General features: G+C 55.8%; 57 protein-coding genes, 1 tRNA gene, 1 other RNA gene and 1 pseudogene (2 of these 60 cut by a window edge). 37 read left to right on the top strand and 23 right to left on the bottom strand.

The genetic code is table 11. From position 1 onward, the window contains the following. Together COA65_02500 and ffs are read right to left on the bottom strand one after the other, a co-directional pair. Positions 1–395, bottom strand: the 5' end (the start) of a protein-coding gene (locus COA65_02500) for a DNA polymerase III subunit gamma/tau (GenBank protein PCJ61104.1). It extends 1357 nt beyond the left edge of the window; the window shows 395 of its 1752 coding nt (coding positions 1–395); the start codon lies at positions 393–395; the stop codon falls past the left edge of the window. A gap of 30 nt (positions 396–425) precedes the next feature. Continuing rightward, positions 426–524, bottom strand: an RNA gene (gene ffs / locus COA65_02495) — signal recognition particle sRNA small type. 108 nt (positions 525–632) lie between these two features. On the opposite strand from ffs, the gene COA65_02490 reads away from it, so the two are divergent. Beyond that, entirely contained in the window at positions 633–1556 is a 924-nt protein-coding gene (locus tag COA65_02490) for an NAD(+) diphosphatase (GenBank protein PCJ61103.1), read from the top strand. Here the strand turns inward: COA65_02490 and COA65_02485 are convergent. Beyond that, positions 1553–2440: a prephenate dehydratase gene (locus COA65_02485; GenBank protein PCJ61102.1), complete on the bottom strand. Its 888-nt coding sequence runs from the start codon at positions 2438–2440 to the stop codon at positions 1553–1555. The genes COA65_02490 and COA65_02485 overlap by 4 nt on opposite strands. Positions 2441–2492: 52 nt before the next feature. Further along, positions 2493–3281, bottom strand: coding sequence for a 3-deoxy-manno-octulosonate cytidylyltransferase (locus COA65_02480; GenBank protein ID PCJ61101.1), 789 nt, complete (start codon positions 3279–3281; stop codon positions 2493–2495). A gap of 154 nt (positions 3282–3435) precedes the next feature. Here COA65_02480 and COA65_02475 point away from each other — a divergent pair, with 154 nt between their 5' ends. The 7 genes from COA65_02475 to COA65_02445 are packed head-to-tail and all read left to right on the top strand — an operon-like array spanning position 3436 to position 12302. Then, positions 3436–3981 (top strand): cytochrome c family protein, encoded by a 546-nt coding sequence (locus COA65_02475; protein ID PCJ61100.1) that lies wholly within the window; start codon positions 3436–3438, stop codon positions 3979–3981. A 10-nt stretch (positions 3982–3991) separates the two neighbouring features. After that, entirely contained in the window at positions 3992–4777 is a 786-nt protein-coding gene (hisN, locus tag COA65_02470; GenBank protein ID PCJ61099.1) for a histidinol-phosphatase, read from the top strand. 10 nt (positions 4778–4787) lie between these two features. Next, on the top strand, positions 4788–6656 hold the full coding sequence (locus COA65_02465; GenBank protein PCJ61098.1) for a hypothetical protein: 1869 nt from the start codon (positions 4788–4790) through the stop codon (positions 6654–6656). A gap of 10 nt (positions 6657–6666) precedes the next feature. Next, positions 6667–7782, top strand: a complete 1116-nt coding sequence (locus COA65_02460; GenBank protein PCJ61097.1) for a microcin ABC transporter permease — start codon at positions 6667–6669, stop codon at positions 7780–7782. Between the two features lie 27 nt (positions 7783–7809). Continuing rightward, positions 7810–8835, top strand: a complete 1026-nt coding sequence (locus tag COA65_02455) for an ABC transporter permease (GenBank protein ID PCJ61182.1) — start codon at positions 7810–7812, stop codon at positions 8833–8835. Beyond that, positions 8832–10448, top strand: a complete 1617-nt coding sequence (locus COA65_02450) for a microcin ABC transporter ATP-binding protein (protein ID PCJ61096.1) — start codon at positions 8832–8834, stop codon at positions 10446–10448. Before COA65_02455 ends, COA65_02450 begins: the two co-directional genes overlap by 4 nt. Before the next feature lie 51 nt (positions 10449–10499). After that, the gene (locus COA65_02445; GenBank protein ID PCJ61095.1) at positions 10500–12302 is read left to right on the top strand and encodes an elongation factor 4; all 1803 of its coding nucleotides are present in this window, start codon (positions 10500–10502) and stop codon (positions 12300–12302) included. 9 nt (positions 12303–12311) lie between these two features. Here COA65_02445 and COA65_02440 read toward each other — a convergent pair whose 3' ends face one another. After that, positions 12312–12614, bottom strand: coding sequence for a hypothetical protein (locus COA65_02440; GenBank protein PCJ61094.1), 303 nt, complete (start codon positions 12612–12614; stop codon positions 12312–12314). 115 nt (positions 12615–12729) lie between these two features. Between COA65_02440 and COA65_02435 the strand changes: the two genes are divergently transcribed. After that, positions 12730–12821, top strand: a tRNA-Ser gene (locus tag COA65_02435). Positions 12822–13189: 368 nt separating this feature from the next. Further along, complete coding sequence (locus COA65_02430; GenBank protein PCJ61093.1) at positions 13190–13993, top strand: hypothetical protein; 804 nt, start codon at positions 13190–13192, stop codon at positions 13991–13993. A 101-nt stretch (positions 13994–14094) separates the two neighbouring features. Here COA65_02430 and COA65_02425 read toward each other — a convergent pair whose 3' ends face one another. Next, entirely contained in the window at positions 14095–15813 is a 1719-nt protein-coding gene (locus COA65_02425; GenBank protein PCJ61092.1) for a resolvase, read from the bottom strand. Then, positions 15803–16264 (bottom strand): hypothetical protein, encoded by a 462-nt coding sequence (locus tag COA65_02420; GenBank protein PCJ61091.1) that lies wholly within the window; start codon positions 16262–16264, stop codon positions 15803–15805. Before COA65_02420 ends, COA65_02425 begins: the two co-directional genes overlap by 11 nt. Positions 16265–16531: 267 nt before the next feature. On the opposite strand from COA65_02420, the gene COA65_02415 reads away from it, so the two are divergent. From COA65_02415 to COA65_02400, 4 genes and pseudogenes are all read left to right on the top strand, one after another. Continuing rightward, positions 16532–17125: a hypothetical protein gene (locus tag COA65_02415; protein PCJ61090.1), complete on the top strand. Its 594-nt coding sequence runs from the start codon at positions 16532–16534 to the stop codon at positions 17123–17125. Positions 17126–17201: 76 nt separating this feature from the next. Continuing rightward, positions 17202–18557 (top strand): DNA methylase N-4, encoded by a 1356-nt coding sequence (locus COA65_02410; GenBank protein ID PCJ61089.1) that lies wholly within the window; start codon positions 17202–17204, stop codon positions 18555–18557. Next, a pseudogene (locus COA65_02405) lies at positions 18547–18894 on the top strand (hypothetical protein). The gene COA65_02410 and the pseudogene COA65_02405 overlap by 11 nt, the downstream one beginning before the upstream one ends. Positions 18895–18983: 89 nt before the next feature. Continuing rightward, positions 18984–20387 (top strand): terminase, encoded by a 1404-nt coding sequence (locus COA65_02400; GenBank protein PCJ61088.1) that lies wholly within the window; start codon positions 18984–18986, stop codon positions 20385–20387. 55 nt (positions 20388–20442) lie between these two features. Here COA65_02400 and COA65_02395 read toward each other — a convergent pair whose 3' ends face one another. From COA65_02395 to COA65_02385, 3 genes are all read right to left on the bottom strand, one after another. Then, the gene (locus COA65_02395) at positions 20443–20646 is read right to left on the bottom strand and encodes a hypothetical protein (GenBank protein PCJ61087.1); all 204 of its coding nucleotides are present in this window, start codon (positions 20644–20646) and stop codon (positions 20443–20445) included. Positions 20647–20773: 127 nt separating this feature from the next. Further along, on the bottom strand, positions 20774–21664 hold the full coding sequence (locus COA65_02390; protein ID PCJ61086.1) for a hypothetical protein: 891 nt from the start codon (positions 21662–21664) through the stop codon (positions 20774–20776). Then, positions 21654–22013, bottom strand: a complete 360-nt coding sequence (locus COA65_02385; protein ID PCJ61085.1) for a transcriptional regulator — start codon at positions 22011–22013, stop codon at positions 21654–21656. The genes COA65_02390 and COA65_02385 overlap by 11 nt, the downstream gene beginning before the upstream one ends. A 253-nt stretch (positions 22014–22266) precedes the next feature. Here COA65_02385 and COA65_02380 point away from each other — a divergent pair, with 253 nt between their 5' ends. From COA65_02380 to COA65_02355, 6 genes are all read left to right on the top strand, one after another. Further along, a complete protein-coding gene (locus COA65_02380) occupies positions 22267–23361 on the top strand; it encodes a patatin (protein PCJ61084.1) in 1095 nt (364 codons plus the stop codon). 83 nt (positions 23362–23444) lie between these two features. Then, entirely contained in the window at positions 23445–24542 is a 1098-nt protein-coding gene (locus tag COA65_02375) for a hypothetical protein (protein PCJ61181.1), read from the top strand. Further along, positions 24493–26337: a hypothetical protein gene (locus COA65_02370; protein ID PCJ61083.1), complete on the top strand. Its 1845-nt coding sequence runs from the start codon at positions 24493–24495 to the stop codon at positions 26335–26337. Before COA65_02375 ends, COA65_02370 begins: the two co-directional genes overlap by 50 nt. After that, positions 26304–26807: a hypothetical protein gene (locus COA65_02365; protein ID PCJ61082.1), complete on the top strand. Its 504-nt coding sequence runs from the start codon at positions 26304–26306 to the stop codon at positions 26805–26807. Before COA65_02370 ends, COA65_02365 begins: the two co-directional genes overlap by 34 nt. A 238-nt stretch (positions 26808–27045) precedes the next feature. Beyond that, complete coding sequence (locus COA65_02360) at positions 27046–28350, top strand: DNA (cytosine-5-)-methyltransferase (protein PCJ61081.1); 1305 nt, start codon at positions 27046–27048, stop codon at positions 28348–28350. Continuing rightward, positions 28343–28807: a very short patch repair endonuclease gene (locus COA65_02355; protein ID PCJ61080.1), complete on the top strand. Its 465-nt coding sequence runs from the start codon at positions 28343–28345 to the stop codon at positions 28805–28807. Before COA65_02360 ends, COA65_02355 begins: the two co-directional genes overlap by 8 nt. Before the next feature lies 1 nt (position 28808). On the opposite strand, the gene COA65_02350 is transcribed toward COA65_02355, so the two are convergent. Further along, positions 28809–30167 (bottom strand): hypothetical protein, encoded by a 1359-nt coding sequence (locus COA65_02350; protein ID PCJ61079.1) that lies wholly within the window; start codon positions 30165–30167, stop codon positions 28809–28811. Between the two features lie 434 nt (positions 30168–30601). Here COA65_02350 and COA65_02345 point away from each other — a divergent pair, with 434 nt between their 5' ends. The 5 genes from COA65_02345 to COA65_02325 all read left to right on the top strand — a co-directional run bounded on the left by COA65_02345 (position 30602) and on the right by COA65_02325 (position 34604). Further along, complete coding sequence (locus COA65_02345) at positions 30602–31024, top strand: peptidase S24 (GenBank protein PCJ61078.1); 423 nt, start codon at positions 30602–30604, stop codon at positions 31022–31024. A 4-nt stretch (positions 31025–31028) separates the two neighbouring features. Next, positions 31029–32285 (top strand): hypothetical protein, encoded by a 1257-nt coding sequence (locus COA65_02340; GenBank protein ID PCJ61077.1) that lies wholly within the window; start codon positions 31029–31031, stop codon positions 32283–32285. Between the two features lie 275 nt (positions 32286–32560). Then, positions 32561–33550 (top strand): hypothetical protein, encoded by a 990-nt coding sequence (locus COA65_02335; protein PCJ61076.1) that lies wholly within the window; start codon positions 32561–32563, stop codon positions 33548–33550. A 317-nt stretch (positions 33551–33867) separates the two neighbouring features. Then, complete coding sequence (locus COA65_02330; GenBank protein ID PCJ61075.1) at positions 33868–34266, top strand: hypothetical protein; 399 nt, start codon at positions 33868–33870, stop codon at positions 34264–34266. Between the two features lie 125 nt (positions 34267–34391). Continuing rightward, a complete protein-coding gene (locus COA65_02325) occupies positions 34392–34604 on the top strand; it encodes a DUF3892 domain-containing protein (protein PCJ61074.1) in 213 nt (70 codons plus the stop codon). Positions 34605–34825: 221 nt separating this feature from the next. Here COA65_02325 and COA65_02320 read toward each other — a convergent pair whose 3' ends face one another. Together COA65_02320 and COA65_02315 are read right to left on the bottom strand one after the other, a co-directional pair. Further along, positions 34826–36043: a hypothetical protein gene (locus COA65_02320; protein PCJ61073.1), complete on the bottom strand. Its 1218-nt coding sequence runs from the start codon at positions 36041–36043 to the stop codon at positions 34826–34828. Positions 36044–36399: 356 nt separating this feature from the next. Then, positions 36400–36816 carry a hypothetical protein gene (locus tag COA65_02315; protein ID PCJ61072.1) on the bottom strand — a complete coding sequence of 139 codons (417 nt, stop codon included), beginning with the start codon at positions 36814–36816 and terminating at the stop codon, positions 36400–36402. A 213-nt stretch (positions 36817–37029) separates the two neighbouring features. Between COA65_02315 and COA65_02310 the strand changes: the two genes are divergently transcribed. The 4 genes from COA65_02310 to COA65_02295 all read left to right on the top strand — a co-directional run bounded on the left by COA65_02310 (position 37030) and on the right by COA65_02295 (position 40860). Further along, complete coding sequence (locus COA65_02310) at positions 37030–39219, top strand: hypothetical protein (GenBank protein ID PCJ61071.1); 2190 nt, start codon at positions 37030–37032, stop codon at positions 39217–39219. Positions 39220–39265: 46 nt separating this feature from the next. Next, positions 39266–39655 carry a hypothetical protein gene (locus COA65_02305; GenBank protein ID PCJ61070.1) on the top strand — a complete coding sequence of 130 codons (390 nt, stop codon included), beginning with the start codon at positions 39266–39268 and terminating at the stop codon, positions 39653–39655. Positions 39656–39794: 139 nt separating this feature from the next. Beyond that, a complete protein-coding gene (locus tag COA65_02300; protein PCJ61069.1) occupies positions 39795–40037 on the top strand; it encodes a hypothetical protein in 243 nt (80 codons plus the stop codon). Beyond that, positions 40027–40860, top strand: coding sequence for a hypothetical protein (locus COA65_02295; protein ID PCJ61068.1), 834 nt, complete (start codon positions 40027–40029; stop codon positions 40858–40860). The genes COA65_02300 and COA65_02295 overlap by 11 nt, the downstream gene beginning before the upstream one ends. 456 nt (positions 40861–41316) lie before the next feature. Here the strand turns inward: COA65_02295 and COA65_02290 are convergent, their stop codons facing one another. After that, on the bottom strand, positions 41317–41745 hold the full coding sequence (locus tag COA65_02290) for a cytidylyltransferase (protein ID PCJ61067.1): 429 nt from the start codon (positions 41743–41745) through the stop codon (positions 41317–41319). 107 nt (positions 41746–41852) lie between these two features. Between COA65_02290 and COA65_02285 the strand changes: the two genes are divergently transcribed. The 3 genes from COA65_02285 to COA65_02275 all read left to right on the top strand — a co-directional run bounded on the left by COA65_02285 (position 41853) and on the right by COA65_02275 (position 43491). After that, a complete protein-coding gene (locus COA65_02285; protein ID PCJ61066.1) occupies positions 41853–42512 on the top strand; it encodes a CDP-alcohol phosphatidyltransferase in 660 nt (219 codons plus the stop codon). 397 nt (positions 42513–42909) lie between these two features. Further along, a complete protein-coding gene (locus tag COA65_02280) occupies positions 42910–43257 on the top strand; it encodes a DNA-binding protein (protein ID PCJ61065.1) in 348 nt (115 codons plus the stop codon). A gap of 12 nt (positions 43258–43269) precedes the next feature. Further along, positions 43270–43491 carry a hypothetical protein gene (locus tag COA65_02275; GenBank protein ID PCJ61180.1) on the top strand — a complete coding sequence of 74 codons (222 nt, stop codon included), beginning with the start codon at positions 43270–43272 and terminating at the stop codon, positions 43489–43491. Between the two features lie 124 nt (positions 43492–43615). Here COA65_02275 and COA65_02270 read toward each other — a convergent pair whose 3' ends face one another. Continuing rightward, positions 43616–43822 carry a hypothetical protein gene (locus tag COA65_02270; protein PCJ61064.1) on the bottom strand — a complete coding sequence of 69 codons (207 nt, stop codon included), beginning with the start codon at positions 43820–43822 and terminating at the stop codon, positions 43616–43618. 87 nt (positions 43823–43909) lie between these two features. Here COA65_02270 and COA65_02265 point away from each other — a divergent pair, with 87 nt between their 5' ends. Continuing rightward, complete coding sequence (locus COA65_02265; GenBank protein PCJ61063.1) at positions 43910–44119, top strand: hypothetical protein; 210 nt, start codon at positions 43910–43912, stop codon at positions 44117–44119. A gap of 124 nt (positions 44120–44243) precedes the next feature. Here COA65_02265 and COA65_02260 read toward each other — a convergent pair whose 3' ends face one another. The 4 genes from COA65_02260 to COA65_02245 all read right to left on the bottom strand — a co-directional run bounded on the left by COA65_02260 (position 44244) and on the right by COA65_02245 (position 47250). Continuing rightward, entirely contained in the window at positions 44244–44768 is a 525-nt protein-coding gene (locus tag COA65_02260; GenBank protein ID PCJ61062.1) for a hypothetical protein, read from the bottom strand. 271 nt (positions 44769–45039) lie between these two features. Next, a complete protein-coding gene (locus COA65_02255; GenBank protein PCJ61061.1) occupies positions 45040–45759 on the bottom strand; it encodes a hypothetical protein in 720 nt (239 codons plus the stop codon). Positions 45760–45801: 42 nt separating this feature from the next. Next, on the bottom strand, positions 45802–46053 hold the full coding sequence (locus tag COA65_02250; protein PCJ61179.1) for a chromosome partitioning protein ParB: 252 nt from the start codon (positions 46051–46053) through the stop codon (positions 45802–45804). 45 nt (positions 46054–46098) lie between these two features. After that, positions 46099–47250: an SAM-dependent methyltransferase gene (locus COA65_02245; GenBank protein ID PCJ61060.1), complete on the bottom strand. Its 1152-nt coding sequence runs from the start codon at positions 47248–47250 to the stop codon at positions 46099–46101. 225 nt (positions 47251–47475) lie between these two features. Here COA65_02245 and COA65_02240 point away from each other — a divergent pair, with 225 nt between their 5' ends. The 3 genes from COA65_02240 (at position 47476) to COA65_02230 (ending at position 49515) form a co-directional block, all read left to right on the top strand. Further along, the gene (locus tag COA65_02240; GenBank protein PCJ61059.1) at positions 47476–47754 is read left to right on the top strand and encodes a hypothetical protein; all 279 of its coding nucleotides are present in this window, start codon (positions 47476–47478) and stop codon (positions 47752–47754) included. 110 nt (positions 47755–47864) lie between these two features. Then, the gene (locus COA65_02235; GenBank protein PCJ61178.1) at positions 47865–48299 is read left to right on the top strand and encodes a hypothetical protein; all 435 of its coding nucleotides are present in this window, start codon (positions 47865–47867) and stop codon (positions 48297–48299) included. Continuing rightward, positions 48280–49515 carry an amino acid permease gene (locus COA65_02230; GenBank protein ID PCJ61058.1) on the top strand — a complete coding sequence of 412 codons (1236 nt, stop codon included), beginning with the start codon at positions 48280–48282 and terminating at the stop codon, positions 49513–49515. The genes COA65_02235 and COA65_02230 overlap by 20 nt, the downstream gene beginning before the upstream one ends. On the opposite strand, the gene COA65_02225 is transcribed toward COA65_02230, so the two are convergent. Beyond that, complete coding sequence (locus COA65_02225) at positions 49512–50717, bottom strand: CoA transferase (GenBank protein ID PCJ61057.1); 1206 nt, start codon at positions 50715–50717, stop codon at positions 49512–49514. The two genes, COA65_02230 and COA65_02225, sit on opposite strands and share 4 nt — an antisense overlap. A gap of 133 nt (positions 50718–50850) precedes the next feature. Between COA65_02225 and COA65_02220 the strand changes: the two genes are divergently transcribed. Beyond that, a complete protein-coding gene (locus tag COA65_02220; protein PCJ61177.1) occupies positions 50851–51207 on the top strand; it encodes a MarR family transcriptional regulator in 357 nt (118 codons plus the stop codon). Positions 51208–51277: 70 nt separating this feature from the next. On the opposite strand, the gene trxA is transcribed toward COA65_02220, so the two are convergent. The 3 genes in view from trxA to addB are tightly spaced (at most 55 nt apart) and all read right to left on the bottom strand, a layout consistent with a single transcriptional unit that may run on beyond the window. After that, complete coding sequence (gene trxA / locus COA65_02215; GenBank protein ID PCJ61056.1) at positions 51278–51598, bottom strand: thioredoxin; 321 nt, start codon at positions 51596–51598, stop codon at positions 51278–51280. 55 nt (positions 51599–51653) lie between these two features. Next, positions 51654–55115: a double-strand break repair helicase AddA gene (gene addA / locus COA65_02210; GenBank protein ID PCJ61055.1), complete on the bottom strand. Its 3462-nt coding sequence runs from the start codon at positions 55113–55115 to the stop codon at positions 51654–51656. Between the two features lie 20 nt (positions 55116–55135). Beyond that, positions 55136–57671, bottom strand: partial view of a double-strand break repair protein AddB gene (gene addB, locus COA65_02205; protein PCJ61054.1) — the 3' portion only. 446 nt of this gene lie beyond the right edge of the window; only the last 2536 of its 2982 coding nucleotides appear in the window; the start codon falls outside the window, past its right edge; the stop codon is at positions 55136–55138.

Below are 57671 nucleotides of genomic sequence, written 5' to 3'. Positions count from 1 at the left end.
CGCGCGATTGCCGGGCGATAGCGCACGCCGTCCAGAAGCTCGCGAATGTTTTCAACCCCGGTGCGACTGGCGGCATCCATTTCGAGAACGTCAACATGGTTGCCCTCGGCGATGGCCTGGCAGTGGGCGCATTGCCCGCAGGGTTCCGCCGTCATGCCGCCTTTGCCGTCGGACCCCACGCAATTGAGCGCGCGCGCCAGAATGCGTGCCGCCGTCGTCTTGCCAACGCCGCGCACGCCGGTCAGCACAAAGGCGTGGGCAAGACGACCGGCACGGATGGCGTTGGTGAGCGTCTTCACCATTGCTTCCTGACCGATCAGTCCATCAAAGGACTCGGGGCGATATTTCCGCGCAAGAACGCGATAGGCAGAGGTTGAAACGTCTGAATCCGGCATCGACACAAAAGTTAAAGTGGAGAATTTCAGGTGAGAGACCGGACAAACGACCCGGGCACAAACTCGTTACGGCTGCTTCCTTCCGGACCTGACCGGATTGGCAAGCGGTCCGTCCGCCAGCCGGCCTCCCACAGGCACTCTATCAGCTTTGTCCATGCCATCGAAAGGACGACGATAAAAATCATGGCAAAAATTTTTGAATTTGCATGACATTTTTCCCTGTGCCAGGCTCCTTCAATGGCAAAAGCCAATCTTTACGCTGCCACCGCGATCAACCGCGCCGCCCATCTTCGGAGCGATGCGGCCTGGATCGCAGCAAGGCTCCGCCACCCTGAAACGCGGATCCTGCCCGTCTGGCGCAACCGAAACCTGGTTTTAAAGAGCGATCCGCCCTTGGCCGGCAGGCTTTCGCCCCAGGCCTTCGCCGCTTTGCCGGACGCCCCGGCCCCGGCCCCACCCATCGTCGCCTTCCTCGGCCTTTTCGAAGACGCGCCGCATTTTGCCATTGACGTTTCCCATCTTGACGACCCGGCACCCCTTGCTGAAAAGGCGGGCGGGAACTTTGACGACCTTCGCGATTTCGGCCCGTTGCTGGCGCGCGACGATGCCGGGCTGCTGGCCTATGCGCGCGGCCTTCTTTACTGGCACCGCCATCACGGCCATTGCGCCGCCTGCGGCGCGCCGACGGAAACCGCCGAAGCCGGCCATATGCGCCGCTGTCCGATCAAAGCCTGCCGGGCGGAACATTTTCCCCGCACGGACCCCGCCATCATCACCCTTGTCACGGACGCGGACGCCTGCCTGCTGGGGCGTCAAAAGACCTGGCCAAAGGGCATGTATTCAACGCTTGCCGGATTCGTCGAACCGGGCGAGAGCCTGGAGGACACCGTCGCGCGCGAAGTTTTTGAGGAAACCGGGATCCGGGTCACCAATATCCGCTACCAATCGTCGCAGCCCTGGCCATTTCCAGCCTCGCTCATGCTTGGCTTTCGGGCGCATGCAGCACCCGGCCAGATCATTGCGCCGATGATCGACGAACTGGAAGACGTGCGCTGGTTTTCCCGCGAGGATTTAAGGGGGCGAAAACAGACCGGCTTTCACCTGCCTTATCGTGGCGCCATCGCGCGCGCGCTGATCGAAGCCTGGATCGAAGAGGGCTAGTTTTCCCGAAACGGGTCCGCGCGATAGACGCCCAGCACCTTTACCTCGCGTGAGATAAAGCGCAACTCGTCAAAGGCAAGCTGAACGTTTTTCTGTTCCGGGTGGCCTTCGATTTCCGCGTAGAACTGGGTCGAGGTAAAACTGCCATCGACCATATAACTTTCGACCTTCAACATGTTCACGCCGTTGGTGGCAAAGCCGCCAAGCGCCTTGTAAAGGGCCGCCGGCACGTTGCGAACCGAGAAAATGAAGCTGGTGATCCGCTTGTCCTGTCCGGTGGGCACATCCGGTTCAGGGGCAATCGCATCCCTCGCCAGAAGAACGAAACGCGTCGTGTTGCGTTCGGCATCCTCCATGTCCCGCTTGAGAACGGTCAATTTGTAAAGGTCCGCAGCCAGTTCGGACGCGATCGCCGCTTCGCTTGCATCGCCCCGTTCGGCCACCTCAGCGGCGGCCGCCGCTGTATCAATGGTTGCGACCGGCACCAGCCCAAGGGCGCGAATCGCCGCCCGACACTGGGAAAGCGCCTGCACATGGCTGTAAACACGTTTGAGGCTGGCAAGCGTCGCCTGGGGCGATGCCAGCAGGCAATGGCGGACGCGCTGAAAATGCTCGCCGACGATATGAAGCGTCGTATGGGGAAGAAGCATGTGGATGTCTGCCACCCGGCCGGCCTCGGAATTTTCGATCGGCAACATGGCGAGGCTTGCGCGCCCATCCTCAACCGCTGCAAAAGTGTCCTCAAAGGACGTACAGGCCAGCGGCGTCATGTCCGGATACACCGTCCGGCAGGCCAGGTCCGAATAGGCCCCTGCCGCGCCCTGAAAGGCGATGGTTTTTGCTGGCTCGGTGGTGGGATCGGTGGTGGCGGATTTTGATGCCATGGCCTTGGCCCTGCTCAACCCTATCAAATAAAATCGGCAAAAAATCTGGGGATCATCTGGGCTTCGCCGCATCGTCCCGGCTCAGAAATTCCCGGCCCAGCCATTCCCGGGCGCGCGTCAGATCGGCGGAAGTATCGACGCCGACCGGAACCGTGTCAACGAGGGCCACGTCGATCCGCATGCCCGCCTCAAGCGCGCGCAGCTGCTCCAGGGACTCACGGCGTTCAAGCTCTGTTTGCGGAAGCCCGACAAAACGTTCCAAAGCGGCGCGCCGAAAGGCATAAAGACCGATGTGATGGTAATAAGGCCCATCCCCGGCCGGCACCGGGCAGCGGCTAAAATAAAGGGCGGTGCCGCATGTTTCGCCATCGCTGACCCCCATCGCCACCTTCACGACGTGGGGATCGTTGATCTCGTCTTCCCTTTCGATCCGGGCGGCAAGGGTTGCAATGTCGACATTCGGGTCGTCAAGGGGGGCAAGAACGGCGCGGATTGCCTGAGGCGCGATTGTCGGCAGATCCCCCTGCAAATTAACGACGATGTCATGGGCACATTCCGGGTCGATTTTTCCAAGCGCTTCGAAAACACGGTCCGAGCCGCTGGCATGGTCGGCGCGCGTCAGCACCCAGCGCCCGCCCGCCCGTTCGATGGCCTCGCCGATTTCCGCCTCGCCACAGGCCACAACAACCGGCCCGATATCCGCTTCAACGGCGCGGCGCCAGACATGGACAATCATCGGCTCGCCATGAATGTCGGCGAGCGGTTTTAAAGGCAGCCGCTTTGAGGCCATCCGCGCCGGCAGAACGACGATTGGGTTTTGCAGCTTTTGCGAATTTACCATCCTAAGAGCCTGTATAGCGCGCGGCGGTCAACGGCGTCATTGGATTTCCATCCCCTGTCACCGCCCCCCCGGCACACGCGCCGCAAGATTGGACGGCATCGGGCGAAGACGTTAGTCTGACCGCCACATCGAATTGCCGGAGAAAACAACCAGAATGCCCCGTCCAAATCTTCCCAAAATCCTAAGCATCGTCTTTCTTTCCGCCTCCCTGCAAACGGCCTGCGACGACACCGGCAGCAACAAGACAGGCCCGGCATCCGAGCAACAGGTGGGCAACATTGAATCCATGCTGCAAGCCTTCGAAAAAGACGTCGAACAGGAAGCCGCCGTGCTGGCCCCCAACGCATCAGGGGAAAGCGCCGCTATGAAAAGTGCGACCGTCGCCCTTGCCGGCAACCCGGAAACGGGCCGGAAGGTTTTTAAGAAATGCGCCGTTTGCCACAGGGCAGAAAAGAATGCCGGGAAAAAAGTAGGCCCCAACCTTTGGGGCATCGTCGACAGGGAAAAAGGCACCGTCGAAGGGTTTAAATTCTCGGCGGCGATCAAGAATGCCGGCGGCACCTGGACGGAAGCCGATCTCGACGGCTACATCAAATCCCCGAAAAAATTTCTTCCGGGCAGCCGGATGGCCTTCGCCGGAATCCGCAAGCCACAGGCCCGGGCCGACCTCATCGCCTATCTGAAAAGCCTCACGGATTAGGAGGGAATTTTTGGCGGACCCTTCGCCGCAAGAACTCCTGGATTTCGCAGAAACGCTTGCCGAGACAAGCGGCCAGATTCTGCGACGCTATTTCCGCACGGCCATCAAGGTAGATGCCAAGGCGGACGCAAGCCCGGTGACCATCGCCGACCGGGAAACGGAAGCCGCCCTTCGCAAGGCCATCGAAGCGCGTTACCCGGATCATGGCATTCTCGGCGAGGAATTCGGTACGACGCGCGTTCACGCCCGCCATGTCTGGGTGCTGGACCCCATCGACGGCACCAAGGCCTTTGTTACCGGCAAACCTCTTTTTGGAACGCTGATCGGCCTGCTGCGAGAAGCCGCGCCTTTTCTTGGGATCATCGATCAGCCGATTTTAAACGAGCGCTGGGTCGGAATTCGTGGCCAGAAAACCCGGTTCAACAAACGCCCAGCAAAAACCAGCGCCGCCATCGAACTGGCCCAGGCCGCCATGTATTCAACAACACCGCACATGTTCGAGGGCAAGGACGCCACCGCCTACGACCGCCTTGCCGGTCAAGTGCGTTACCCTTTGTATGGCACGGATTGCTATGGCTATGGCCTGCTGGCCATCGGTTTTGCCGACCTTGTTGTCGAGGCGCAATTAAAGCCATACGATTTCTGTCCAATCGTTCCCATCGTCGAGGGCGCGGGCGGGTGCATGACGGATTGGCAGGGCGCACCCCTTGGCCCCGCATCCGATGGCCGCGTTCTTGCGGCAGCGAACGCGGGGTTGCACGCAAAGGCCCTGGCCGCCCTTGCGGCGCGCGAGTAGCGAGGCATCAATGGCGCGACACGCAACGCATGTTCTCTCAAAAATAGCCGGCATGGTTGCCGGACTGCTGTTCGCCTTTGCCCCCTTTGCCACAGCGGCGGAGACGGCCTCAGCTAAACCGCGCCATGGGCTTTCCATGTTCGGCGACCTGAAATACGGACCGGATTTCAAACAGTTTGATTATGTGAACCCCGACGCCCCGAAGGGCGGCAAGGTCACACGCGCCGCCATCGGCAGTTTCGATAATCTCAACCCTTACATCCTGAAAGGCATCCCGGCAGAGGGCCTGGGCCTGACGGCGGACACCTTGCTGCGAAGCTCCGATGACGAAGCCTTCGCCGAATATGGGCTGATTGCAAAAAGCGTCGAGATTGCCCCGGCCCGCGATGCCGTGACCTTCACCCTTCGCGCGCAAGCCCGCTGGCACGACAAAAGCCCGATCACGGTGGCGGATGTTATTTTTTCTTTTGAAACTCTGAAGGAAAAGGGGCATCCGACCTTCCGCGTCTATTACGCAGACGTGCTGACCGCCGAGAAAGTGGGAACGCACAAAGTACGCTTTCGTTTCCGCAACGGCAGCAACCACGAACTGCCTCTGATCCTTGGGCAGATGCCGATCCTCTCAAAGGCCTATTACACGAAGGTCGATTTTGAAAAAACAACCCTGGACCCACCCCTTGGCAGCGGGCCTTACCGGATTGAAAACGTCGATCCCGGTCGGGCGATTTCCTATGCGCGCGTTACGGATTACTGGGGCGCGGATTTGCCCGTGAACCGGGGGCGGTTCAACATCGGGCGCATCCGTTATGACTATTACCGCGACAGCGTTGTCGCGGTCGAAGCCTTTAAGGCGGGCGAATATGATTTTCGCCTGGAAAATGTTTCGAAGAACTGGGCGACGGCCTATGACTTTCCCGCGTTAAAATCCGGCCAGGTAAAAAAGGTCGAAATTCCCCACGAAATACCGACCGGCATGCAGTGCTTCGCCTTCAACACCCGGCGCGCGATTTTCCAGGACCGGCGCGTGCGTCAGGCCCTGGCCAATGCCTTTGATTTCGAATGGACAAACCGAAGTCTTTTCTATGGCGCCTATACGCGCACGCGCAGTTTTTTTTCAAACTCCGAGCTTGCCTCGCGGGGGCTGCCATCACCGGCGGAATTAAAAATTCTGGAACCGTACCGGGGACGAATCCCGGAGGAAGTTTTTACGCAAACCTACGCGCCGCCCCGAACGGACGGCGACGGCAATGTCCGGGGAAATCTACGCACCGCCTTTCGGCTTCTTAAAGAAGCGGGCTGGGTTGTGCGCGACAAGGTGCTGGTCAACGCCGCAACGGAGGAACCTTTCACCTTCGAGATCATGCTGGTGGATCCGTCTTTCGAGCGCGTTGTGCTGCCTTATGTACAAAACCTAAAGCGGCTTGGCATCACCGCCCAGGTCCGCACCGTGGACCCATCCCAATACCAGAACCGGTTCAACACGTTCGATTTTGACATGGTGGTGGCAGGATTCGGCCAGTCGCTGTCGCCCGGAAATGAGCAACGCGGGTTGTGGTCCAGCGCGGCGGCAGAAACCCCAGGCAGCCGCAATTTGATCGGCATCCGCGACCCCGTCGTCGATGAACTGATTGCGTCCCTCATCAACGCCCCAGACCGCCAGAGCCTGATCGACCGGACCCGGGCGCTGGACCGGGTACTGTTGTGGGGGCATTACGTTATCCCCCATTGGTACGTCCGGAATTTTCGCGTGATTTACTGGGACCGTTTCGGACGACCGGAAAATCCGCCGAAATATGCGCTTGGGTTCAACGACTGGTGGATCGACCCGGCGAAAGATGCCCGGCTTCGCACCTCTCACACGCCCACCCAAAAGCCCTAGAGAGCGCGCCATGTTCGCTTACATCCTCCGCCGGCTTTTGCTTATCATCCCCACGCTTTTCGGCATCATGGTGGTCAATTTCATCATCGTTCAGGTTGCGCCCGGCGGACCGGTCGAGCGTCTGATCGCCCAGGTTCAGGGTCTGGATGTCGGCGCGACGGCGCGGGTTGCAGGCACCACCGCCGGCGAAGCCCCCATCCGCGAAATGGGCGCCGGCAAGGCCGCCGCCACAAGCACGACCAGCAAATACCGGGGTGCCCAGGGCCTGGACCCGGAATTTATCAAACATATCGAGACGCTTTACGGGTTCGACAAACCCGCCCATGTGCGCTTCCTCGACATGCTGAAGGGCTATTTACGTTTTGATTTTGGTGAAAGTTTCTTCCGCAACCGTTCCGTCATCGATCTTGTCCTCGACAAGATGCCGGTTTCCATTTCGCTGGGGCTGTGGACGACACTTCTTGTCTATTTCATCTCCATCCCGCTTGGCATTTCAAAAGCCGTCCGGGACGGGTCGCCCTTTGATATCTGGACCAGTTCCGCCGTCATCGTCGGCTATGCCATTCCGGGCTTCATGTTCGCCATCCTTCTGATCGTCTTCTTTGCCGGGGGCACCTTTATAGATGCCTTTCCCCTACGCGGGCTGACCTCGGAAAACTGGGCGACGCTTAGCTGGCCGGCGCGCATTCTCGATTATTTCTGGCACATTGCGCTTCCAGTGCTGGCCATGGTCATCGGCGGTTTTGCCGGCCTGACGATGCTGACGAAGAATTCCTTCCTCGAAGAAATCAACAAGCAATATGTCGTCACCGCACGGGCAAAGGGGCTGACCGAACACCGCGTTCTTTACGGCCATGTGTTTCGCAACGCGATGCTGATCGTCATCGCCGGATTTCCCGGCGCGTTCGCTGGCGTGCTGTTTACAGGCGCGCTTCTGATCGAAGTCATCTTCTCCCTCGACGGCCTGGGCCTGCTTGGGTTCGAAGCGGCGATCAATCGCGACTATCCGGTGATGTTCGGAACGCTGTATTTTTTCACGTTGCTGGGTCTGCTGATGAACCTTCTCGGTGACATCATGTATGTCATCGTTGACCCGCGCATCGATTTTGATACGCGCGGGGATTAGGCCATGTCCGGGGATCGCTTTTTCGGCATTGCCATTCTGCCCCTTACACGAAGGCGGGTTGAGAATTTTTGCGCAAACCGGCGCGGGTTCTGGTCGCTCTGGCTGTTTCTGGCCCTTTTTCTTGCCAGCCTGTTTGCCGAAGTCATCGCCAATGATCGCCCCCTTGCCATCTCTTATGACGGCGGCCTCTATTTCCCGATTGCCACCACCTATGACGAACAAACCTTTGGCGGTGAATTCGAAACCGAAGCGGATTACCGGGACCCCTATGTCATCGGCCTGATTACGGAAAAGGGGTGGATTTTGTGGCCGCTGATTGAATATGGGCCACAGACGATCAATTACGCCCTGACCCAACCGGCGCCGACACCGCCCTCGGCGGTGAACTGGCTGGGCACCGATGACCAGGGCCGGGACGTCGCCGCCCGCGTCGTCTATGGCTTTCGCATCTCCGTTCTTTTCGGCCTGGCGTTGACCTTCTTCAGCTCGATCGTCGGCGTCGCCGCCGGGGCCGTTCAGGGCTATTTCGGCGGCTGGACGGATCTGATTTTCCAGCGCTTCATCGAAATCTGGTCGGGACTGCCGGTGCTGTTCCTGCTCATCATCCTGTCCAGCGTCGTCGAACCGAATTTCTGGTGGCTGCTGGCCATCATGCTGCTGTTTAGCTGGATGGCGCTGGTTGGCGTCGTGCGGGCGGAATTCCTGCGCGCCAGAAATTTCGATTACGTGCGCGCCGCCCGGGCGCTTGGTGTGAACAACGCGACGATCATGTTCCGCCACGTCCTGCCCAACGCGATGGTGGCGACGCTGACCTTCCTGCCCTTTATCCTCAGCGGTTCGATCACGACGCTGACCTCGCTGGACTTTCTGGGCTTCGGCCTGCCCCCGGGTTCGGCGTCCCTTGGCGAATTGTTGGCCCAGGGCAAGGCGAATCTACAAGCCCCCTGGCTTGGCATCAGCGGCTTTGCCGTGCTGGCCGTCATGCTAACGCTGCTGATCTTTATCGGCGAAGCGGTCCGCGACGCCTTTGACCCAAGGAAGACCCTGTCATGACCGGGATGACGCCACCTTTCGTCGCAATCAAAAATCTGGCCGTCACCTTTGGCAGCGGGCCAAAGGCGGTGGCCGCCGTGCGCGACGTGTCCCTTGAAATCCAGAAGGGCGAAACCGTTGCGCTGGTCGGGGAAAGCGGCTCGGGAAAATCGGTGACGGCGCTTTCGATCCTGCAACTGCTTCCCTATCCCTATGCGCGCCATCCCAATGGCAGCATTCGCGTCGAGGGCGTTGACGTCATCAATGCCAAGGCAGACGTGCTGCAACATTTGCGCGGCGGCCGCATCGCCATGATTTTTCAAGAACCGATGACGTCCCTGAACCCGCTGCACAGCATCCGCAAGCAGATCAGCGAAACCCTGACCCTGCACAAGGGGCTGAATGGCAAGGCCGCAGAAAAACGCCTGCTTGAATTGCTGCATCTGGTCCACCTGCACAACCCGGAAAGCCGCCTGAACGCCTACCCCCATCAGCTTTCCGGCGGCGAGCGCCAGCGCGTCATGATTGCCATGGCGCTGGCCAATGAACCCGACCTTCTGATCGCTGACGAACCAACGACGGCGCTGGATGTCACAATCCAGGCGCAAATTCTGCAATTGCTGAAAGAACTGCAACAGCGTCTGGGCATGGCGATGCTGCTGATTACCCACGACCTGGGGATCGTGCGCAAAATGGCGGACCGCGTTGCCGTCATGCATGAGGGCCGCATCGTGGAAACGGAAACGGCCAAGCGCCTGTTCGAATCCCCCGCCCACCCTTACACGAAAATGCTGCTGGCAGCGGAACCGGGCGGCTCGCCCGCCAAGGCCGACCCGAAAGCCCCCGTGGTGCTGGCGGCCAAGAACATGCGCGTGTGGTTTCCGGTCAGGAAAGGGCTGTTGCAGCGAACAAAAACTTACATCAAGGCGGTCGACGGCATTTCCATTTCCGTGCGCGCCGGGCACACCCTGGGCATCGTTGGGGAAAGCGGTTCCGGCAAGACGACCCTGGCGCTGGCGCTGTTGCGCCTGCAAAAAAGCAGGGGCCAGGTCTGGCTTCACGGCGACGACCTGAAACAGCTTTCTTCGCGGGCACTGCGCGCGCGGCGCAAGGAAATGCAGATTGTCTTCCAGGACCCGTTCAGCAGCCTGAGCCCGCGCTTCTCCATCGGGCAGATCATCGAAGAAGGGCTTCGCGTGCACGGCCTCGGCAACAGCCCGGAAGAACGCATCGAACTGATCGAAGCGGTGCTGAAAGAAGTCAATCTGGACCCTTCGACGCGCCATCGGTACCCCCATGAATTTTCCGGCGGCCAGCGTCAACGGGTGGCCATCGCGCGTGCCATCGTGCTGAAACCGAAACTCCTTGTGCTGGACGAACCAACCTCGGCACTGGACCGTTCCGTCCAGGCACAGATTGTCGATCTTTTGCGCGACCTGCAGAAACGCCACGGCCTGGCCTATCTTTTCATCAGCCATGATTTAAAAGTGGTGCGCGCGCTTGCCAATGACGTCATCGTGCTGAAAAACGGTCATCTGGTTGAGGCAGGCCCGGCGGAACAGATTTTTGCCGCCCCAAAAGAGGCCTACACCCAGGCCCTTGTTCGGGCCGCTTTCGCGCTGGAAGCCGGCTAAAAACGATCCAGACGTTGCACAACTGCCGCCCAAGCCCCTATAAGGCCCCCAATGACAGCCCTGCACCTGATCCGAAATTTTTCGATCATCGCCCATATCGACCATGGAAAATCGACCCTTGCGGATCGTTTGATCCAGCTTTGCGGCGGCCTGACCGAACGCGAGCAGCGCGAGCAGGTCCTCGACACCATGGACCTGGAACGCGAACGCGGCATCACAATCAAGGCCCATGCCGTGCGCCTGAACTACAAGGCAAAGGATGGCGAAACCTATGAGCTGAACCTTATGGACACGCCCGGCCATGTGGATTTTGCCTATGAGGTCAGCCGCTCCCTTGCCGCCTGCGAAGGTTCGCTTCTGGTCGTCGATGCCAGCCAGGGCGTTGAGGCGCAGACGCTGGCCAACGTCTATCAGGCGATTGAAAACAACCACGAAATCGTGCCCGTGCTGAACAAGATCGATCTGCCGGCCGCCGAACCGGATCGCATCAAAGCCCAGATCGAAGACGTGATCGGCCTGGACGCGGAAGACGCCCTTCCCGTATCGGCAAAAACCGGGCGCGGCGTCGCCGACGTGCTGGAAGCCATCGTCCACCGCCTGCCACCACCAAAGGGCGACGAAGACGCCCCCCTTTCAGCGCTGCTGATCGACAGCTGGTACGACGCCTATCTTGGCGTCGTCATCCTGGTTCGCGTCATCGACGGACGGCTGAAGCGGGGTATGAAAATCCGCATGATGGCGGCAGACGCGACTTATGTGATCGATCGCGTCGGCGTTCACACACCAAAGTCGGAATTGATCGACGACCTTGGCCCCGGCGAGATCGGCTTTCTGACCGCCGGCATCAAGGCCGTCGCCGATTGCCGCATCGGCGACACGATCACCAACGACCAGCGCCCGACGCCAACCGCCCTGCCCGGTTTCAAGCCAAGCGTGCCGGTTGTCTTCTGCGGCCTGTTTCCGGTGGACGCCGCCGATTTCGAACAGCTGCGCGAGAGCCTGGCAAGACTTCGCCTGAACGACGCCAGCTTTACGTTTGAGACCGAGACGTCGGCGGCGTTGGGCTTTGGTTTTCGCTGCGGCTATCTGGGCCTACTGCATATGGAAATCATTACCGAGCGGCTGGAACGCGAGTTCAACCTCGATTTGATTACGACGGCCCCATCCGTAATCTATCGCCTGACCCTGACCAATGGCGATGTCAAAGAACTGCACAACCCGGCAGACATGCCGGACCCGATGCAGATCGTGAAGATCGAAGAACCCTGGATCAAGACAACCATCCTTGTCCCCGACGACTATCTGGGCGTGGTTCTAAAATTGTGCACGGAACGCCGTGGCGTGCAGATCGACCTGACCTATGCCGGAAGCCGCGCCATGGTCGTTTATCGGCTGCCCTTGAACGAAATTGTCTATGACTTCTACGACCGCCTGAAAAGCGGATCGCGAGGCTATGCCAGCTTCGATTACGCCATGGACGGCTATGAGAAAGGCAGCCTCGTCAAACTTTCGATCCTCGTCAACAACGAGCCCGTCGATGCACTCGCCATGATTGTCCATCGCGAGCATGCCGAAGCGCGCGGGCGCCTAATGTGCAAACGTCTAAAGACGCTGATCCCGCGACAGCTTTTTAAAGTCGCGTTGCAGGCGGCCATTGGCGGCAAAATCGTCGCCCGAGAAACGGTAAGCGCGATGCGCAAGGACGTCACCGCAAAATGCTATGGCGGCGACATCACGCGCAAACGCAAGCTTCTGGAAAAGCAGAAAAAGGGCAAAAAGAAAATGCGCGCCTTCGGCAATGTCGAAATTCCGAAACGCGCCTTTCTCGACGTGCTGAAAATCGGCGACGAGTAGAAGCCGCCCTTACCTCCGGCGCAGAAACCAGGAAAGGGTGCCGCCCACGGTGCCAAACACAACCCAGGCAGGCAGCAGAAGCACCGGCGTGAAGCCAAGTTCCCAAATGACCGGAAACAGGTAACGCTGGATAAACGCCTGAAGGGCGTTGAGACTGCCGGCATCCAGGTGGTACCACAGCTCCCCCAGGCCAAAGGCCTGAAAGCTGCCGCCGGCAATCGCGCCCTGCAAGCCACCACCAAAAGCCAGAAGTGCTGCCACCAAAAGCCCCCAGCCAAGATAGCGACCGGCCTTTCGAATACGTCGCCGCAATGCCTTTCTCCTCCAAACAAAACCTGGCCCTGACTTTAAAGGCTTCGCCCGGTTTGGCAAAGGACGCAAGGCAAGCCTTGCGCAAAGGCGCGGGGATGGGCATCTTGGCGCCACCGGAGGGGTGGCCGAGCGGTTGAAGGCGCGCGCCTGGAAAGCGCGTATAGGGTTAACGCCCTATCGTGGGTTCGAATCCCACTCCCTCCGCCAGCAAGTCTTGTTCTCTCAGCGATTTTCAGAGGATGCCCAGGCCGCCGCCACAAATGGCGGCGTTCCGCGGGGCTTTGCGAGCACTCGCGTTTTAAACCGGACTGGGAGAACAAGGTCACGTCGTGAAATCCGCGTCGGCGCGGAACTTTTCTCCATCGCGCCATTCCGCAGTCCGGTTTGGCTGGCCCTAGTTGTTTTGTTAGCAGTGTAGTCATCTGAGCAATCTTCGAAATCATATGAGATCAACGAAAAAACCTGGGGAATAATTCTCTGTTTCACTTATTGGGTGGGCACTGCCAACATGCCAGGACTTGTGGAGCTAGAACAAAGGTTGCTGATTTTAAATTAGGAGCGAGCTAAGCAGGCTAATGATCGAGCAGACAGCCTTTCTATATAAATACAAAGCCATTGATGGTGATAACGGGGATAACTTTAAGTGGGCGGGCCGAATATTCACGCATAATGAAATATATTTCGCGAACGCAAATGATTTCAACGACCCGTTCGATTGCAAGTTTGATTTTTCATTCGATGGGAGCAATCAAGATCGAAAGGATTATTTGATAAAATATGTCAAAGATAGGCATCCGAATTGGAATAGAGAATGCAGAAATACTTGGATTGCAAAAAACTTCAGTAATTTTTCATGGGATGACCCTGATTTTATAAATAGGGTAAAAGAATCCAATAAAAAATTAATACTCACAGTTAGAATTTGCAGTTTTTCAGAAGTGCCAGATGACATCCTGATGTGGTCACATTACGCAAACGGCCATCAAGGTTTTTGCCTACAATTTTCTGGAAACGAAGACACGGATTTTATTGCAAATGGTCCCTTTAATAAGAGAGAGCAAAAAATCTCTTACTCGGATACATACCCAATTGTTAACCGCTTTAAAGACAGTGACATGGAGACCCTCAAAAAGTCATTGTTAACAAAGGCCAAGCGTTGGGAGTATGAGAAAGAGTGGCGGATGATTGATCATAAAAAAGGACCGGACATAAAACGCTTTTCGCCGGAAATGTTGGTAGGCGTCATCTTTGGCTGCAGAATGACTGAAGAAAATCAGGGGCAAATAAGAGAATGGTGTGCAAATCGCAAAACAAAAATATCTTTCTATAAAGCACAGGAAGAGACTCAGTCTTATTCATTGAAAATCATTGGGGCGTAGGCGCTGTCTGGGCCCACTATTCAGGTGCTTTTGGTCAGGGCAAAAAATAGCTGCTAGCGGTCGAACTCGCATCATCAAAAGTCCTGGTTGGTCTGCGCTAGTCACACGCCATTAAGGCCGAACTCCCGCCGCTGCTCGCCCCAGATGAGCGGGATGCCTTTGAGGAGGCGTTTCATATCGAGATCAATTGGCTGATAGCCGTCGAGAATGGCTTCCACGATGTCGGGAGCGAGGAAGGAAAGGCGCAGATGGTGTCCTACGTAGCGTTCGTTCACACCTTCATCCTTTGCAATCGCGCGGATGGAAGGCGTGTCACCTGACAGGAGCTTGGCTTTCCAGGCATGCGCCCGGGCCAGTGCTTTGATGAGCGTGGCATTGGGCCTTGGCTGAGTCTCCTTCACATGTCCCGGAGGTATCACGAGTCGCATCTCGCCTGAGCACAGTTTCAACCGCGCCGGCGTGGAAAGAATCAACGCATCGTCAGTGTTGGACCCATTCTCCTCTTCCCGATTTAAGTTAGTAGTGCGCGTTGGCGACGTGTCACTGAGCAGGCTTTTTTGCAGCTGGCTTCGGCGCAGTACGATTCGAACCTCTCCATCGCTCACCGTAACCTTTGCAACGACCGTAAGAACAAAGGCGCGTCGTTCGGCGGCCTTCATCTGGGGCCATTGTTCCGCCTGCTTCCTGGCGGCACTCATGAGCCGTTTCTGATCACGGGGCTTGAGGGCGTTTCCGATCTCGTCGATTAGTGCGCCAGAGTCCTTAAGCAGGGAAGCCATCCGCGCGGTGACCAGTTTTTCGATTTCCCGCGCCGGAATTCGAATAACGGACCCGGCCTCGCCCTCGCGATGCTGGAGGATTGCCTGACTCACATAATAGCGATAGCGAGTTCCGTTCTTGACGGCATGGGAGGGCGAGAGGCGGTTGCCATGCTCGTCATGGAGAAGCCCGGCAAGCAGGCTCGGTTCTGTTGCCCGGACGCCTGATCGCCGCGCGTGAGTGTTGCTGGTGAGTTTTGTCTGCACTTCCTTCCAGGTCTTGGCATCGATGATTGCTGGGTGTTGGCCTTCGTAGACCTCCCCCTTATGTGCGATCTTGCCGGCATAGAGCGGGTTGCCAAGGAGCTTGTAGATGTAGCCGCGGCTTAAGGGGCGGCCACCGCTAGATCCTTCGGCCCGTATCTTGGTCTTTAGCCCCAACCGGTCGGCCTCTGCCTTTACTCGCCGCACATTGCCATGCGCAAGATAGAGCCGGTAGACGGCGCGGATGGTTTTGGCCTCGACCTCATTGATCACCAGGGTTCTCTCTTTTGCCTCATAGCCGAGAGGCACGAAGCCGCCCATCCACATGCCCTTCTTCTTGGAGGCGGCGATCTTGTCGCGAATCCGTTCGCCGGTGACCTCGCGTTCGAACTGGGCGAAGGAGAGCAGCATGTTCAGCGTCAGCCGCCCCATGGAGGTTGTCGTGTTGAACTGTTGGGTGATGGAAACAAAGGAGACGGCGTGGGCGTCAAAAATTTCGACAATCTTGGAAAAATTGGCAAGCGATCGGGTGAGGCGATCAACCTTGTAGACGACGACGGTATCGACCTTTCTGGCTTCGATATCGGCAAGCAGGCTCTGCAGGGCCGGGCGTTCCAGGGTGCCGCCGGAAAAGGCCCCGTCGTCATAGGGCGTGCGGACCAGTTGCCAGCCTTCACTTTTCTGGCTGGTGATATAGGCCTCGCAAGCTTCGCGTTGGGCGTGCAACGAGTTGAAATCCTGCTCCAGCCCTTCTTCTGACGATTTGCGGGTGTAGATGGCGCAGCGTCTAGTTGGCATGGTTTACCTCCTTTGATCCGGGGGAGGTCTTCCTGAGCCCGAAGAACGCCGGCCCTGACCAGCGCGTGCCGGTGATCTCGCGTGCGATTTTAGAGAGGCTTGCGTAACGGGTGTCTCGGTATTCGAAGCCGTCTTCGAGCACGGTCACCCGATGCGCTTCCCCCTGCCATTCCCGCACCAGCCGGGTGCCGGGCCGGAAACGCGGTATCGGATCAGGGGACATTTGGCCGGCTTTCAATGCCTTGGCCAGTCGTTCGAGCCGCCGCTGGACCTTGGGCTTCAGACCGCCATGGCGGCGTGCCTGTATTTCCCAGGCAATAGTGTGGGTGAGAATTTCGCGGCTTGTTTTCTTCGGTGGCGGTCGTCCGAAAAGTTCTTGCCAGGCATCAATAAGCCCAGGCCGGGGAAGGCAGGGAAGGTCTTCAAGTTTTGGAATGTTGCTCTGCGACATGGGGATGAATCCTCCTCCCCCATGCACGCTTCCTTTGGGTAGGAAAGCCAGAGGAAACGGATGATTGCCGGGCAACAATCCGACTTTCTTGAGGGGATTGAGGGCAGACGCTCGAGGCCGTGATTGGCCAATCAAAAATGCTTAGAATCTCGGTAGTGTACTTGTTTTGTTCTATTTTTCTGTATAGAGTAGCCGACGAACACAGGGCTCCTTGCCCCTAGCCCGATATATCGAGTCATCTTTGCAATCGCACGATAGGAGGTTGCCATGGACGACAAATTCACAATTTATGCTTCCCCTTGGTTAAAGCCGATCCTCGACGAGTTTCTAGAGCGGCCCATCGCACCCCAAAGGTGGAGCGCATATTTTTCCCGGTTCAAGCGAGAACTACGGGAGCGTGCTGAGGGCATGGGGTCGACATCCAAGTACGAATTGCTCTGCGAATCCCGGGCAGCGGTTAGCCTAGTTGCCGAAGGCCCCGGAGTGTGGCTGACGGTTCCGACCGAGTTGTTTAACCCTTCCGACGGTGCGGACCAGCCCCGCGCACGTCAGCACGTTAAAGACAAGGTGCGCCAACGGATCAACAACCTCGTCACCAAGGCACTGCTTGGCAACGAGTGGCGGCACAATGATCTGATTCCATTGTCAGAGGAAATTCCGTCGGCAGCGGATTCGCCGGAGGCCACCTTGGCCAGGGGGCAAGAGGTCGCGGCCTTGCTCGCGCAGGCCACCGAGCAGGAACGGCCGATTTTGGCATTGATGTATAAAGGGTACACCACCACCGAGGCCGCCCGGACACTCGGCATCACCCCGGGCGCCGCTCGCCAAGCGCTACACCGACTAAGGCACCGTATCCGCTAAGAAAAATTTATCTCACGCGTAACGTTTCCGGCCTCCCACCGGACTAGGGGTAGCACTCAACTTAAGGAGCTACCCAATGGGAACCATCGATTCAGTAGAAGTAGAAGAATTATCTCTTTCCGATTTGATTTCTAACCCCCGCAACGCGCGGACCCATGCACCTGCGCAGATTCGCCAGATTGCGGCCAGCATCCGCGAGTTTGGCTTCACGAATCCGCTCCTGATTGACGACGCAAACAATATCATTGCCGGCCATGGCCGGCTCGAAGCGGCGAAGCTGTTGGGGCTTGAACGGATCCCGGTAATCCGGCTTTCTCACCTCACCCCGACCCAAAAACGGGCGCTGGCTCTCGCCGACAACAAGCTCGCCGAGAACGCGGGATGGGACCTGGAACTACTCGCCGATGAGCTTCAGTTCTTAAGCGAAGTCGAGATTGATTTCGACGTGTCGGTCACGGGCTTCGTTCCGGCCGAGGTCGACCTGCTGATCGAAACGCTTAAGCCTGATGAGGATTCCGGGGCGGATGTGCTACCGGATTTGCCGACGATGGAAGACTGCGCCGTCGAGCCGGGTGACCTCTGGGTCCTCGATCGCCACCGCTTGCTCTGTGGGGATGCGACCGAGGCGGCCGCCCTTCGACGTCTCATGGCAGGGAAAAAGGCGCGGCTCGTTTTTACCGACCCGCCTTACAACGTGCTGATCCAGGGCCACGTCTCCGGACTTGGCCGCATCAAACATGCGGAATTTGCCATGGCCTCCGGTGAAATGTCAGCGGAGGCTTTCACCGCCTTTCTCGAATGTACCCTTGGCAATCTCGCCCGACACAGCATGGAGGGCGCCCTTCATTTCATATGCATGGATTGGCGCCATTTGGGAGAGCTGCTTGCCGCCGGTCGGTCCATCTACGACAAGCTCCTCAACCTCTGCGTCTGGGCCAAGACGAACGCCGGCATGGGCTCACTCTATCGGTCTCAGCATGAACTGGTGTTCGTCTTCAAGAAGGGGAAGGCCACGCATATCAACAACGTCGAACTCGGGAAGCATGGCCGCTACCGGACAAACGTTTGGAACTATCCGGGAGCGAACGCGTTTGGGGCCGGGCGAGACGCCGCCTTGGCCATGCATCCCACCGTCAAGCCGGTCGCCATGGTGGCGGACGCAATCCTTGATGGCTCAAAGCGCGGGGAGATCGTCCTCGATGGCTTTGCCGGCAGCGGCACGCTTCTTATCGCGGCCGAACGCACGGGGCGCGTCGCGCGCGCCCTTGAACTCGATCCCCGTTACGTTGAGGCGGCAATTCAACGCTGGCAGGACTACACCGGCGGCACCGCCCTTCATGAGGAAACAGGGGCTTCTTTTGATGCCTTGCGCGAGCAACGGCTTGCCCAAGCAAAAAAGACGACCGCCAAGGAGGCCTACGATGGCGAATGACGAGAAGATGGTTGGCTACAGAAAGCCGCCGACGCACACGAAATTCAGAAAAGGCCAATCTGGCAACCCGAAAGGCCGGCCAAAGGGGGCGCGGAACTTAAAGACCGAGCTCGAAGAGGAGATGCGGGAGCAAATACGGGTGCGCGAAGGCGGCGTCATTCGCAAGGTCAGCAAGCGGCGCGCGGTACTGAAGGCCTTAGCTGCCAAGGGCGCTCAAGGTGATGTCAAGGCGAGCGCGCTCTTGTGCAATTTGATGCTCCGATTCGATGCACTCGACCAAGGTCCGGATATTGACGCTTTTCTGGCCGAGGAAGATCTAGCAATCCTTGATCGCTATAAGGAGCGCCTGGTTCAGGAAAATAAAAAACCAGCGTCTAGGAAAGCCAGGGGCACAGAGCCCAAGAAGCCCAAGAAGGAGAAAGTCTCATGAAGGAATTGTCCCGAGTGTTTCAGGCTACGCTTCGCTTAGATTTATCGAGTTTCATCCAAAAATGCTTCAGCACCGTCGACCCGGCAACGACCTATTTGCATAACTGGCATATCGACGCGCTCGCCTGGCACCTTGAGGAGTGTCGGAAGGGGAATATCCGGCGTCTTTTAATCACCATGCCGCCCCGTTATTTGAAATCAATCGCCGCCTCGGTCGCTTTTCCCGCATGGGTCCTCGGTCATGACCCTACCGCGCGCATTATAGCAGTGAGTTATTCGGCCGACCTTTCTGGCAAACACGCCCGCGACTGCCGAACGATTATGGAATCCAACTGGTACAGGAAATGTTTCCGAAAGACCAAGCTTCATCCGAATAAGAACACCGAGTCGGAGTTCATGACGACCGCGCAAGGCTTTCGTCTCGCCACCTCGGTCGGAGGAACGCTCACTGGCCGCGGCGGAAATATGATTTTGATCGACGACCCAATGAAGCCAGGAGAGGCGATGTCATCAACAAAGCGGGAGGCCCTCAAGCAGTGGTTCGATGGAACCCTCTCTTCGCGCCTAGACAACAAGGCCGACGACTGCATCATCCTCGTCATGCAGCGCCTTCATGTCGACGATCTGGCCGGCCACGTCCTTGAGCAGGAAGATTGGGTGCGTCTCGACCTGCCAGCCATCGCAGAGATACCGCAACGCATCCAATGTGGGCCAGGACGGTTCATCACGCGTCAACCCGGGGAGCTTCTTCACCCGGAACGCGAGCCTCAGGAAACCCTCGATCGTCTCAAGAGGACGCTTGGAACCCATACTTTCTCGGCGCAATACCAGCAACAGCCGGTGCCACCCGGTGGCGCTCTCATCCGCTGGAAGTGGTTTCGACGTTATCAGGAGTTGCCGGCAAAGAGCGGTAACGACCGCATCCTTCAGTCATGGGACACCGCCTCGAAGGGAGAGGAAATTCACGACTACTCGGTCTGCACGACCTGGCTAGTGAAGGAATCGACCTTTTACCTGATCGATGTCTATCGTGAACGTTTGGAATACCCGGAGCTAAGGCGTCGGGTGGTGGAGCTGGCCCGGAAATACGCTGCCGATGTCGTCATCATCGAAGACAAGGGTTCCGGCACGCATTTGATCCAGGAATTGACCTATGAAGGCCCGTTCCGACCCATTCCCTTCCTGCCGGAAGGCGACAAGGTGACACGGGCGGCCGCCCAGACAGCAATCATCGAGGCCGGCGATGTGTGGCTACCAGAACGCGCACCTTGGCTTCACGACTTCGAAAGAGAGGTTTTGCAATTCCCGCACGGGAAATTTGATGACCAGGTGGACAGTTTTGTACAGTTCCTCTCCTGGATCACAAAACAGCGTTATTTGCCAAGATGGAGAGCTCTATAGAGATGGGGGATTTACCTGATCACCACTTTGCTAGATAGGGTGGTGCCGATTGCTGTTAATGGGCCATGGTCCCCGCTGGCAGCTCTTTTCCTTGTAACGCTTCGAGCGCTGCAATTACCCTGACCCAAGTGTTTTTGCCGTCCATGTCAGCTACCTCAAGGCACTTGTCGGCCTGCATCGCTGCAAAGATCACTGCCTCTTCACCATGCTGCTTTATCAGCAGGTTCGCCGAGCGATAGATATCGATGTCATCAACCATTCTTTGTTCTCCTGCCTGCACAAGATATATTCTAGGTCCTTGAGTGGAGGACCGCTCATGCTGCACAGCCTGTCGATTTTTGTCCTCGTCCTTGGCTTAAGTTGGTCTTCAGCGGCCCTCGCTCAGATTAGCGCCTTCGGAAGCGCGGCGTATAGGATTCGGCAAGGTCGTCTTCTTCGTTCGCTTCCTCAATTTCCTCTTCGTCGAGCTGAAGTAGCGTTAAGCGGTAGCCGTTGATCTGAAGAAAGGTCTGCTCCAGAAGTTGGCGATCGCAATAGGGTTTAACGTCCACCCACCAATGGCCGTCTACGGCGTCCATGTTGGAGAGATCGCCTTCGCTACCGCTGAAACGGGCTGTCAGAGAACCGTTGGGGATTGGCTCGTCGCGCCGGAGCGGGATAAAGGGAAAGCTTTGACCCCAGACGGCATAAACGAACTTTCCGTCCTTTGAGAACACCGTCGCGCTTGGCGTATCAATCAGCTCGCAGAAACGGCGAGCTGCAGCTTCCTTGCTGGTGTCGTATTTTTCAGCAAGGCCTAGAAGAAGCTCCAGGTCGGGTGCCGTGGATCGGGCAAGGTCGTGGCGAAAGAGCGTGGCGGGCATGAGCATGTTGCCGGAGAAGCGGTTTGCTTCAACTTCCATGCGTGTTGCCCGGTCCATGGCCTTTGAGGTGCCCGACTCCTGCATATCTGACACCGTGCACATGAACTTTGTGCCTTCCTGCGGCAGATGAGAGGGTATGAGAAAGTGGGCAAGCTCATGGCCAATGGTAAACCTTTGGCGTCGACGGCTGCTTTCTCGGTTAACCAGGATCACCCCCTCCGACTTTTCCCGATCGGTGATRAGCCCCCCTTCGAAGCCGCTTGCACCAATGGCCGCAATCTCGGTGATGTCCACGGCGCGTGCGATAGCCTCGATGGGCACCGGAATGGGCATGTCCGGAACCTGCTTTAGGATACCTTGGACGAGGGTCTCCGGAGAACCCAGGTCAGCCAGGTCCATACGGCTAATCTCCATCGGATTTAGCCTTCTCCTTACGCTCGCGCATCTGCCGCATGATAGCGTCGAGCATCTCCCTGTCGTCCGGGTCCAGGTCCTTCAGCTCGCGGAACATGGCGATAAGCTGTTCTTCTTCGTCGGGGGCATCCGGGTCCTCCCCGACAAAGTAGGCGATGCTCACGTTGAAGTTTTGAGCGAGTCGTTGCAACAGATCGATGGACGGATTGCGGCTGTCGCCTTTCTCAAGCTCCCAGATATGCGCCTTGGACGCATTCACGGCATCGGCGACTTGCTGAAGGGACTCGCCTTTTCGAATCCGTAGCTGTTTCAGGCGGTTTCCGTAAAAGGCCACGCTGATCACCTCCATTCAGGTTGTCATTCTGGACGGCATTTTCGATACCGTATGATAAATCGAACAAAATCGTAATACAATACTTGACTTCGCGGCAATGTTCGATGTATCATTACGTATAGGTCTGCTTTGATATACGGTGGCGCGAAACGGCAGGAATGAAGGCATAAGCAAGCGGAACCAGCTCATTCGCCGACGAAGAGAAGCGGTTGAAAAACAATATGTGGGTACTATTTGAGTTAGATACACAAGATCGTGAGGGTCAGCCATGACAGACGGGCCGCGACGCCTGCGGGTATTGAGCATTGACGGCGGCGGCATGCGTGGCGTGTACACCGGCGCCTATCTTTCGGCGCTGGCCAAGCAAGCTGCCGCACGGCGGAATACGGGAGATCTTGACGTAGGAAAAGCCTTCGACCTGATCGTCGGAACCAGTACCGGCGGCATCATCGCCTGTGCCCTAGCGGCAGGTGTTCCCCTCGATGAAGTAGTTGACCTCTTCCGCCGGCACGGCCGCGAAATCTTTCCGATCAAGATGCCCGATGGCCTCAACATTGATCTATTCCGGCAGCTCTTCAGCCGGCCGAAATACCTCATCCGCGGTGCAAATGCGCTCCAGCGCAGGTTGGAGGAAAAGTTCGGCGACATGACGGTGCGTCAGGTCTATGACCAACGCCGCATCGCCCTGGCCATTCCGGCAATTGAGATGTCGCGGCATCGAAGCTGGGTATTCAAAACGCCACATTTGGGCGGCCACCGCGATGACGGCTTCCGCCTTGTGGACGTGTGCCTTGCAACCAGTGCTGCGCCGCTATACCGGTCCATGGCGCGAGTCGAAAATCCGACAATGTATGGGCATCACCACGTGTTCATCGATGGCGGTCTTTGGGCGAACAATCCTGTTTTGGTCGGGATGATCGACGCCCTCCAGATGACGGAGCCGGGCGACCGAATTGAGATTTTCTCGCTAGGCACCTGTCCGCCTCCCGCCGGCGACATTTTTGATGCCGATGATATGCACCGCGGGCTCGGCGATTGGAAATTTGGCGGTGAGGCGGCAGTCATCGCGCTCGATGCGCAGGCATTCGCATACGACAATATGGCCGGCATGTTGGCCGGGCACCTGGATCGCGATTGCCACGTGGTGCGCTTTCCGCGAGGCGACTTGCCGGCGAAGGCCATGCCCTATCTAGACCTGGACGAGACCAGCAATAAAGCTACGAAGGTGCTCGTCGAACAGGCCCTAGAGGATGTGTCACTCACGCTGAGTGTGTGTGATCGCGCTGCCGATAATGACGGGAACCTACTGGCGACGCTGCTGAAGGACCTGCCTCCGGTCGAAAAACAGGAGGCAACCGGTTGATTCCGGTTTGGTTGAAACTACTAAGTATCGTAGTGGCCGGAAAAGTGCTGCTCGATGTATTGGCCGACGATGAGGAAGAGACGATGTATAATTGCCATAAAGATATTCTGGCCTATCACAACGACAAGGTGATGCTCTCAAAAGTGGAGCAGGATGAAATGCGCGACCGCCGGGACACCAACCGGCAGCGGTTGAGAGACGGCCTAAAACGCGACGGGGAGCCGGCGCTGAGCGGCTTCCAGTCGCAGGGGTCGTATGCCCACCGCACGATGGTCCAGCATCCTGAGAAGGACTACGACATCGACGACGGGGCTTACTTCTGGAAGAAGGACCTCAAGGGGCCGAATGGTGGTGACAAATCCGCGCGCGACGCTAAGGAAATGGTGCACAAGGCACTTCATGACGATCGTTTCAAAAAGCCGCCCGAGGTCCGCACCAACTGTGTGCGAGTTTACTATAACGCCGGTTACCATTTGGACGTGCCCGTCTACCGCAAGGTGAAGACGAAGAACATCTCGGGTGAGGAAGAGATCTATTACGAAATCGCCAGCTCCGACTGGAAGAAGGCCGATCCCGTGGAGGTTACGCACTGGTTCAATAGAGAAAATGAGTGCCAGAGTCCGGACACCACGAACGGCCGTCAACTGCGCCGGCAGACGCGATTGAATAAGGCCTTGGCCCGCAGTCGGGAGAGCTGGCGCCCCCGTATCGCGACGGGCTTTATGATCACCACGCTAATCGTTAACGAGTGCTATCGACCGAACGCCAAGCGCGAGGACCGGTCACTCTATGACACGATGGTGGCTATGCAGGGCCACCTTAAGTGGAACCTGGAGATCGAACACCCGACGGTGCAAGACGAGAAGCTAACAAAGGGGTCGAATGACGCCTGCACGCGCCTCCTGCGTGAGAAGCTAGACTGGCTCATCGACGAGCTTCAGGTGCTATTCGAATCGGACTGCACCCGAGAAAAGGCCCTTAAGGCCTGGGATAAGGTGTTCAACACGGACTTCTTTAGTACTCGACTTAAGGACGCCGAGGATAAGGAAAAAAGTACTCACGACGGTGCGGCAACGGCGGATTTCTCGGCCGGCTTAACCACGGCGATTTTGACGAACCGCTCGGAAGCTCGTGAGCCCGACCGCCCAGTCGAAAAGCAAGGTGGCGGCCGGTATGCCTGATGTTGCTACCGACCTCATGGCATGGCGCCAGGCGGCCCTCGATGGCCTCGATCGGTACATAGGCGGACAACATGATGCAAGGCCGCTTAGCTCGCGAGAACTGAAGCAATACGAAGACCGTGGGATAACGCATGGTTGGCGTCTGCCGGGGCCGGAGGCCGGGCCTGTAGTGCTGGATATCTTGGTGGATGGGGACTTTCCCTATTCAGCGGCACGCGTGGCTTTGCCACAGGGACCAGGCCCGCTTAAGTGGCCACATGTTGAAAACGATGGCGTCTTATGCGTATTGCCAGGACAGGCAACTGTCTCGACACGGGATCCTGTCAATGTTGCAAAGTACGTATTGGATGCTGCCCTGGCGCTAGTCGAAGATTGTCGCAGCGGCAACATCGCCCAAGATTTTCGGGATGAATTTTTATCGTACTGGACGATTGCAGCGGATGATGGTGCGCCCCCCTTTATGAGCCTGCTCGTCCCAAACGGCCCCAGCCGTCAGGTGGTCGTCTGGCACGGGAAGGCTAGATGCTTCTGCGCCGACGACCGAGCCACGCTTGATGGGTGGCTGGACCGTTGGGGTGCGGAGAAGCCGAAGGAGGGCTTCACCTTTCACAAGGGCGTGTTGATCTGGCTACCAAAACCTATGGTGCCTCATGAATACCCACGCACCGCCGCTGATGTCCGTTCGCTGGCTGAAAATCATGCACCCAACGCCCTTACATTGCTCGAAAAGTGTGTGGCTGCGGACTCCATGAGGCTCGACGTTATCATCGGTGCACCGACAGCGCACGGTGCCTGCTTCGCAGCCGCGACGTTGCACCGCCCGGACGACAAAGTGATGCAATGCGGATTTCGCCCGGGGCATATACCAAAAGCCGTTATAATCAAAAAGTACCTGGGCGCGGTCAAAGTCACACGCAGCAAAGTCCATCGCGCCGATCACAATTGGGTGCACGGTCGCGACCAGGACAAGCGTCAAACTATCCTCAAAGAGGCCCGCGTCCTGGTATTGGGCTGCGGTGCGGTCGGTGGGGGTGTTGCCCGCCTACTTGCGCAATCCGGTGTCCACAACCAGATGCTCATTGACCATCAGCTTTTTGACTGGCCGAATGTCAGCCGCCACGTATTGGGTGCACCCGCAGTTCAAAAGAACAAAGCCATAGCTCTGGCTGAGACCCTACGACGCGACTTTCCGCACCTAACGGGCATCGAGGGCCGCAAAATAACCTTCGGTTTGGCGGCCACCAGCCTGATTGACGAGTTGCCAACTTTCGATCTGGTAATCAGCGCGACCGGAGAATGGGGTGTCGATATGCTGCTGAACGACTTGCAGCAGAGTCGCACCGATATCCCGCCGATCATTTACGCATGGCTTGAAGCCCGCGCCACAGCCGCGCATGTGCTCTTCATCCCACAATCTGCAGACGGCGCATGCTTGCGTTGTGGATTTAACGAGCGCGGCGTTTTGTCGTTGCCGGTAACTAATTGGCCCAAAGATAGAGCGCTACTTCAGGAGCCAGCTTGCGGTGCAGTGTTCTCACCGTTCGGTGCGGTAGAACTTATGTGGGCACACGCACTCGTCACGGAACTAGTTCTCGACACGTTAATTGGAAACATAACCAACGTAACGTGTCACACTTGGATTGGACGGAGTGAGACTGTGAAAAATGCAGGGGGTCGCTGGAATCCGACATGGTGTAATACGGTTGGTGATCCGGGGCAGGGCGGTGTGACTGTTCAGCGCGCCTGGGAACATGCGCCTGAATGTCCCGTCTGCAACGGAGCTGCCGCGGCGTGATTGCATACGCGGCAGGTAATTCAGGGCAGACGCTGGTCCTCACTGACCCGGTCCTCGCCCACCTTGACCGCCATCGGCAGACAACCGCTATGAGCAAGGAAGCCGGGGGGCAGTTGTTTGCACGATTCAACGGTAACAACATCACCCTTGAACGCGCGACTGGACCACGACGTTCGGACCAGCGCTCGTGGTTATCCTTCATTCCGGACCGCATTGCAGAGCGCCGGGAGATAAAACGCCTGTTCAAGGAGGGGCTTCACTATGTGGGCGACTGGCACACCCATCCCGAACCAATCCCGCGACCTTCAAAAACCGACGCCCACAGCTTCCTGGAAGTGTTTCGTAAGTCCCGGCATCAGCTGGCAGGTTTTGTCATGATTATCGTTGGAACGGCGGCGATTCCAGCGGGGTTGTTTGTCGGAGTAAGCAATGGAATAAAGCACGAGCAGCTAGAGCCCCTGAAGACTTGAGTGGAACTACTGCTTAGTCTTATCGGCATTGTCAGAGTAAATCAGCTTGAGCCGGGAAGGTGACTTCCATAGTTTTCGGGGATGAAAAACAGGTTTTTTAATTAGACTGACAGTATCAGCGTCCTTGTCGGCATGTAGAACAAAACGGATACATTTGTAGCTTGACCCGTTAATCGCTAGGTCGTATTGGTGACACGTTGTCAAAATTTGTCCCAGAGAATAAGAGGGGAGGCTGCGGGTGGAAGAATATGGCTTCTGTACGCTCAGAGAACAGAATGGTCTCTCGATTAACGAGGCGGCCGAACTACTCGAGGTAAATGCAAAAACTATCCGACGCTGGGAAAACGGCGAGACAACACCCAGAAAAGTGTACATGGAAGTACTCCGGCATCGTCTGGAGAGCCGGAAGGTGCCAGAGCCTGAAACCCCGCCTTTTACGTTCATTGATCTCTTTGCCGGTATTGGAGGGATGCGAAGAGGGTTCGAGACGGTTGGCGGGAAGTGCATATTCACGTGTGAGTGGGACGATTATGCACAACGAACATATCGTGCAAATTTTCCCGACGACCACGCAATTGCTGGCGACATAACCAGGATCAGCGCCAGCGATATTCCCCGGCATGATGTCCTGCTCGCCGGCTTCCCCTGCCAGCCATTTTCAATCGCCGGCGTTTCCAAGCTTAATTCCCTCGGGCGCGACCACGGATTCATGAACAAAACGCAGGGCACGCTCTTCTTTGAAGTCTTGCGAATCCTGAAACACCATCGTCCGGCGGCTTTTCTGCTTGAGAATGTCAAGAATCTTCGCAGCCACGACAAAGGCAATACTTTCCGGACAATTTGCGGGGCACTTGAGGATGACCTCGGATACAACATCAGTTTCCGGATAATTGATGCGAAAGGATATGTGCCGCAGCATCGCGAGCGCATCTTCATTGCCGGGTTTCGTGATGATACCGGCTTTGATTTTGACAGGCTGGAATTCAAAGAGCCCGGAAAGGGCCCCGTTCTTCACAGTATCCTTCACTCGCCTGACGAAGAAGCAGAAGGACACTACACGGGCAAAATGAAAAACGAGTATTCAGGAAATGCAACCGTCGTTGACGACCGGTACACCCTTTCCGATAAGCTCTGGAATTATCTGCAAGCCTATGCAGCAAAACACAAGGCTGCTGGCAACGGGTTCGGATTCGGTCTCAACACGCCCGATGCAAAAGCGCGTACGCTTTCGGCACGCTATTACAAGGACGGCAGCGAGATACTTATCGACCAGCCCGGTAACAATCCGAGGCGCCTGACGCCACGTGAATGTGCACGGCTTATGGGGTTTGATCCGGACAGGGAAACCCGCATGTCCATCCCTGTCTCTGACACGCGTGCCTACAAGCAGTTTGGTAACGCGGTAGCCGTTCCGGTCGTCCGGGAAATAGCCCGCTATATGGCCCCCCACATCATGCGGATCAACAATCCGGGTGAACTTTTCGAAAATGCAACCTCGCCCGGCAGGTCCGGACCGCAGGAACGTCAGCTCGAAATTGGCTGACATAGTCTCTCCGGAGATTCGAAGCCGGATGATGAGGGGTATCCGGGGCAAGGATACAAAACCCGAACTGGTGATACGCTCAGGGTTGCACGCTCTCGGTTTTCGTTATCGCCTCCATGTAAGGGTGCTGCCGGGAAAGCCCGATCTTGTGTTCCCGGGCCGCAAGGCAGTGATCTTCGTGCACGGTTGCTTCTGGCACGGTCACGACTGTCACCTTTTCAAATGGCCGAAGACACGTAGGGCATTCTGGCACAAGAAGATCACAACAAACCGTCGTAACGACGAAAAGCACATTGCCGCCCTCCGGGAACAGGACTGGCGAATTCTCGTCGTCTGGGAATGTGCCCTCAAGGGGAAAACGCGTCTCGCCCCCGGAAGACCGGTCCAGCAGGCCGCCCGCTGGCTGAATGGCCGGGCGCTCCACAAGGAGATCCTCGGACATGGTGTGAAGAGGTGAGTTAAAGCTGAAATTCGTTCACGATATTGTACAAAGGGCCCAGGGTTTCTTTCAGACGGCTTGTGTTTATCCGCCACTGTGGGCGCACCTTTGCTTTACCGTCAGCGTATATCGAGTCAGCCGGGTCATAGTACACAACCCCGGAATGGATAGCTTTCAGCAGCTTCCAGACATCCGTTCCTTGCCCGACAATGACTGCAGGGCCAAATTTGTACTCGACATCATGCACTGCGCCGCCAGGTGCCGCCTGACGCGAACTTGGAACATAGGCAGCGGAGGCGTGCTTGCTGTTCCAGGAGTTTGCAAGATGCGCCAGCGACCACGAAGCAACAACGTCGCCGGCCGGCTGTAGCACCAGCTCAACAGCGATTCCGTCCGTATCACCGTCAAATTTTCCGGTTTCGGGATTGTACCCCGTTACCCTGAGAAGCATTCCTGTCTTTTCATTTTTGATCCCGCAGCGATGAATGCCGGTAAACCGGGTGCTGCCATCTCCCTTCTGTCCCGGCCGCCCGTAACGCTCCATGAACTCACGAAAACTGTGATCTCCCTGGAAGCCGCCATCGGGCGTCGGGGTCATGAGGCTGATACGCGAGCCACCATACGACTTCACCTCGAAGCCATACTTGTCGGGGCCTTTCTTCGCATTGGCCGGGACTCCCAGGAGCGCTTCCAGCGTATAGCCTGCCCCTTGAGCCCCTCGGAATGGGGATGGAACAGGTGATGCCGGGCGCAATATCCTTGAGCTGTGCCAGCCTGCGGAAACGATGCGCGAGAGATCAGCCATGAGGAGGTCCAGAGGGGATGCACCTGCGGGTCCGTCGACGACAAGTACGCGGAGGATTGGCGCGGCGGCAAGCTCGGGGAGCTCTGGAAAATCTGTAACGATCGGGTCGTCACGTTCTGTCAGCACACATCCGAGCACCTGCCCTGATGGCGCAACACCAAGTGCCAGAATGCGCTTCCCGAACTGTGCTTGCAGACGCCTGCGCAAGGCATCAGGAGCGTCCTTACAGTCAGATAGAAATCCGGACATACGGACTTCCGGGTATTGGAAGTAGTCAATAATGCGCGTGTTTGGGGCCGGAAACAGCTCGCCTCCGGATCCCATCCAGGCAAAATCAATCTTCGCTTCGAGCTTCGGTTTTCCGGATTTGGATTGTCGCTTGAGCGTGCTCTCGCTCGGAGAACGTACATCGATCGTGGCGGGAAAAAGGTTGGTGACGCCGTCGAGACCGCCGCCTAGATAGATCTGGTTCTTTTCGTTGTCCTGCTTAGCCGATAAATGTTTGATGTAAACAGTGTCGATGCCGAATGACCGGAAGCGGGTTCGTAACTGGTCGACGGTGGTGATAGGCATGCTTGCGTTCCAGTTCCATACACAGCGAGGACGATGGGTCAGAATATTATGTGCTGGATGAGGACTCTTGGAAACAGCGTTAGCGATATGCCCTGTTAACTCGCGGTCACGTAATACGCCCGACCAACTCTTGCAGCCTTGAAAATTTACAAGCCGCCATCCGAAATCTAGCGCAGATAGGGAATTGTCAGGCTAAAGCAGCTTGCGACAGAGTCTCTTATTCGTGCAAACGTGGCGCAGAAATCAATCGGCGGCTTGCGCACCTGATTGCTGAAATCGAAGGAGCTATTGAGAGCGCGCACTAGATCCGTCGAGGCTACAAGTTGGCCCTGCCTGCCTCAACGCGATTTAACCTGACAAAGCCCTTCACCTTGCGCGCGCTCTTGAACCGCCCTATGTTCTTTCTTTGTTCTTTTTCGTAAGGGGCGCTATTCATGCTGCTTGCCACGGTTAGCGGGGAGAAAAACCCTCTTTCTCTGCCCCTCTATATGAGCCCGGTTACGGCGGGATTTCCCTCGCCCGCTGAGGACTACATAGAAGGAAGCCTTGACCTTAACGCCTACTTGGTGCCCCACCCGGCGGCGACCTTCATTCTGCGGGTTGTGGGCGATTCCATGACAGGGGCCGGAATATTACCTGGGGATCTTCTCGTTGTGGATCGCAGCGTAGAACCGGCAAAGGGCCATATCGTGGTGGCGGCCCTGGAAGGGGATCTGACGGTCAAACGTCTGACGGGAAGCAAAGACCGCTGGGTATTGGTTGCCGAACACCCAGACTTTCCACCCATCCGGGTTGGACCGGATCGTGACTGCATCCTCTGGGGCGTGGTTACCGGTGTCGTACGGCGTATGGAATAGGTCTGTGATTTTCGCGCTGGTCGATTGCAACAATTTTTATGTGTCCTGCGAAAGAGTGTTCGATCCTGCCCTTTGTGGGCGCCCTGTGGTGGTGCTGTCCAATAACGATGGCTGCATCATCGCTCGCTCCCAAGAGGCAAAGGACATCGGCATAGCCATGGGGGCACCTCTGTTTGAGGTGCGCGCCCTCATCCGTCGTTACGCAGTCGCCGTCTTTTCCTCAAACTTTCCCTTGTATGGCGATATGTCACGCCGGGTGATGTCGGCGTTGACGCATTTTTCTCCAGAGATGGAGGTCTATTCCATCGATGAGGCATTTCTCAATCTTTCGGGAATTCCTGGAGACATCACCCAATACGCCCGGGACATTCGCCGCACCCTGGGCTGCTGGACAGGCATTCCTGTTTCCGTCGGCATTGGGCCAACCAAGACGCTTGCCAAGCTTGCCAATCATCTTGCCAAAAAGAACCCCGCCATGGGAGGCGTTACCACCCTGTTGGACCGGGACCACCGCAGGGAAGCGATGATGGTGACATCGGCAAAGGACATCTGGGGCATTGGGCGCCGCCACGGAGCGATGCTGGAGAAAAACGGAATCACAACAGCGTATGACCTGTCCATGCGTCCCGATGCCTGGGTGCGTAAAAGAATGGGGATCGTCGGGCTGCGCCTTGTCCATGAAATGCGGGGGATAAGCTGCTTCACCCTGGAAGACCAGCCATCGGATAAGAAAACTACCACGGTTTCCCGTTCCTTCGCCCGTGAGGTAACGGCCAGGGCCGATGTTGAAAGTGCCGTCGCTAATTTTGCAGAACGCGCCACCGAAAAACTACGCGAAGGTGGCCTGGTGGCCGGGGCAGTGACGGTATTCCTGCACACTAACTCCTTCCGCAAGGATCAGTCTCAATATCGCAACGCCGTCACCTTTGCCTTGGACCCAGCCACCAACCATGCGGGTGCGGTGATTTATATGGCTCTTGCGGCCCTAAAAAAGATTTACCGTCCGGAATTTGCTTACAAGAAAGCAGGTATCATGATGCTGTCTCTTGCCCGTGCCGACAACGCACAGATGAGCCTTCTGGAAAGTGGTTCATGCCGGGCATCGGAGACAATGAAAGTTTTTGACGCCATTAATCGCCGTTTTGGGGCTGGGGCGATCCGCCACGGCGTGACGATCCAAAGCGGGAACTGGTGCATGAACCAGCAACACCGTTCCCCCCGCTACACAACCTGCTGGGAGGAGCTGGCAAAGGTACAGTAGAGAAGTGCTCGGCTGCGTTGGGCGAGTGATGTCAATTGGCGGCTTGAAAGCGAGATTGCCGAGCATTTCTGAGACTTGTTTTATTAGACTGACAGCACCTCTCTACGAAGTGCATCCATCGCTCCAGAGTTGGCATATGCGTTACAGTGTCTGTATTCTCTTTTGTTGTGTCCAACATGAGATGGATTTGAAGAATCGGATCAGAATAGATGAGCAACCTTTCTCCAGAGGCCATATCAAACGGCAGTATATTTTTAGTGGTTAGTTTCCCCATTATGCCACCATTGGTGGATTCTGTCCTTTTGCAAGAAGTACAACTCGACGGCGGCGCCTTGCGGCTGCTGTATGAGCCAGCAGGCCATCTGCACGTCATTTTGTTGCGGAATCTCGATGGAAAGGAAACTTCCATCGCTGAGCTTAAGTCATGTCCACTCGTCGTCGTGGGTGCTGGACCTTGTATTATAGGTATTAGATGGTTGTCGTCTCAGAACATGATCATCAACGTAAACGGACAAATAGTAGGATCCACAAATAAAGAGGATGCAATTCCAGACTCCATGGTCGTCGGCCAAGTGATGAGTTCAAAAGAAAATCGCGGCGACTTCTCAAAAGAAAACGTTTTAGCGACCACGAACAGGCGCCATAGATACGACAGCTTTCAGTCGATTAGAGAGCGAAGAGACCGAATAAAAGCTGGGCAGGGTTATATATTTGATGCATTAAAAGCCGAGATTCTTCAAATGCAAGACCTCCTCAAGCTCATTGCTGAAGGCAGAACGCATAATTCATTGGGGCTTGCAGCAAGAGTGCGCCTCTTGATTGGGCTTGGAAAGCCATTGCCTCTGCTCCAATTGTGTGCGGCCGAATTAGACGAGCCGCTTATCGTCTATACGAATAATAATCCGAGAGGGCGTCCGCCAATCAGACCAACCAAATCGTTTTCCATTAACATAAGCTCACAAGCTGACCACATGTTTCAAACCCCGATTGATATTGACGTATGGCTTGGATGCACAGCAGGGCAAATTGGTGACCACGTTTTTACACACAAGGACCTAATTAATAAGATTGGCAATACCGTCGCCGCACATGTTGATCCGGATCTACACCCTTACGTCGTGATGCTGAGGGAATCCAAATCACAATTTAGCGAAGCAGGTGTCAAACACGACATGCTAATCCTATATATGTGTACAGTAGCGAGGGTGGTTGGTCAGCTTTCGGTAGATCTGCACGAACGGTACTGTCAGAGCAAACCGGCTTGAGCCGGGCTGCTTGTTTCCGTAGCCTCAGTTGAGCGGAACCCCCTTCCGGTATTTCAACAGTTCACCCGAAGTGATCCGCTTGGCGGTCATGATGTACATAAAGTTCAACGTGACGCTGCCCTCCCCGAATGGTGTCAATTGGCGGCCTGAAAGCGAGGTTGTCTGGTGTTTCTGAGACTTGTTGAATTCCGGCTAGGCTATTCTTTGTCTGCTGGAAGCAGCTGGACGTGCTTGTTCAGGTTAGGCTGAGCGCAAAAGAAAAGACTAGGCAGCCGCATCATTGTTATGGTCAATGGAATACTACTTAGGGGGGAATTATGAGAACTAAAAAAATATTTGGCGTGGCCATTTCGGCCTGCTTATTGACGGGTTGTGCCTCGATAATTGGGGGCACCTCTGACTCGATCACGATAAATTCGAACCCGCCGGGTGCCGTGTGCAATCTTATCCAGAACAACCGGAGTATTGGGCAAGTTACAACACCGGGTGGAGTCACGGTAAAAAAGACAAAGCATGATATTCATGTGACGTGCACGAAGGAAGGCTACCAAACGGCTAGCGGATATCTGAATTCAGGAATTGAAGGTTCAACGTGGGGAAATATTATCCTAGGCGGTGGGATTGGCTGGGCGGTTGATTCGGCCGCCGGTGCCGATAACGATTACCCCGACTACATCACGATTACTCTCGTGCCTAATGCAGCCCCCGCGCAATAGAAAAGCAGGCATTATCAGGGTAAGTAGGCTTGAGCCAGGAAGGGATTTTGCATCCCCGGAGGCTACGGAATGCTACACTCTGTCTCAAGCCAATTTACTCTGACAAAGCCGAGAGGAGAACTACGGTGACACGCATCAAAGGACGAAACGATGGTCCTGGTGGCCGCAATGAGCACTATGATATCGGTAACCGAAAAAATGTACCCCGTCGAAGTGTCGTCGCTGAGATAAAACGTGGCGAACATCCTGACGCACACGTTGTGAAAATTAACGAGCGCGAATATGCACGGGATAACCCAGATAAATTAAAATCGGACAATGTAAACAGGGGCAAATAACCATTCATTTATGGTTCAAATACTCATGCAGTTCGGGACGCAGAGCTAGCTGCCGGCCAATAGGGCACAAGGGTGATAAGTTAAGGACTCTAGGAATTTGAACCGTTCGCCGCATAACTGGCCTTGGAAAGTAAGTCACCGCCAGAGCTAATATGGAATATCCCTCTCAAGCTATAAGTTCCACAATCGCTTGGATCCCCCAGACCCAAGTTACCTTATTCTCAATGTCTCAACTCCCAAGCGTTGAAGTCCTCGAATTGCAACAGCTTCGGAAAGTCCTTACGTAGCGGGTCTAGCCGATCCGCGTAGTCATTTGCCCACTCAATCCACTTCTGCACCGCGTCCGGGTCTTCGGACTGGCCGGCTTCGAGCTTCTCTCGCACGGCCGCGACGTAATCCAAGACCTGCCTTCCTTGGTGCAATCGCTTGAGGTCGTTGGAGAGGGCCTCGACCCGCTTTTTATCAAGAGCATCGCGCTGCCGCTGTTCCTCGCGTTGGCGTTCGGCTTCCTCCCATTCCCGCTTTTGCCGTTCGTCCTCAACCCGCTTCGCCTTGATTGCTGCCGACCAGGTCGCAAACGCTTCGAGGATTCCGTTGATCAGAGTTTCGATCCGTTGTGTTTTGCCGTCGCCGAACGTGCGTCTGAGCCCATTATATCCGTAGCATCCCTCATTCAGGGCCACTTGGAGGCGTCCGTTCGGCGTGTAATCCCATTCGGGTGGGGTTGGCGGTGGGGCCCATTCAACATATTGCCAACTCTGGTGCCGCCGCTCCTGGCGACGTTTCCATCTTGCCATGGCAGCGAGCTCGGTCTCCGTGGGCTCGTGCTTCGATCGGGTTGTCTTCTCGGTGATCTTGATATCCAGGGGTTCGTCTTCGACGACGAACACCAAGGCCTTGTCACCCTTGACGATATGGTACCCACGAGCCTCCGCCGCCGTGGCCAATGCGTTCAAGAACGCGATAACGCGCACGACACTCTTGGTTCCAATCTCGAGGTCGAAGAAATCTGGGCCCGATGTTATCACTAGCCCCTTCTGCTGCGGCTTTGTCTTCTCCAGCTTCTTTCCGGTCTTCATTACCTTAGGGTGGCGGTCCTCCGAAGCAGGGACGACTTCGACCTTGTTCTCCGGTCGCCGTTCGCGCTTCTCTGCGGCTTGCTTCGCCTCCTTGACCGTCTCCGGTAAGTGCTCTGCGGAACTTCCATGGATCGTGATTCGATTGATGGCAGGGTCGGTAACGGCCCGAAAGTAGGCCCGTTCAACCTTTTTTCCAGCAGCTTTCTTCGCCCAGTAGCCCCGTCCCGGAACGGGGATGCGGTGCTTGTCGCAGATCTTCTTCAAGGCCACGTCCGAGATGCCGTGATCTGCCGCAACCTTGGTCATCGGTCGTTCCCAGACCTGTTTGAACAGTTCCTCACGCGTTAGTTCGATGGTCATGGTCAGTCTCCCACTAACGGGAATTTCACGAATGACTGTAACGCGAAAGGCCGGTTTTGGGCATTGTCAGAGTAAATTAGCTTGAGCCGGAAAGGGGACTTCCATATCTCCCGGGGATAAAAAATCCCTTCCGTTGTTTCAACAGTTCGCCCGAAGTAACCCGTCTGGCAGTGATGATGTACGTAAAGTTCAACGTGACGCTGCCCTCGCCGAATGGCGTCAGCTTGCGGCTTGAAAGCGAGATTGCCTCGCATTTCTGAAACTTGTTTTATTAGGCTGACAGCACCAGCGCATGGACAGAACTTTATATAGCGCGTGGATTTCTTTGAGCGAAGGAAGACTCCTTGCCTGAACGGCTATGGGAAATAAGCGTCCGCCACAAGAAAAGCGCCCCATGTGAAAGCAACGATAGTTAAAAAGTCGCCACCCATATCGATTCCAATATAATTAGATATTTTATCGCATGCTTTATATAGACAGCCGGATGTTCGGCCATGCTGTTTGCCGTCGTAAATAATGTAGGCCGTGAATTTATTCAGAAAAGTGAGAAGCACTTGAAGAAAAACGCCAGATAGAAATAAAACAAGAACCCACTCGAAGACTTCGTCGCAGATCAGTTTGGTTCGGACGGACTGCTCTACAAGAAGCAAAACAGGTCCGCCAATGCCAAAGGTAACGAGCCATACTCGAAGGATTCGATTGTAGTGCTGGTAATCTTTGTAATATCCCGCGGCTTCCTTTTTAAGGTCTTCACTGTCAGTCATCGTCTGCATGCCCTCCCCAACGAAGAATAATAAGACAGTTTAAGAACAGCTTCCCCACGTTTTGATAGTGCATCAGATTTGAAATCTGCTGCTGTTGACAGCCCTGTCGAATCTAGCCCTCAACTCCTATATGCGCTTCCTTCTCTTTTTCGTTAGTGTAAGGGGAGAATGATCAACCATTAAGAGCGAGCGTGCGTTTCTGTCTCGCATTCGCATGTTGGCATGGGGCGTGCTCTGAGCACTAAAATCAGAATACTGAAATCCTACGAGGATATAGAGCCATATGTCGATATGGCTCGCCAAGGTGCTGATACTGAACGGAGTGCCTTAGGTTTTTTGCCTCCAAACGCGTACAGGCAAGCGGCGGAGCAGGGGAAGCTTTTCATCGCCGTCGATCCAGAAGGAAATTTTCTTGGGCACCTTATGTTTGGCGGAGTGTTTCCTCACGGGAAGGTCATACAGATTTACAGCGGTCCCGAGTCCCGCAAGCAGGGGGTTGCACAGTCGCTCATAAATGAATTGGTTAACTATGCACATGAGCGCAGCTACTTGAGCTTGAGCGCCAAAGTAGCAAGCGACCTTTCTGAGGCAAACGCTTTCTATGAACGAATGGGCTTCCATACTGTTTCGACGATTCCTGGCGGTAAAACTCGCAACAGGCTTATCTACCGCCGCGTCCGCGACCTCGACACGCCAAGTCTGTTTGACTTCATGGCGAAACCGGAACATGAGCGTCTTCCAAGTTTAGGTATAGCTAGCAACTACAGCACTCGACCACCAATCTACGCCATCGACTTGAATGTATTATTTGATGTCACCAAGCGCCGCTGTCGTGGTGAGGAAGCTGGCAAAGTTATAAAGGCTGGTTTCAACAATGATATTTGCTTGGTCATCACGGAAGAATTTATCAATGAGCTAGAAAGGACGACGGGCAACTTTCTCGATGATCCGCACCTTCAAATTGCTCTTAATATGAAGATTCTCCCAACGCCAAAATCCAAGGAAATTTCTGATATTGAGCGGAAATTGGCTGGTGTCATTTTCAAAGAGCGCTTCCATCAAGGCATTCTGACGATACAGGATGAGTCCGATCTGAGGCACTTGGCGACGGTGGTTCACCATAAGATTGCGGGGTTCATCACAAACGAAAACGCAATACTTCGTGCTCATGAGCGCCTGCGATCGGAGTTTGGTATTGATGTTTTAGGTGTCTCCGACTTTGCTGATGCCATGTCTTCCGGTAGTGAAAAATTTGGTTTGGACGAAGTCGCTCGCACCGATGATACAGTATTGTCATCCGGTCCTCTATCGCAGGACATCACGGAGAACGTCCGCTCTTTTCTAAATGGTCAGCATGTTCCTTCGCGGACAATCAAGGACGTCATCTCTCTGGGAGACAGCGTTTCTCCTCAAAAGCACATCATTCTCAGAGGAGAGACCGACATCGTCTCTTTTGCGTCGTGGAATTTGGTGCAAAACCCTAGAAAAAGGGCGGAGGTGTTTCTGTGTGCTAATGAGGGCTCGCCTGCCGCCAGAACGGCAATCGACCATACGCTTAATCGGATATGCAGGGTGGCAAGTTCTGGTGCGCCTGCCCGAATGCGCCTGCAAATACTGCCCGGCAATCCTGTAACCCGCAATATTGCTCTTGCCCATGGATTTAGGCCCAAGCCTGGACAAGAAGGTCACGGAACCACTTTTTACAAGATTGCCATCGGCGACGTAATTGATGCGCAGTCATGGTGCAGAATCAAAAGGGCTTTGAAGTCTCTTGCTGACGTCGAACTCCCGCAGAATATCCCCGTTTACGAAGATCCAAATCAACGCATACTGATCAAAACTTCGCTTGGTCGGGAGGAGGCAATTCCCCTTAAGGAACTTGAGACATTGCTGTCCCCTTCTCTTGTTCTACTACCTGGAAGATTTGGCACCATCGTTTCGATTAGAAGGGTTTTTGCCGACGAGCTTTTGGGAACAGCAGAGCAGTTTTCATTGTTAACGTCGCAAGAAGCCGTTTTCCTGAAAGAGCGAATTTATTACAACACTCCACGAGCAGCCTCCAACCTCGCGCCCGGCACCCTACTCCTCTTTTACGAGTCATCCAAAGGTGGTGGCCGAAAGAGCATTGTCGCCGTAGGGCGGGCAACCGACTCACACGTGATGACTGATGGCCAGGTAAATCCCGATATGAAACGGCGAGGTGTCCTGGATGCAAATGGCTTTAAACACATTGGTGTTGGCAAGAGCAAATTGGTCACAGCCTTTGACAACATTATGGTTTTTAAGAAGCCCGTTTCTCTGAATAGACTCCGTGAAATAGGATGCGCCGACGGCGCGAACTTTGTTACCACAAAACGAATTGAACCCGACCACCTTAAAACAATCCTCAACGAGGGGCTGAAGAATGAATAACCCAAACGATATTTTGATTTCTGTGGAAGAACGGCATGCATCGAATATGCTTGCTGGGTCCAAATCCGTTGAATTGCGGCGCAAGCCATTAAATATTTCGTTTGGCACTCGTGTATGGGTGTATAGCAAGCTCCCTCGTGGCCAAGTTCAAGCACTTGCAGTCGTCGATGAAGTGGTTGCAGATGCGCCGGAAAAATTATGGAATTCATATGGCCCGCAAAGCGCCATAACTAAAGCTGAGTTTGATGCCTATTTCGTCGGGGCAGAGATCGGATACGCGATCATTTTCCAAGAAGTCAGGCCGTTGGCGCCAATCCTGAACCTATCCTCAATCAGAGAAAAAATATCCCATTTTCACCCCCCCCAATTTTTCAAAAAACTTACAGAGGACAGTCCGGAGCTCGCATTCTTCCAAACTGCCTTAGCATCGAAATAAAGGGCATTGTCAGATTAATCTTCGTGGCATTGTCAGACTAAATCAGCTTGAGCCTGGAAGGGGCCTTCCATAGCTTTCGGGGATGAAAAACCCTTTCCGTTGTTTCAACAGTTCACCCGAAGTAATCCGTCTGGCAGTGATGATGTATATCGGCATTGTCAGAGTAAATAGGCTTGAGGCAGAGTGTCGCATTCCGTACCCTCCAGGGATGAAAAATTCCTTCCGCTATTTCAACAGCTCACCTGAGGTGATTTGCCTCGCGGTGATGATGTACATCCGTGCCCCCTTCACGGAGGAAGAGAAAAGGGAGGCTGCACACAAGGTGTATCAGCATGTATGGCAGCAAGCCGCCAGGGGGGAGTTGATGCAGCATGACCGATGATCCCCCAGGACTGGATTTGTTCGGAACTGAGGATCCATACGAGTTCCCCTCGGACGAAGACATTGTCGATCTACCCAAGGAAGAGCAGATCACTTTCCTCTACGAATGGTTCGATTGGAATTTCGAAGACCCAGCCGAGATGACACCGCATGATTCCAGTGAAGGCGGTTACATTTACATTTGGGGTGGCCCATACGATGCACAGGACGAACTGTATGGTAGGTTTGGTGAAGTGGTTGATGAAGAAATAATCCAAGCCAGCGTCGATAAAATTCAGTCGGATGGATTATCCGATTGGGCCCCCGCAAGCCGACGAATTCGTTCTGAAGATGAGGTGGAGAGCGACGAAGCAGATACAGGCGATTATGACGAAGCTATATTCCGCGAGCGGGTGCGTCAAAGTCTCAACGAATTAGAGAAAGCTGTCGACCAACTCAAACCTGCACGGAGCCTAATTGGACACAATAATCCACCAGAGCTTCTGATTGATATTCCATACACCATCGACGACGAGGAAATAGTCCGGCGGATCATTAGGAATGTTCGGGATCAGGTAGAAGCCGAAGGTGAACCGCTTGTTGCCAATCTGGACGCCTCGCGCCAGACTCTAACCGAGTTCAAGAATAAAATTGGCGCATGGATTTCTCAAAAGGCCGAGCTCTCAGTAGATGAAGCGGCGAAGTCATTCGGCAAGACAATCGGTAACCTTGCGGCGGTGGGGGTCGTTGCAGCTCTCGCCCTAGCAATCTACAATTTTTGGGCATTACTCCAAGCGGCGGCAAAAGCCATCGGCGACTGGATCAGCTTTACCCAACTTCCTTAGCTAGGAATTCCAAGGGCATTGTCAGAGTAAATCAGCTTGAGCCGGGAAGGGGACTTCCAGCTTTCGGGGATGAAAAATCCCTTCCGCTGTTTCAACAGTTTGGGACTTACTCATTCCCTGTTTCGGTCAATATTTTCCCTGTTCGGTTTAATTAATTCCCTGTTTTGTTATTTAGGGAATTAGCTAAAAAGCCCATATATTTCAGTGGCTAGAGCGTAAAAATTAGCAAATCGAGGGCTGAATTCGCGAAAATTCCCTGTATTTTCCCTGTTAAACAGGGAAATCGGCGGAGACGGGTTCGCAGCAGACTGCGTGCTCCGCCACCAAGTCTTGTTCTCTGTGCGATTTTCAGATGCAGTCCGGGCCGTCAGCGCAATTGGCTGCCTGAAAGCGAGGTTGCCGGGCATTTCTGAGGCTTGTTTTATTCGACTGATAGCACCAGACTGATAGCGCCCCTCAGTTAGATGGCTCTTTATGAGATTGCGCGATGACCTGTTGCTTTATTTTAGTAGAGGAGGTTCGGGGGCTGTAGCAAACTTGAACAATCTGTTTCCCGGCTGATTTTAAATAGGATTCCACATCAAGATTATGGGGCTGACGCCCCCAATCCTCTCCAATTACGAAAATATCGACATTTAACGCCTTGCAAGCAGACACGTATTCCAGCTCATGGTACGGACGCACAATATCGATGCACCGCAAAGCTTCCAGCATTTCCACTCGCTGGTTTAAAGGAATAACAGGGGCATTGGGCTTGTAAAGGGCTACGACTTCATCGGAAGCAATACCAACTGCAAAAACATCACCTAATTCTTTGCAGTGATTAAGAAGGGCGAGATGCCCTACATGTAACAAATCCCAAGTGCCAACCGTATAAACAATCATTATTTATGTCTGACCCTTTGCTTGTATTAAGCATCGTTCTTAATAAAAAAATTTTTGTTTTAAATATAGAAATGCTTAAATAAAGCATCTGAATACATGGAATTAAAATGACATCAGAAGATAGCAACCATAAAGATTTTCAGACAAAGACTATTCTTTCCTACATTAAAGACATTCCAAACATTTGTTCTCTTTTTGGCCTTGGCTGCACTTTAATTTCTATCTACTACATTATTTTGGGCGTTTACCCTGCAGCAATGATTGGAATGATCTGGGCGGTTGCCTTTGACTGGGCGGATGGACTCATTGCACGCAGGATGAAAGGGCGAACAGGCAATGACCGCGTTTTTGGAGGGCAACTCGATATTCTAATCGACATCGTGAGCTACGGTGTCACGCCAGCCATTTTACTTTTAAGCTATGGAAAATTCGAACCGATTTACTTGATTGGCGCGTTTATCATGCTGGCGGCTGGTGTGATACGGCTAAGTTATTTTAGCACGTTCGGTTTCGCCGATGGATCCAAATACACAGGGCTGGCTCTTGATAACAATAGCATAATACTTGTTTTCATATTTTTATTTGAAGGCTTTTTTAGCGGCGGGCTTTTTTCTGCAATTCTCTATGTCAGTGGGCTCGGACTCGCCGCCTTAAATGTGTCTCAGATCAAAACGCCAAAGCTTTCAGGAAACCCCGTCAATGTTTTCATTCTCGCCACTTACACCGTTGGAATTACCGTTATCTATGGTTGGCAACTTCTATCGTAAATAAGAGCGATGAGCCTTATAAGGCGCACATGGCCGTAATTTCATTGACGCGATGCCGTGACCTGAAAGAACAACCAAATCTTGGGCATAAGACCCTCCCCCGCGCGCCTGGATGGCATTGTCAGAGCAAACCGGCTTGAGATGGGCGGGGACTTCCATAGCTTTCGGGGATGAAAAATCCTTTCCGTTGTTTCAACGGCTCGCCTAAGGTGATTCACTTGGCGGCAATGATGTCCGCTAAGTTCAACGTGAAGGCGCTTGTTCCGAGGGGCTAAACTTTGTGTGGCATAAGAGAGGCACYGTCTCGTAAAACAGAGAYCAGATTGTATTCGTCTTACAGACGTCTGACGGATAGCTTTGGTCTRAACATTTTCTTACACCTGYGGAGGCTATAAAGATGGCGAAGAAAACTGTTAAAAAAKCGGCSSCGGCAACAAAGYCAGCGAAACGTTACAARGCAACCCCTGAAGGGGTRASCGATCGCCAACATTTGAATGCCATCGTTCAGGMTGGAACAGGCTGTACRGCAAAAGCTGCCAAAGAAACTATGGACGCATTGATCGGTTCGATCACAAGCTCTCTGAAGAAAAACAAGAAGGTCCAGCTTGTTGGGTTTGGTTCCTTTTCAGTTGCCAAGCGAGCTGCTCGCAAGGGCCGCAATCCGTTTACGGGGGAAGCTATCCGTATTAAAGCTTCAAAGTCTGTGCGTTTCAAAGCAGGCCAATCCCTAAAACGCTCAGTCTAGGTGCTGCCTGTCATCAGTGTGACCAAGTGGACGGGTACGCTGTTTGGCGTTACCGGTGCCACGCTTATTGCTCTCAATCTGCCCATATCAGGCTGGGGCTTTATTTTATTTTTGGTGTCATCTGTCTCATGGACGGTTGCTGGCGTAACAATGCGCGATAATAGCCTTATCCTGTTGAATGGCGGGTTCACGGCCATCAATTTGTTGGGGGTGTACCGTTGGCTTATCGTCTGATTGACGTCGTGTTGGTGTGGCATTGTCAGAATAAATCAGCTTGAGCCGAGACGTTCGCTGTCTGGAATCAAGGCGGGCTTGCCGCCTGATCCGGATTACGATCCAATCGTGGCAACCGTGCCAGTTAGCCTGTCAATGTCGCTAATGCCGCCCGGCGATCTCCCGACTTCAAGCGGAGAAACAGCTTTCGGGCTTTTGTAATGTCTTGTGCGGAGCCACTCGCGGACGCGGCCTTAAGGGCAACCGTCGTCGGATTATCAGACCCGCAGATAAATGCCAGAGCGTTGGCCAAGCGGCCCATGGCGTCACGGTCAAGTTTCAATGCGTCCATTTCGAAATCCCCCCAGGCATTCGCCTTTTACCTCGACCGAGCGGCGCCCGATTTAGCCCCCGCTGCCTTACGGGGGTTGGCGTTCATTTGGGGGCTTTTTATTGTGCCTGTTCCCGGATCAAACTGGCCCGGGTGCGTTTTCCCCTTGGGGTGATCGCCGCCGGCTCGCTTGCCGGTCTTCTGCGCGGCTTTGGCCTTCGCCCGCAGGCGCGCCCTGGCTTTGGTCATTTTGTGGTCGCCTCTTTCAAGTCGCTTTGGCGACCATTGTGGTCGCCACGTCGTTTATACCACATCTAAGATTAGGGGGGAGTGGCCTTGTCAGACGAAATCAGCTTGAGCCTGAAGGATGATTTCCGGGCATTTCTGAGGCTTGTTTTATTAGACGGACAGCACCTAGAATCCTGTTCTAGGTAATTCAGAATTATTTATCCGGCACTACGCGAATAAAGCCTTTTTTCCCATGAATGATGAGCACATTTGTCCCAGCGGGAATTATTTCCTCTCCGCTGGTTAGCGTCTGGACAACGGCAAATGATTTGCCGTCTTTTTGATCCAGTATGTACTCAGCACCTTGCCGCTTATTTGTCTGTTCTTCGATCACCGTGCCGGCTAACGCGCCGCCAACTGCAGCGATTATCGTAACCGCTACTCCAAGTGGCGAATCTGCTTTGGTAAGACCATAGACTCCGGCACCAGCAACTGTGGCACCGATTACAGTGCCCCAGCCTACTGCTTGATCATTTTTGAGCCCCTCAATGGTGACTTTGCGACTTCGCGTGACCGATGCTCGGGACACGTCCATAACGGCGCCAGCTTCGTCAGGTGTGTACGTTGCCCCGCTTTTGGTCGAGCAACCCAGCAGGGCCGGTGCAATCAAAGCGGTTGAGAGAAGGAGAAAAGCAGCACGTTTCGCAAACATGCCGCCTCTGGCGTTTTGTTTTTTCATGCATAACGTTATAGGCCAATTGCCTTAACAATCAAGTTCGTCCTGAGAGATGATGAGAGAAAAAAATGAAAAAACTTCTTTGTATATTAGCTGCCTAACGGGGACTGCCGGCCTAACTCATCTTGAGCCGGAAGGGGTCTTCCATAGTCTCCAGGGATGAAAAATCCCTTCCGTGGAGATGGGTTTGGACCGGACAACCGCACAACGCCAGCAACCCAAAAGCAACCGGGATTTCCCAATAAGCTAAAGCAGCAAATGACTGTCAGGCACGCTATGCGGTGGCACAATAAAATGCCGGCTTGCAATCAAAGATAATTTTAATTCCTAGTTTGGTTTCCTTCGCATCTTTGAAGGGGCGCAGTTGCCTGGAATAGCGACCGACATATTCGTGCAACAGGTCATCGAAGTTTATAATTACGTAGGCTATTTTCTCGTCACTATTATTGCTTTTGGAGTAGCAAATCATTTGTTTTTTCGCCGCTTCCAACGTCCTAGATAGCTTGTTTAAAAATTCATCAGGAAGATCGACTTGAATACCGTGACGAACGCTTCCACCCCTCCGAATCTCAAGCTCGGCTTCGGAGCAGTTGATTGTCTTGACCTCACATAACATTGTCTTTGACCCAAGCTTTCCCCTTAGGTCCGGAGTCTTTCCCTTACTGGATTCAGGGATGAACTCCAAATCCGTATAACCGAGGCCGTGTAAATATTTATACGCCTTGGCTTCATTCAGTTCGTTGAATGCTGGTTGCCAGTCGCGATCTGAATCCCTCTTTTTGAACAATGGCGCCACTTTTTTTCTGAAATGGTCCCAAGCGACAGGAAGCAACACCTGCAACTCGGCCTCAATATCTTTAAGGGCTTTCAGATTGATCGGCTTGTTGGAAATCGAGTTTTCAAAATTATGAAAATAGGAATTCTTTGATTCCGGACACTGCAGTTCGTCTCGCAGCTCGTAGATTCTCTGAAGATCCTTGCGATACAAAATCACCCCCCCCTCAAGAAACGGAAACGTCGCAGCCTTGTTCCCCGCTTAAAATTTCCGGGCCTGGACCAGGACGGCAAGGATGGTTTCTTCGCCGACCGCCTTGCACGCTTCCAGCCGGTGGAGGCCTTCCACAAGGACATAGCGGCCCTTGCCTTTGCGAATCATAATCGGCGACATGCGGTCGCCTTCCAACATGGCATTGGCAATTTCCTCCACGGTTTCCGGATTTAGCACCTTCTTCCACTTGGTTGGCACATAGATTTCCGCAATCGGAATGGCCTTATTTTCAAAGGTCATGGATGCCATCCAGATGGATGCCTCCGGGGTCGATGCACAACGTGTTCATGAATCTTCCGATTTTGGTTTGGCCAGCACCAGGCGGTAGCAATCAAGACTGCGCGACAGAAATTCATAGGCCGCCGCCCAAAGATACAGTCGAAATTTACGATATTCGAACTCGCCAAAGTCGCGGATGACAGTCTCTTTGTTCGCGTCCAGATTTTCCGCCCATTGTTTAAACGTCAGGTAATAGCTGTGCCGGTCGTTCTGAATTTCCAGAATTTCAAACGGCGTTTTTGCGACCTTGTTGACAAAGTCGTCAAGGATCAGGAATGAATGATTGCCGGGATAGATATGGCGCACCATGAAGGTCGATAATTCGTATTTTTTCAGCGCCGCACTGCCATCGAGAAAGACCCGCCCGCCCGGTTTCAGCAAATGGTAAAACTTTTTCAACACGCGTTCGTAATCGGGAAGATGTTCGATCACGCCCATGATGACGATGGTGTCGAATTTTTCATCGGGGTCGTATGTCAGAAAATCCTGTAGCAGGATGTTCATGTTGTCACGATACGCGCTGAGTTTTTCATTGATGAAGTTCAGCGAGACTTCGGAAATGGTCAGGCCCGTGAAATGAACGCCGAGGGGCAGCACATGGCTGGCAAACGCGCCCCAGCCGGGGCCGATTTCCAGCACCCGGTGCGACGACGTGATCTGGCATTTTTCCACGGCATATTCGAACTTCCGCCGCAGGGCTGTCTCCAGGCTTTCGTCGTCGTTTTCATAAACGCCCTGGCTGTATGCCGGCAGCTCAGGATCTAGAAAACTTAGAAATAATTTTGGATCGAGGTCGTAATGGGACGTGATCGCCGCCTTGTTGGTAAACACCTGGCCAAAGATCAACGGCTGAAGAAACCGCCAGATGGCGACAAGCGGGTGGCGGTCGTCCAGCGACCCGCGCAGCGCAAACGGGCTGATCATGTCGCCTTCAAGGTCGATGTCACCCTGCAAAAAGGCCTCGGAGAAATTGCCTTCGTCAAGGGTGGCCAGCGCTTTGACGCCACGGTCGGTGCGTAGCGTCAAAAGGAATTGCGGTTCCCCCTCGCCAACGTCGCGCCGGGTGCCATCAGGCATGGCAACCGAAAACGGGATTTTGATTGCACCGATACGATCAAGAAAGCCATTGATTCTGCGAAAGCTGGTGGGTGCTGCCACATTTCCCCCTGTGTTACAGCCGGAACGCTAACGACGCGACGGGTAAGCCCAAGAAGAAGCCTATAGGAAAATCAGAGGAAAGGAACGCCCGGCGCGCATCAAGGATGGATGACTTTCTTGGCCTGCTCTGGGTAAGCTGGCCATGTCCAAGGAGGAACCATACCAAAGCCCCATAAATTCTTTGTCCCGCTGCTGCTTGTCGCCGTTCTGGCCGCCATTCTGACCATGGGCTGGCCCGGCACCGAAGCGACCGCCCAAACCCGGCCCGATGCCGGCGCCCGGCCCGCTGCCGACAATCCCTATGACGTAACGACGCACGCCCCCAGGCACCTTATGGCGACGTCATGCCGGATATCGTCAAAAATTATTTGCGCGCGGGCCCCCTATATCGGCACCGGCGGCGCTGTCAAACTTGATGCCTTGCCCACCCTGAAGAGGCTGGGCTTCAAGACCATCATCAACCTCAACGCCGATCAATTAAACCCGCCGCCACCGGGCAAATAGCGGCCCGCCCACCGGGTCGCCGCCACGGCCATGTGCAGCCATAGACATGGTGGACTTTCGCCTTAAAATTGCGCCATCATCCTATCTCGCAAGCAAACGCAGGAGGACGCATCTTGGCTGAGGAAGAAAATRACCAGGACGTGTTGACCACCAACCCSGAAAAACTCTTTTACATCAYCGTCAAGGCGCGCGAGTTCGACGTGAAGRTGCCGCCGGGAGGCCTCGATACCGGCGACAATCCAATCGACAACAAGGACCTTGAGATTCTTGAGGACTACGCGGACGACCCCACCTATGTCGAGCTGGTCAGTGCGCTGGAGAATCTGAACGACGACGAAATCGTAGAAGTTCTGGCGCTGGTATGGCTGGGCCGCGACGACTACACCGTCGACGACTGGCCGGACATTCTTGAACAGGCGCGCGACGCCCATGACGAAAAGGCGGTTGCCTACCTCGTCGGCACGCCGTTGCTTGGCGATTATCTTGAGGAAGGCCTTTCCCAGCTCGGCTATTCCATTGAGGAATATGAAATCGACCGATTGTAAAACACCCAGCCTGAAGCGCAGCCTTTCGCTGCCGCTGATTGTGCTCTATGGGCTTGGCACCACCATCGGCGCAGGTATCTATGTGCTGATTGGCAAGGTGGCGGGCGCGGCTGGCCTTTATGCGCCGATTTCCTTCCTGATCGCCTCGCTGCTTGCCGGCCTTAGCGCCTTTTCCTTCGCCGAGCTTGCCGGTCGCCTGCCGTTCAGCGCCGGCGAAGCGGTTTACGTGCACACCGCCACCGGTTCGCGCAGGCTGGCCACCTTTGTCGGCCTGCTTGTCGTCACCACCGGGCTGGTTTCCAGCGCCGCCATCGTTCATGGCTTCGTCGGCTATTTTCAGGAATTCATCACCGCCCCCGACTGGCTGATCATTGTCGGGATCGTTCTTGGCCTGGGCGGCCTTGCCGCCTGGGGAATTGTCGAATCCGTAACCGCCGCCGCAATCATCACCCTGGTGGAAATCGGCGGGCTTTTTTTCATCATCGGCGGCGGCATCAACGTGCTGCCGGAAGCGATGACGCATCTGCCGGATTTTTGGCCGCCCTTCGAAGGCGGGGCCTGGCTCGGCATCTTTTTCGGATCCGTGCTCGCCTTCTATGCCTTCATCGGGTTCGAGGACATGGTGAACGTCGCCGAGGAAGTAAAGAACGTTCGCCGCAATCTGCCCCTTGCCATCGTGCTGACCCTTGGCATCACAACGCTGCTTTACACCGTCATTGCCTTCATCGCCGTCGCCGCCCTGCCGCCCGACGAACTGGCCGAAGCGCGCGCGCCACTTGCCCGCCTGTTTGAACGGACGACCGGGGCTTCTTCGACGCCAATCAGCCTCATTGCCATCCTCGCCGTCCTCAATGGTGCGCTTATCCAGATCGTCATGGCGGCGCGCGTGCTGTACGGCCTTGCCGCCCGGGGGTGGATTACTGCGACCCTTGGCCGGGTCCACCCCGTAACCCGCACGCCGTTGCGCGCGACGGGGCTCATCATGGTGCTTTTGATGGCACTGGCCCTGTGGCTGCCGCTGATTACCCTTGCCGAAATCACGGCCATCGTGACCCTCATCATTTTTTCCTTGGTGAATTTTTCGCTTTTCCGGCTCAAGCGGTTGCAGCCGGCACCGGACGGCACCTGGACGGTTTGGCCATGGGTGCCCCTTCTTGGCGGATTCGCCTGTCTCGGCTTCATCCTTTTCCGCCTGATCGGCAAAATCGCCAGTTAAGAAATTTCCGGCGAACGGACAATGCCGTCTTTATGCAGCTTTACAATTTCGTCTTCGGCAAGGCCAAGCTCGCGCAGGATTTCGGCACTGTCCTCGCCAAGACGCGGCGTTCGGGTTTTGGACGTGTTCGCCTGCAAGGGCGCGGCACCAATCACCTGGGGAAGCGGGATGCGCCCCATGCCGGGCTGCTCCGTCCAGACGAAAAGGTCCATGGCCTTGACCTGGGGATCTTCCAGAAATTCGCCGTGATCGTTCACCCGGGCATGGAGAATATCGCCGGCCTCAAAAATTGCCGACCAGGCCGCCGCTGTCTTTTCGACAAACAACGGCGCCAGCAATGGCAACAATTCCGCCTCGTTGGCGATGCGGTTTTCCGGGCTTGCAAAACGCGGGTCATCAGCCAAAGCCACCGCACCAAGCAGGGCGCATAGGCGCTGAAACTGATCGTTGTTCAACGCGACCACAATCATCTGGCCCGCCTTCGTCGAAAACACGTTCGACGGCACGGTTAGCTGTTGTGGCGGGTTGCCGCCGGTCACGACGTCTTCAACAATGCGCCCCCCCTGCAACATCGCCGCACTTTGCAGAAGCGTCACCGAAACATGGCGGCCGCGCCCGGTTTTTTCACGCGCGTAAAGGGCCACGGCAATGGCCTGAAAGGCATTCATCCCGGCCGCCAGATCGACAATCGGGATCGCCACCTTGTGCGGCGTGTTGTCGGCACCCCGGTTGGTTGCGATCAGGCCGCTAAGGGCCTGGACGATTGAATCTGTCGCCGCACGGTCCCGGTAAGGTCCTTCTTGCCCGAAGCCGGTCAGGGAAACGTAGATGCAGCCGGGATTTTTCTTTGCCACCGCCGCGTAATCGATGCCCATTTTCGCGACAATGCCGGGGCGAAAATTCTCCACCAGAACATCTGCTTTTTTGGCAAGACTGCCGAGAATGGCGCGCCCCTCCGATGAGCGCAAATTCAGCGCCAGGGCACGCTTTCCCCGGTTGTTGGCGACAAAACTTGCGCACATGCCGTCGAAGCAACGCCCAAGATGGCGCGCCCAGTCGCCCGCCAAACCTTCCACCTTCACGACATCGGCGCCGTATACGGCAAGCAGCGCCCCGGCACCGGGGGCGGCAATCCCCTGGGTCACTTCCAGCACCCTCAACCCGGCAAAGGGAAAATCCGGGTCGAACTTTTCTTCCCCCATGGCAGTTTGCCCTCCTTGTCCAGACTTGCGGACAGCCTAACATAGCGTGCGCCAGCATATGGCTCTCCGCTTGTCCGAAGGCAGGCTTTGTGATGAAATAAATTCCGCAACCGAAACGACTGTGATGCACCCCATGGCGATTGAGATCGACCCCGTCGAAGCCCTGAATTTCTGGCACAAAATCATCGTTCATCGCCTGCGCCACGAAACCCCGGACCTGACGACACGCCAGATGGCCATTCTGCTGACGGTTTATCTGGCGCCCCCACCGCACACGGTGCGCGGCCTGGCAAAAAGCCTGAACATTTCAAAACCGGCGGTAACCCGCGCGCTGGACCGGCTTGGCATGCTGGGTTTTACGCGCCGCAAGCGCGACGTGGACGATGGGCGCAACGTGCTTGTCCAACGGACCGTCAAAGGGTCGGTCCATCTACGGGAATTTGCCGACGCCATCCTTGCCGCCTCCGGCAGCGGGCAGCGCGACCCATAAAAAAACCCCGCAAGACTGGCGAGGTTTTTTTGATACGGACAACGTCTTTCCGAAAAGCGCTGCTGCGGGCTTAAAGGATCGACTGAATCCATTCTTCGATTTTGCTTTTCGTCATGGCCCCGACGCGCACGCCGGCAACTTCGCCATCCTTGAAAATCATAAGGGTTGGAATCCCACGCACGCCATAACGCGTTGGCGTTTGCGGATTGCCATCGATATCGACCTTTGCAACCGCTATACAATCCGGCATTTCCTGTGAGATTTCTTCCAGAAAAGGCGCAATCTGCTTGCAGGGGCCGCACCACTCTGCCCAGAAATCCACAAGGACCGGACCTGTGGCCTGAAGAACGTCCTTCTCGAAAGAAGTATCCGTCACATGGGTAATTGTCATTCTTTTATCCTGTAGCGTTTCGGTAGCTGAAATCTAGGTAGTGCCCGACAAACCGTCAAGGTGCATAAGGACGAAGCAATTTTTCCTTTAATGGCACGAGGTTAGGCCCATCCGTCCACAACAGCGCCGCCACAACGCGGCGTTCCGGATAGATTTTTTCAAGCAATGCGACATAGGCCGCCATCTGGCGCAGGTAAATTTCAGGCGTCGCCGAAGGCGTCGCGGGCGGCGCACGCTGGGTTTTGTAATCGATAACGAAAACGGACGTTTCCGTGACAAGCAGGCGATCGATCTGGCCGGAAATGACGCGCCCGTTTATTTCGCCGACAATCGGCACCTCGGCGCGGCTGTTTGGACCAAAAAGCGGTGCAAATTCTTTTTCCTGAAGGACGGCCAGCACCTCACCGGAAAGCGCATCCTGGGTCGCGGGATCAAGGCCGAAATTCTTTTGGGAAAGATAGCGTCGGCAGGCTGCCAGACGGGCCTGAATGGCCACATCCGGCAAAAACTGAAGCAGGCTGTGCACGATGCGGCCGCGCTGAAAACCCCGCCCCTGATCCGCCCCGATGGGGGAACGGATGGCTGGCGCGTCGCCTTCCATCGACGACGGGCTAAGGGCCCGCAGCCGGAGCGGGACGGGGGGTGCCGGCGAGCGCGCCCAATCGGGCAGGCCACCATCGGTATCGACATCGGTGTCGACATCGACGTGGGGAGGCACGACCGCCGCGATTGCGGACCCTTCGGCTATTTTGTCGCCCCTGTCGGCGGGGGCCTCTTGACCCGCTTCGAACCGTCGCCCATCGCCGCCAATGGCAAGGAGCACGGGGAGGCCGAGCGTCGCCAGCCCCTTGTCGATGAGGTCGTACCAGCAGCCCGCCGTCCGCGACTTTTTCTGCTCCCACCCGGCGATGTAAAGCCGGTCCTCGGCCCGGGTCATCGCCACATATAAAAGCCGTCGGTATTCGCGTTCACGATGCCGGCCTTGTGCCTCGCGCAGCGAGATCGCCGCTTTTTCCTCATGGGCGCGGCGCGGCACCCACAGCACGCCTGCCCCTGCCTCGTCCGCGCCTTCGTCGCCAAACCAGAAAAGGGGCGAATCTTTATCCGGCACCTGACAGGTGTCCGGCAAAAAGACAATTGGTGCCTCCAGCCCTTTTGCACCATGGACCGTCATCACGCGAACTTCATCGCGGCCATGTTCAAGGTCGCGTTTTATTTGCGCCTTGCCGGCCTCGATCCAATGCAGGAAACCTTCCATCGAGGGCACATGCATCTTTTCATACGCAAAGCCGAGATTTAAAAATTCGTCGATCGGGTCGTTTGCCTCATTCCCCAAACGCGCGATCAGGCGTTCGCGCGCGCCAAGCGGACCAAGAAGCGCCGCATAAAACTCGAAAGGCGGCACGTAATCCGCCCGGGCCAGACTTGCCGACAACATGTCGTAGGCGGCGGCAAACGCCTCACATTCGTTGCAACGAATGCGCAGCGCGTCCCACAAAGATCCTTTACGCCCATAGGCAAGGTCGAAAAGCGCCGTCTCATCCAGACCGACAAGGGGGCTTTTCAACACAATGGCCAGGGTCAGGTCGTCCTCCGGCAAAAGAACAAACCGGCCAAGAGCAATCAGATCGCGCACGGCCATATGGTCCGTCAGGACCATGCGATCCATCCCGGCCACCGGAATGCTGTGGCGTTTCAACGCGCGCACGATTTCTTCGAAGAAGCGCCCACGGCGGCGCACCAGAATAAGAATATCCCCCGGACGGATTGCCCGCCCACGGGAAGAAAGCACTTCCTTGCTGTCCCTCCATTTTCCAATTTGCCAGGCAATTTTCTGCGCCAGACGTTTTTCCGGCCAATCCGCGTGGCCCTGCGTAAGCGGCAGCGTCCAGGGCGCAACGGTGGATTTCTCGCCCTGGGCTTCCACCGGCCAGATTTCAACCAGGCCTGCCTGACCCTTGCGCGCGGCGTCATGTTCAATTTTTTCGCCTTCCAGAGAAACGCCATCGCGCGCATCGGCCTGGGAAAAGACGGCATCGACCGCTTGCAGGATGACCGGCGCGGAACGAAAAGAACGTTCAAGCGGCACGTCGCGCCATCCCTCGCCGGCCCGTTGCACACGGCCCGAAAAATGATCGCGCATTTTTCCAAAGAAAAGCGGATCGGCGCGCTGGAAACTAAAAATCGACTGCTTGACATCGCCGACTGAAAAAATTGTGCGCTTTTCTGCGCGCGCAGACTCGCCAGAAAAGAATTCCGACGCCAGCATGGCAATCACCCGCCACTGATCCGGATTTGTATCCTGGGCCTCGTCCACCAGAATGTGGTCGATGCCGCCATCCAGTTTGAAAAGGACCCAGGGGGCAATTCCCTCGCGTTCCAGAAGGTTTCGGGCTTCAAAAATCAGGTCGTCGTAATCAAGAAGCGCGGCCTTCTGCTTCAAGCCGTCGAAGGCCTCGAGAAGGGCGCTGCCGAATTGCAGCAAAGCCTGGGTCGCCACCGCCAGGATGGCCGCGTTGCGCCGGTCGCGCACGGCTTCCAGGCGGTCAGCCTCTGCCCCAAGGATGTCGATCGCATCGGGGCAGCGTTTGACCGTCTTGGCATAGGCCAGCGTTTTGAACCGTTTCCCCACGCCGCCATCCTTAAAGAACGCGCCGAGATAGGTATCAAAACCTGCCACCCGCCGATCCGGTTTCGCCAGCCAGTTAGCGATGATTTCCCCATGCGCAGCATCTTTTTTGTCGCCCTCCAGCAACACTGTGACAACTTTGCGCAACCCCGCGCCATCAAAGGCGGCCTCGCAGGCCGCCGCATCAAGGATCGTTTTTTCCGTCTCGCCGGGGGCAAGGCCAAGATGCGCGCGCGTCACCAACGCCATGCCATCAGAGCCACCATGGCGGCTTAGACCACGGCGAAACTTTCCCCGGTCCCGAAGCAGCGCATCGAGCACATCGGTGAACGTGCCTTCGGCAACATGGGCGGTGATAATTTCAAGGGCCTTGGCAAGGTGTCCATCCTTGTCCTTACTGGCCCGCCAGTAAACGGCCTCGCGCGCATCTTGCAATAGTTCTGCCGCCGTGCGTTCGTCCATCACACGAAAATGCGGGGCGATCCCCGCCTCTATCGGAAAACGGGAAAGAAGGGATTCGCAAAAGCTGTGGATCGTTTGAATTTTCAGACCGCCCGGCACGTCGAGGGCCTGTGCAAACAGCCGTCGCGCCTCGTCCAGATCTTCCGCAGCCACCTCCATGCCGTGCAAATGCAGCAACGCTTCGGAAAGCGCCCCATCCGTCATTTTGGTCCAGGCACCCAATTCGTTATAGACACGCGTTGCCATCTCGGCCGCCGCCGCCTTCGTAAAAGTCAGACAAAGAATACGCGACGGCGGCGTCTTGCCGAGAAGAAGCCGCAATACGCGATCTGTCAGCACCCGCGTCTTGCCGGTGCCGGCATTGGCGCGCACCCAGACGGAAATCTCCGGGTTCGACCCCGTCTTTTGCTCTGCCGTTTTCGTCATAGACTTCTTCACGGGTTTCTTCACGAATCGCCCTCTTCGCGCATGTCCGTCCATTCCTGAACCCGGGCTAGATGTTTATAATCGCTGTAGGTCGGGGCCATTGCGGGCCGGGGTTCGGACAGGTACGGCGTCGCCGGATCATCAAAGGCGGCAATCAGGCATTGAAGGCCGGCCCGGGCCTCTGCCACCAGAATTTCCGTGTCTTTTAACAACACGCGCTTCCCCGGCAACGCGCCGCCGCTTAACTGCAAATAAAGCAGTTCACGGACCGTTTCTTCAGGAATGCCTTCAAAGCCGCCCGCCCCGGCGAGAATGGCTTCCAGGGCCAGTTGTGGCGCAACCCCCGCCGTCACATCCTTGGTCTTTGGAACCGCGCCGGTCTTGTAATCAAGAACGGCAAGGCCACCACTGCGCAAATGATCGATGCGGTCGGCACGCGCCGTCAGGGTAAAATCGCCACCGGCACCGGCAAAAATCCACGCGCCCTTTGTCTCGGTATGGATGAGCAGAATTTCTTTCCGCCGCGCGCGCTCCTGATCGACAAACCACGCCGCAATGTGCACAAAGCGTGGCCACCAAAACGTCGCCACCCCCGGATAGGAAAGCGCCTCACCAAACACGTCCTTGCCGATTTTCAGAAGTTTTTCGACGGCATCCTTCGGCAGTTGATCCGGATAGGCACGCACAAAACGATCAAGCGCGGCATGAATGAAACGCCCGCGATCTGCCGCACCCGGATCGGCGTCCATCGGATCCAACGGCCTTAGCCGCAAAATATGGCGAGCGTAAATCGCGTAAGGGTCCCGCATCCAGGTTTCGATGGCCGTTACCGACAATTTGCGCGGCCGAGCCGCCAGCGGCGGGCAGGGTTTCGGCGCCCCGATTTGAATTTTCTTCGCGGGCATCTGAAGCAGGGCGCGCCAACGCAACGGATTTTTCACACCGTCCGCCGTGTCGGACCCGGCCAGGCTTTCAAGACGCAGCAACCAGCGCGAAGGCACCGTCGGCGCCCCATCGGCGCGGGCAGCGCGCGTCAACACAACGCGCGGGCTGGAAAAGCCTTGCGCAAAATCATGAGCGGAAAGGCCGATGCGTCGTTCCGGCAGGGGCAGGCCGAATTTCTCGCGCATCGGTCGGCTCATCCAGGGGTCCGTCTCGCTCGAAGGTGGCCAGACACCCTCGTTCAGCCCACCAAGAATCAGCAGCTCCGCCTGCTGGAGGCGGGCCTCAAGGGGGCCCCAGATATGAATTCTCGGATGCTGGCCCCCATAGGGGCGCACAACCTGGCCTGTAAGAAGGGATTCGAAAAGGGCCGCGTAATCCGCCCCCGCCAATCGCGGAAAGCCACGCGCCGCAGCACGCAAATCGGCAATGAATTCGGCAAGCGCTTCGCCCGCCGGCGTGGCCCAAAGCCGCTCTCCCGCAGCCGAACTTTCCGTCATGGCGTCCGTCATGGCCAGCGCCTCTGAAAAGGCGACGTGAAGATCGAGAAGCTCGCCAAGGCTGACGCTGGTTTTCGCCATTGCCCTGGCAAACGGACCCGCCATCTTTTCAAGCCCCGCAACCCAGGCCACCAACGCGTCACGTTCTGCCCCATTGCCGACGCGGTGCGGTGCCTTCAAGGCCTCCTTCAAGCCTGAAAAACCGGGGGCCGGACGCGGGCCGCGCAAGGCTGCCACTTCGAGTTGACGGGTCCGCCTGCGGAAATCCGCCGGCGACAGCCCGCCCGCCGCAAGCGGGTGTTTGAAACAGGCCATCAGCGCCACCGGCGATATGTTCTCGGCCATCAGACGGGCCGTCAGGCGTAAAAATGTGCCGGGGGCCGTCGTATCAAGGGATGTGCCCCCCGAATCATCGACTTCGATGTTCCACCGGCGAAGCTCGGCCGCCACGCGGCGCGCAAGGTTGCGATCCGGCGTCACCAGCGCCGCCCGGGTGCCGTCTTCCTCAAGGGACTGGCGCAGCAAAAGGGCGATCACACCCGCCTCCTCCGCCGGGTCTGCACATTCAATGCGGCGCACATCCTGCAACGCCTTGTCCCAAGGCCGCTCTGAGCGATGCCAGAGATGGGTCGTTTCCGCAGGCCGCATCAATTCCGAGGCAAGCTCGGCCCGTTCTGCGCAGGTTTCGGGAACGTCGGCGGACCAGTCGCCAACGTCGTCGCGCGCAAGGTCAAGCTGTTCGAGCAGGCGTTTCAGCCCAAACTGGGGGTGGGTGGCGTTTAGCGCCTGCCAGCTTTCCGCGTCCATGGAACGGTCCAGACCGGCCAGCACCAGCCGCCCTTTCGGCAGACAGGCAACCAGGCTTAAAAGATCCGCCGTCGCCGGAATGCTGCCGGTCGAACCCGCCGCGATGACCGGACCCTTTGGCGGCGAGGCCAGCCACATTTTTACCTGCGCTTCCAGCAGCCGGTTGCGGCGGTCCGCCGGATCAATGCAACCTTCCTGGACCAGAATTCCCGGCCAATAATCCGTCAGGATTTGCAGGAAACGAAGCGTCTCCTGCCAATGGACGGCGTAATCCTCTGGCACCAGTCGGGCCAGCTTGTCGAGAGAC

It is taken from the genome of Rhodospirillaceae bacterium, assembly GCA_002746255.1.
GTDB lineage: Bacteria > Pseudomonadota > Alphaproteobacteria.
This window is presented reverse-complemented; position numbering and strand designations above follow the sequence as displayed.

Excerpts from the sequence above, each read along its gene's own strand:
- COA65_02490 (PCJ61103.1), top strand. The coding sequence starts at position 633 with ATGGCAAAAGCCAATCTTTACGCTGCCACCGCGATCAACCGCGCCGCC.
- COA65_02485 (PCJ61102.1), bottom strand. The coding sequence starts at position 2,440 with ATGGCATCAAAATCCGCCACCACCGATCCCACCACCGAGCCAGCAAAA.
- COA65_02480 (PCJ61101.1), bottom strand. The coding sequence starts at position 3,281 with ATGGTAAATTCGCAAAAGCTGCAAAACCCAATCGTCGTTCTGCCGGCG.
- COA65_02475 (PCJ61100.1), top strand. The coding sequence starts at position 3,436 with ATGCCCCGTCCAAATCTTCCCAAAATCCTAAGCATCGTCTTTCTTTCC.
- COA65_02465 (PCJ61098.1), top strand. The coding sequence starts at position 4,788 with ATGGCGCGACACGCAACGCATGTTCTCTCAAAAATAGCCGGCATGGTT.
- COA65_02460 (PCJ61097.1), top strand. The coding sequence starts at position 6,667 with ATGTTCGCTTACATCCTCCGCCGGCTTTTGCTTATCATCCCCACGCTT.
- COA65_02450 (PCJ61096.1), top strand. The coding sequence starts at position 8,832 with ATGACCGGGATGACGCCACCTTTCGTCGCAATCAAAAATCTGGCCGTC.
- COA65_02445 (PCJ61095.1), top strand. The coding sequence starts at position 10,500 with ATGACAGCCCTGCACCTGATCCGAAATTTTTCGATCATCGCCCATATC.
- COA65_02430 (PCJ61093.1), top strand. The coding sequence starts at position 13,190 with ATGATCGAGCAGACAGCCTTTCTATATAAATACAAAGCCATTGATGGT.
- COA65_02425 (PCJ61092.1), bottom strand. The coding sequence starts at position 15,813 with ATGCCAACTAGACGCTGCGCCATCTACACCCGCAAATCGTCAGAAGAA.
- COA65_02420 (PCJ61091.1), bottom strand. The coding sequence starts at position 16,264 with ATGTCGCAGAGCAACATTCCAAAACTTGAAGACCTTCCCTGCCTTCCC.
- COA65_02415 (PCJ61090.1), top strand. The coding sequence starts at position 16,532 with ATGGACGACAAATTCACAATTTATGCTTCCCCTTGGTTAAAGCCGATC.
- COA65_02410 (PCJ61089.1), top strand. The coding sequence starts at position 17,202 with ATGGGAACCATCGATTCAGTAGAAGTAGAAGAATTATCTCTTTCCGAT.
- COA65_02400 (PCJ61088.1), top strand. The coding sequence starts at position 18,984 with ATGAAGGAATTGTCCCGAGTGTTTCAGGCTACGCTTCGCTTAGATTTA.
- COA65_02395 (PCJ61087.1), bottom strand. The coding sequence starts at position 20,646 with ATGGTTGATGACATCGATATCTATCGCTCGGCGAACCTGCTGATAAAG.
- COA65_02385 (PCJ61085.1), bottom strand. The coding sequence starts at position 22,013 with ATGGAGGTGATCAGCGTGGCCTTTTACGGAAACCGCCTGAAACAGCTA.
- COA65_02380 (PCJ61084.1), top strand. The coding sequence starts at position 22,267 with ATGACAGACGGGCCGCGACGCCTGCGGGTATTGAGCATTGACGGCGGC.
- COA65_02375 (PCJ61181.1), top strand. The coding sequence starts at position 23,445 with ATGTATAATTGCCATAAAGATATTCTGGCCTATCACAACGACAAGGTG.
- COA65_02365 (PCJ61082.1), top strand. The coding sequence starts at position 26,304 with ATGTCCCGTCTGCAACGGAGCTGCCGCGGCGTGATTGCATACGCGGCA.
- COA65_02350 (PCJ61079.1), bottom strand. The coding sequence starts at position 30,167 with ATGCCTATCACCACCGTCGACCAGTTACGAACCCGCTTCCGGTCATTC.
- COA65_02345 (PCJ61078.1), top strand. The coding sequence starts at position 30,602 with ATGCTGCTTGCCACGGTTAGCGGGGAGAAAAACCCTCTTTCTCTGCCC.
- COA65_02335 (PCJ61076.1), top strand. The coding sequence starts at position 32,561 with ATGCCACCATTGGTGGATTCTGTCCTTTTGCAAGAAGTACAACTCGAC.
- COA65_02330 (PCJ61075.1), top strand. The coding sequence starts at position 33,868 with ATGAGAACTAAAAAAATATTTGGCGTGGCCATTTCGGCCTGCTTATTG.
- COA65_02320 (PCJ61073.1), bottom strand. The coding sequence starts at position 36,043 with ATGACCATCGAACTAACGCGTGAGGAACTGTTCAAACAGGTCTGGGAA.
- COA65_02315 (PCJ61072.1), bottom strand. The coding sequence starts at position 36,816 with ATGCAGACGATGACTGACAGTGAAGACCTTAAAAAGGAAGCCGCGGGA.
- COA65_02310 (PCJ61071.1), top strand. The coding sequence starts at position 37,030 with ATGGGGCGTGCTCTGAGCACTAAAATCAGAATACTGAAATCCTACGAG.
- COA65_02305 (PCJ61070.1), top strand. The coding sequence starts at position 39,266 with ATGCTTGCTGGGTCCAAATCCGTTGAATTGCGGCGCAAGCCATTAAAT.
- COA65_02300 (PCJ61069.1), top strand. The coding sequence starts at position 39,795 with ATGATGTATATCGGCATTGTCAGAGTAAATAGGCTTGAGGCAGAGTGT.
- COA65_02295 (PCJ61068.1), top strand. The coding sequence starts at position 40,027 with ATGACCGATGATCCCCCAGGACTGGATTTGTTCGGAACTGAGGATCCA.
- COA65_02290 (PCJ61067.1), bottom strand. The coding sequence starts at position 41,745 with ATGATTGTTTATACGGTTGGCACTTGGGATTTGTTACATGTAGGGCAT.
- COA65_02285 (PCJ61066.1), top strand. The coding sequence starts at position 41,853 with ATGACATCAGAAGATAGCAACCATAAAGATTTTCAGACAAAGACTATT.
- COA65_02270 (PCJ61064.1), bottom strand. The coding sequence starts at position 43,822 with ATGGACGCATTGAAACTTGACCGTGACGCCATGGGCCGCTTGGCCAAC.
- COA65_02260 (PCJ61062.1), bottom strand. The coding sequence starts at position 44,768 with ATGAAAAAACAAAACGCCAGAGGCGGCATGTTTGCGAAACGTGCTGCT.
- COA65_02250 (PCJ61179.1), bottom strand. The coding sequence starts at position 46,053 with ATGACCTTTGAAAATAAGGCCATTCCGATTGCGGAAATCTATGTGCCA.
- COA65_02240 (PCJ61059.1), top strand. The coding sequence starts at position 47,476 with ATGGGCTGGCCCGGCACCGAAGCGACCGCCCAAACCCGGCCCGATGCC.
- COA65_02230 (PCJ61058.1), top strand. The coding sequence starts at position 48,280 with ATGAAATCGACCGATTGTAAAACACCCAGCCTGAAGCGCAGCCTTTCG.
- COA65_02225 (PCJ61057.1), bottom strand. The coding sequence starts at position 50,717 with ATGGGGGAAGAAAAGTTCGACCCGGATTTTCCCTTTGCCGGGTTGAGG.
- COA65_02220 (PCJ61177.1), top strand. The coding sequence starts at position 50,851 with ATGGCGATTGAGATCGACCCCGTCGAAGCCCTGAATTTCTGGCACAAA.
- trxA (PCJ61056.1), bottom strand. The coding sequence starts at position 51,598 with ATGACAATTACCCATGTGACGGATACTTCTTTCGAGAAGGACGTTCTT.
- addA (PCJ61055.1), bottom strand. The coding sequence starts at position 55,115 with ATGACGAAAACGGCAGAGCAAAAGACGGGGTCGAACCCGGAGATTTCC.